Annotated in this window: 53 protein-coding genes and 2 tRNA genes (2 of these 55 running past the window's edge); 23 read left to right on the forward strand and 32 right to left on the reverse strand. The window is 63.7% G+C overall.

Going from position 1 to position 56,989, the window contains the following annotated elements:
* The 4 genes from rimO to ABDB81_RS09255 all read left to right on the forward strand — a co-directional run.
* Positions 1-1,134 carry the 3' portion of a 30S ribosomal protein S12 methylthiotransferase RimO gene (gene rimO / locus ABDB81_RS09240; protein WP_346810668.1) on the forward strand. The gene continues 240 nt to the left of window position 1, outside the view, so 1,134 of the gene's 1,374 nt are visible here — the last part of the coding sequence; its start codon lies off the left edge, out of view; it ends in the stop codon at positions 1,132-1,134.
* A gap of 112 nt (positions 1,135-1,246) precedes the next feature.
* Entirely contained in the window at positions 1,247-2,431 is a 1,185-nt protein-coding gene (bktB, locus tag ABDB81_RS09245; RefSeq protein WP_346810670.1) for a beta-ketothiolase BktB, read from the forward strand.
* Positions 2,432-2,519: 88 nt separating this feature from the next.
* On the forward strand, positions 2,520-3,089 hold the full coding sequence (locus ABDB81_RS09250; RefSeq protein ID WP_137924489.1) for a hypothetical protein: 570 nt from the start codon (positions 2,520-2,522) through the stop codon (positions 3,087-3,089).
* Between the two features lie 99 nt (positions 3,090-3,188).
* A complete protein-coding gene (locus tag ABDB81_RS09255) occupies positions 3,189-4,403 on the forward strand; it encodes a cystathionine beta-lyase (RefSeq protein WP_346810672.1) in 1,215 nt (404 codons plus the stop codon).
* A 77-nt stretch (positions 4,404-4,480) separates the two neighbouring features.
* Here ABDB81_RS09255 and ABDB81_RS09260 read toward each other — a convergent pair whose 3' ends face one another.
* From ABDB81_RS09260 to mfd, 6 genes are all read right to left on the reverse strand, one after another.
* Positions 4,481-6,112, reverse strand: coding sequence for a PepSY-associated TM helix domain-containing protein (locus tag ABDB81_RS09260; RefSeq protein ID WP_137924443.1), 1,632 nt, complete (start codon positions 6,110-6,112; stop codon positions 4,481-4,483).
* A gap of 10 nt (positions 6,113-6,122) precedes the next feature.
* Entirely contained in the window at positions 6,123-6,422 is a 300-nt protein-coding gene (locus tag ABDB81_RS09265) for a hypothetical protein (RefSeq protein WP_137924444.1), read from the reverse strand.
* Positions 6,419-6,742, reverse strand: a complete 324-nt coding sequence (locus ABDB81_RS09270) for a hypothetical protein (protein ID WP_160472124.1) — start codon at positions 6,740-6,742, stop codon at positions 6,419-6,421. The genes ABDB81_RS09265 and ABDB81_RS09270 overlap by 4 nt, the downstream gene beginning before the upstream one ends.
* A 238-nt stretch (positions 6,743-6,980) precedes the next feature.
* Entirely contained in the window at positions 6,981-7,835 is an 855-nt protein-coding gene (gene serB / locus ABDB81_RS09275) for a phosphoserine phosphatase SerB (RefSeq protein WP_160472126.1), read from the reverse strand.
* 88 nt (positions 7,836-7,923) lie between these two features.
* Entirely contained in the window at positions 7,924-9,132 is a 1,209-nt protein-coding gene (gene argE, locus ABDB81_RS09280; protein ID WP_160472128.1) for an acetylornithine deacetylase, read from the reverse strand.
* 64 nt (positions 9,133-9,196) lie between these two features.
* A complete protein-coding gene (gene mfd / locus ABDB81_RS09285; protein WP_160472129.1) occupies positions 9,197-12,649 on the reverse strand; it encodes a transcription-repair coupling factor in 3,453 nt (1,150 codons plus the stop codon).
* A 177-nt stretch (positions 12,650-12,826) separates the two neighbouring features.
* Here mfd and ispD point away from each other — a divergent pair, with 177 nt between their 5' ends.
* Positions 12,827-13,579 (forward strand): 2-C-methyl-D-erythritol 4-phosphate cytidylyltransferase, encoded by a 753-nt coding sequence (ispD, locus tag ABDB81_RS09290; RefSeq protein WP_137924449.1) that lies wholly within the window; start codon positions 12,827-12,829, stop codon positions 13,577-13,579.
* 28 nt (positions 13,580-13,607) lie between these two features.
* Positions 13,608-14,114 carry a 2-C-methyl-D-erythritol 2,4-cyclodiphosphate synthase gene (gene ispF, locus ABDB81_RS09295; protein ID WP_160472131.1) on the forward strand — a complete coding sequence of 169 codons (507 nt, stop codon included), beginning with the start codon at positions 13,608-13,610 and terminating at the stop codon, positions 14,112-14,114.
* Between the two features lie 15 nt (positions 14,115-14,129).
* Here the strand turns inward: ispF and ABDB81_RS09300 are convergent, their stop codons facing one another.
* From ABDB81_RS09300 to ompR, 6 genes are all read right to left on the reverse strand, one after another.
* Entirely contained in the window at positions 14,130-14,711 is a 582-nt protein-coding gene (locus tag ABDB81_RS09300; RefSeq protein ID WP_137924451.1) for a GNAT family N-acetyltransferase, read from the reverse strand.
* A 173-nt stretch (positions 14,712-14,884) separates the two neighbouring features.
* Entirely contained in the window at positions 14,885-15,406 is a 522-nt protein-coding gene (locus tag ABDB81_RS09305) for a carboxymuconolactone decarboxylase family protein (protein WP_137924452.1), read from the reverse strand.
* Between the two features lie 122 nt (positions 15,407-15,528).
* A complete protein-coding gene (locus tag ABDB81_RS09310; RefSeq protein WP_130390292.1) occupies positions 15,529-16,077 on the reverse strand; it encodes a peroxiredoxin in 549 nt (182 codons plus the stop codon).
* 245 nt (positions 16,078-16,322) lie between these two features.
* Positions 16,323-17,621 (reverse strand): MFS transporter, encoded by a 1,299-nt coding sequence (locus ABDB81_RS09315; RefSeq protein WP_346810677.1) that lies wholly within the window; start codon positions 17,619-17,621, stop codon positions 16,323-16,325.
* A 184-nt stretch (positions 17,622-17,805) separates the two neighbouring features.
* The gene (locus ABDB81_RS09320) at positions 17,806-19,155 is read right to left on the reverse strand and encodes an ATP-binding protein (RefSeq protein WP_137924454.1); all 1,350 of its coding nucleotides are present in this window, start codon (positions 19,153-19,155) and stop codon (positions 17,806-17,808) included.
* A gap of 22 nt (positions 19,156-19,177) precedes the next feature.
* Positions 19,178-19,900, reverse strand: a complete 723-nt coding sequence (ompR, locus tag ABDB81_RS09325) for a two-component system response regulator OmpR (protein ID WP_010810107.1) — start codon at positions 19,898-19,900, stop codon at positions 19,178-19,180.
* Positions 19,901-20,186: 286 nt separating this feature from the next.
* On the opposite strand from ompR, the gene ABDB81_RS09330 reads away from it, so the two are divergent.
* Complete coding sequence (locus tag ABDB81_RS09330) at positions 20,187-20,561, forward strand: hypothetical protein (protein ID WP_346810680.1); 375 nt, start codon at positions 20,187-20,189, stop codon at positions 20,559-20,561.
* Between the two features lie 25 nt (positions 20,562-20,586).
* Here the strand turns inward: ABDB81_RS09330 and ABDB81_RS09335 are convergent, their stop codons facing one another.
* Both ABDB81_RS09335 and hpnD read right to left on the reverse strand, forming a co-directional pair.
* The gene (locus ABDB81_RS09335) at positions 20,587-21,852 is read right to left on the reverse strand and encodes a Zn-dependent hydrolase (RefSeq protein WP_346810682.1); all 1,266 of its coding nucleotides are present in this window, start codon (positions 21,850-21,852) and stop codon (positions 20,587-20,589) included.
* A gap of 38 nt (positions 21,853-21,890) precedes the next feature.
* Positions 21,891-22,721, reverse strand: a complete 831-nt coding sequence (hpnD, locus tag ABDB81_RS09340; protein WP_160472137.1) for a presqualene diphosphate synthase HpnD — start codon at positions 22,719-22,721, stop codon at positions 21,891-21,893.
* A 422-nt stretch (positions 22,722-23,143) separates the two neighbouring features.
* Here hpnD and ABDB81_RS09345 point away from each other — a divergent pair, with 422 nt between their 5' ends.
* Together ABDB81_RS09345 and ABDB81_RS09350 are read left to right on the forward strand one after the other, a co-directional pair.
* Positions 23,144-24,292: an efflux RND transporter periplasmic adaptor subunit gene (locus ABDB81_RS09345; RefSeq protein WP_237380273.1), complete on the forward strand. Its 1,149-nt coding sequence runs from the start codon at positions 23,144-23,146 to the stop codon at positions 24,290-24,292.
* 9 nt (positions 24,293-24,301) lie between these two features.
* On the forward strand, positions 24,302-27,421 hold the full coding sequence (locus tag ABDB81_RS09350; protein ID WP_346810684.1) for an efflux RND transporter permease subunit: 3,120 nt from the start codon (positions 24,302-24,304) through the stop codon (positions 27,419-27,421).
* Positions 27,422-27,439: 18 nt separating this feature from the next.
* On the opposite strand, the gene ABDB81_RS09355 is transcribed toward ABDB81_RS09350, so the two are convergent.
* The 7 genes from ABDB81_RS09355 to ABDB81_RS09385 form a co-directional block, all read right to left on the reverse strand.
* Positions 27,440-27,853 (reverse strand): DUF3830 family protein, encoded by a 414-nt coding sequence (locus ABDB81_RS09355; protein WP_137924460.1) that lies wholly within the window; start codon positions 27,851-27,853, stop codon positions 27,440-27,442.
* Between the two features lie 179 nt (positions 27,854-28,032).
* The gene (locus ABDB81_RS09360) at positions 28,033-29,223 is read right to left on the reverse strand and encodes an amidase (RefSeq protein ID WP_346810686.1); all 1,191 of its coding nucleotides are present in this window, start codon (positions 29,221-29,223) and stop codon (positions 28,033-28,035) included.
* Between the two features lie 44 nt (positions 29,224-29,267).
* A complete protein-coding gene (locus ABDB81_RS09365) occupies positions 29,268-30,278 on the reverse strand; it encodes an ABC transporter ATP-binding protein (protein WP_160472144.1) in 1,011 nt (336 codons plus the stop codon).
* 17 nt (positions 30,279-30,295) lie between these two features.
* On the reverse strand, positions 30,296-31,378 hold the full coding sequence (locus tag ABDB81_RS09370; protein ID WP_160472146.1) for an oligopeptide/dipeptide ABC transporter ATP-binding protein: 1,083 nt from the start codon (positions 31,376-31,378) through the stop codon (positions 30,296-30,298).
* A 2-nt stretch (positions 31,379-31,380) separates the two neighbouring features.
* Entirely contained in the window at positions 31,381-32,268 is an 888-nt protein-coding gene (locus ABDB81_RS09375; RefSeq protein ID WP_137924464.1) for an ABC transporter permease, read from the reverse strand.
* A 12-nt stretch (positions 32,269-32,280) separates the two neighbouring features.
* The gene (locus ABDB81_RS09380; RefSeq protein WP_346810689.1) at positions 32,281-33,231 is read right to left on the reverse strand and encodes an ABC transporter permease; all 951 of its coding nucleotides are present in this window, start codon (positions 33,229-33,231) and stop codon (positions 32,281-32,283) included.
* 199 nt (positions 33,232-33,430) lie between these two features.
* The gene (locus ABDB81_RS09385) at positions 33,431-35,116 is read right to left on the reverse strand and encodes an ABC transporter substrate-binding protein (protein ID WP_346810691.1); all 1,686 of its coding nucleotides are present in this window, start codon (positions 35,114-35,116) and stop codon (positions 33,431-33,433) included.
* Between the two features lie 189 nt (positions 35,117-35,305).
* Between ABDB81_RS09385 and ABDB81_RS09390 the strand changes: the two genes are divergently transcribed.
* Positions 35,306-36,553 carry a Zn-dependent hydrolase gene (locus tag ABDB81_RS09390; RefSeq protein WP_160472152.1) on the forward strand — a complete coding sequence of 416 codons (1,248 nt, stop codon included), beginning with the start codon at positions 35,306-35,308 and terminating at the stop codon, positions 36,551-36,553.
* A gap of 175 nt (positions 36,554-36,728) precedes the next feature.
* Here the strand turns inward: ABDB81_RS09390 and ABDB81_RS09395 are convergent, their stop codons facing one another.
* Entirely contained in the window at positions 36,729-37,514 is a 786-nt protein-coding gene (locus tag ABDB81_RS09395; protein ID WP_346810693.1) for an IclR family transcriptional regulator, read from the reverse strand.
* A 235-nt stretch (positions 37,515-37,749) separates the two neighbouring features.
* On the opposite strand from ABDB81_RS09395, the gene ABDB81_RS09400 reads away from it, so the two are divergent.
* The 6 genes from ABDB81_RS09400 (at position 37,750) to ABDB81_RS09425 (ending at position 42,871) form a co-directional block, all read left to right on the forward strand.
* On the forward strand, positions 37,750-38,448 hold the full coding sequence (locus ABDB81_RS09400) for a GntR family transcriptional regulator (RefSeq protein WP_346810695.1): 699 nt from the start codon (positions 37,750-37,752) through the stop codon (positions 38,446-38,448).
* A 34-nt stretch (positions 38,449-38,482) separates the two neighbouring features.
* Positions 38,483-39,157, forward strand: a complete 675-nt coding sequence (locus tag ABDB81_RS09405) for a DUF2848 domain-containing protein (protein WP_137924470.1) — start codon at positions 38,483-38,485, stop codon at positions 39,155-39,157.
* Between the two features lie 30 nt (positions 39,158-39,187).
* A complete protein-coding gene (locus ABDB81_RS09410; RefSeq protein ID WP_346810972.1) occupies positions 39,188-40,510 on the forward strand; it encodes an amidase in 1,323 nt (440 codons plus the stop codon).
* A gap of 183 nt (positions 40,511-40,693) precedes the next feature.
* Positions 40,694-42,019, forward strand: a complete 1,326-nt coding sequence (locus ABDB81_RS09415; protein ID WP_346810697.1) for an MFS transporter — start codon at positions 40,694-40,696, stop codon at positions 42,017-42,019.
* 192 nt (positions 42,020-42,211) lie between these two features.
* Positions 42,212-42,298: transfer RNA gene (locus ABDB81_RS09420), tRNA-Leu, on the forward strand.
* A gap of 234 nt (positions 42,299-42,532) precedes the next feature.
* Positions 42,533-42,871 carry a VanZ family protein gene (locus ABDB81_RS09425; RefSeq protein ID WP_346810699.1) on the forward strand — a complete coding sequence of 113 codons (339 nt, stop codon included), beginning with the start codon at positions 42,533-42,535 and terminating at the stop codon, positions 42,869-42,871.
* On the opposite strand, the gene ABDB81_RS09430 is transcribed toward ABDB81_RS09425, so the two are convergent.
* Positions 42,846-43,703, reverse strand: coding sequence for a 23S rRNA (adenine(2030)-N(6))-methyltransferase RlmJ (locus tag ABDB81_RS09430; RefSeq protein ID WP_137924491.1), 858 nt, complete (start codon positions 43,701-43,703; stop codon positions 42,846-42,848). The two genes, ABDB81_RS09425 and ABDB81_RS09430, sit on opposite strands and share 26 nt — an antisense overlap.
* A gap of 125 nt (positions 43,704-43,828) precedes the next feature.
* Between ABDB81_RS09430 and mnmC the strand changes: the two genes are divergently transcribed.
* The 7 genes from mnmC to ABDB81_RS09465 all read left to right on the forward strand — a co-directional run bounded on the left by mnmC (position 43,829) and on the right by ABDB81_RS09465 (position 53,889).
* On the forward strand, positions 43,829-45,769 hold the full coding sequence (mnmC, locus tag ABDB81_RS09435) for a bifunctional tRNA (5-methylaminomethyl-2-thiouridine)(34)-methyltransferase MnmD/FAD-dependent 5-carboxymethylaminomethyl-2-thiouridine(34) oxidoreductase MnmC (protein ID WP_346810701.1): 1,941 nt from the start codon (positions 43,829-43,831) through the stop codon (positions 45,767-45,769).
* 168 nt (positions 45,770-45,937) lie between these two features.
* A complete protein-coding gene (gene tig / locus ABDB81_RS09440) occupies positions 45,938-47,284 on the forward strand; it encodes a trigger factor (protein WP_137924473.1) in 1,347 nt (448 codons plus the stop codon).
* A 113-nt stretch (positions 47,285-47,397) separates the two neighbouring features.
* Positions 47,398-48,048, forward strand: coding sequence for an ATP-dependent Clp endopeptidase proteolytic subunit ClpP (clpP, locus tag ABDB81_RS09445; protein ID WP_137924474.1), 651 nt, complete (start codon positions 47,398-47,400; stop codon positions 48,046-48,048).
* 267 nt (positions 48,049-48,315) lie between these two features.
* Positions 48,316-49,593, forward strand: a complete 1,278-nt coding sequence (gene clpX, locus ABDB81_RS09450; RefSeq protein ID WP_346810704.1) for an ATP-dependent Clp protease ATP-binding subunit ClpX — start codon at positions 48,316-48,318, stop codon at positions 49,591-49,593.
* 266 nt (positions 49,594-49,859) lie between these two features.
* Positions 49,860-52,271: an endopeptidase La gene (lon, locus tag ABDB81_RS09455; RefSeq protein ID WP_137924476.1), complete on the forward strand. Its 2,412-nt coding sequence runs from the start codon at positions 49,860-49,862 to the stop codon at positions 52,269-52,271.
* A gap of 242 nt (positions 52,272-52,513) precedes the next feature.
* Positions 52,514-52,589: transfer RNA gene (locus ABDB81_RS09460), tRNA-Val, on the forward strand.
* Between the two features lie 172 nt (positions 52,590-52,761).
* A complete protein-coding gene (locus ABDB81_RS09465) occupies positions 52,762-53,889 on the forward strand; it encodes a site-specific integrase (protein ID WP_346810706.1) in 1,128 nt (375 codons plus the stop codon).
* Here ABDB81_RS09465 and ABDB81_RS09470 read toward each other — a convergent pair.
* From ABDB81_RS09470 to ABDB81_RS09510, 9 genes are all read right to left on the reverse strand, one after another.
* Complete coding sequence (locus ABDB81_RS09470) at positions 53,855-54,106, reverse strand: helix-turn-helix domain-containing protein (RefSeq protein ID WP_346810708.1); 252 nt, start codon at positions 54,104-54,106, stop codon at positions 53,855-53,857. The two genes, ABDB81_RS09465 and ABDB81_RS09470, sit on opposite strands and share 35 nt — an antisense overlap.
* 78 nt (positions 54,107-54,184) lie before the next feature.
* Positions 54,185-54,727 carry a lysis system i-spanin subunit Rz gene (locus ABDB81_RS09475; protein ID WP_346810710.1) on the reverse strand — a complete coding sequence of 181 codons (543 nt, stop codon included), beginning with the start codon at positions 54,725-54,727 and terminating at the stop codon, positions 54,185-54,187.
* Positions 54,724-55,113: a phage holin family protein gene (locus ABDB81_RS09480; RefSeq protein WP_346810712.1), complete on the reverse strand. Its 390-nt coding sequence runs from the start codon at positions 55,111-55,113 to the stop codon at positions 54,724-54,726. The genes ABDB81_RS09475 and ABDB81_RS09480 overlap by 4 nt, the downstream gene beginning before the upstream one ends.
* The gene (locus tag ABDB81_RS09485; RefSeq protein ID WP_346810714.1) at positions 55,101-55,466 is read right to left on the reverse strand and encodes a hypothetical protein; all 366 of its coding nucleotides are present in this window, start codon (positions 55,464-55,466) and stop codon (positions 55,101-55,103) included. The genes ABDB81_RS09480 and ABDB81_RS09485 overlap by 13 nt, the downstream gene beginning before the upstream one ends.
* Positions 55,463-56,014 carry a glycoside hydrolase family 19 protein gene (locus ABDB81_RS09490; protein WP_346810716.1) on the reverse strand — a complete coding sequence of 184 codons (552 nt, stop codon included), beginning with the start codon at positions 56,012-56,014 and terminating at the stop codon, positions 55,463-55,465. The genes ABDB81_RS09485 and ABDB81_RS09490 overlap by 4 nt, the downstream gene beginning before the upstream one ends.
* 117 nt (positions 56,015-56,131) lie before the next feature.
* Complete coding sequence (locus ABDB81_RS09495; protein WP_346810718.1) at positions 56,132-56,380, reverse strand: hypothetical protein; 249 nt, start codon at positions 56,378-56,380, stop codon at positions 56,132-56,134.
* Positions 56,377-56,652: a hypothetical protein gene (locus ABDB81_RS09500; protein ID WP_346810720.1), complete on the reverse strand. Its 276-nt coding sequence runs from the start codon at positions 56,650-56,652 to the stop codon at positions 56,377-56,379. Before ABDB81_RS09500 ends, ABDB81_RS09495 begins: the two co-directional genes overlap by 4 nt.
* Positions 56,649-56,897, reverse strand: coding sequence for a hypothetical protein (locus tag ABDB81_RS09505; protein ID WP_346810722.1), 249 nt, complete (start codon positions 56,895-56,897; stop codon positions 56,649-56,651). The genes ABDB81_RS09500 and ABDB81_RS09505 overlap by 4 nt, the downstream gene beginning before the upstream one ends.
* Positions 56,894-56,989: the 3' end of a PhoH family protein gene (locus ABDB81_RS09510; RefSeq protein WP_346810724.1), read on the reverse strand. It continues 600 nt past the right edge of the window; 96 of the gene's 696 nt are visible here — the last part of the coding sequence; the start codon falls outside the window, past its right edge; its stop codon occupies positions 56,894-56,896. Before ABDB81_RS09510 ends, ABDB81_RS09505 begins: the two co-directional genes overlap by 4 nt.

A 56,989-nucleotide genomic window follows, 5' to 3' on the forward strand; every position in this document is an offset into this window, starting at 1 on the left:
GTCATCGTGACCGGCTGCCTGGGGGCGAAGAAGGATGCCGCCGGACAAGACATCGTGACCTCGGTGCATCCCAAGGTGCTCGCCGTGACGGGTCCCCACGCGCTGGGCGAGGTCATGCAGGCAGTTCACACGCACTTGCCGAAACCGCATGACCCTTTCACTGACCTGGTGCCGGCTGCCGGCATCAAGCTCACGCCCAAGCACTACGCATACCTGAAGATTTCGGAAGGCTGCAACCATCGCTGCTCGTTCTGCATCATCCCGTCCATGCGCGGGGATCTGGTATCGCGCCCGGTGGCCGAGGTCATGCTTGAGGCGGAAAACCTGTTCAAGGCCGGTGTCAAGGAACTGCTCGTGATTTCGCAGGACACCAGTGCCTATGGCGTGGACGTGAAGTACCGAACCGGTTTTTGGGCAGGTCGCCCGCTGAAGACGCGCATGACGGAACTGGTCGCGGCGCTCGGCGAACTCGCCAGCCAGTATGGCGCGTGGGTGCGCCTGCACTATGTGTACCCGTATCCGCACGTGGACGAGATCATTCCCCTGATGAACCAGGGTAATGTGCTGCCGTACCTCGATGTACCGCTCCAGCACGCACATCCGGACGTGCTCAAGCGTATGAAGCGTCCGGCGAATGCGGAGAAGACGTTGGACCGGATTCGTGCCTGGCGTGCGATCTGTCCGGACCTGACTATCCGCAGCACGTTCATCGCGGGTTTCCCGGGCGAAACGGAACAAGAGTTCCAGACGCTGCTGGACTTCATTGCGGAAGCCGAGCTGGATCGTGTGGGCTGCTTCGCCTATTCCCCGGTCGACGGTGCCACGGCCAATGATCTGCCGGGTGCGCTACCCGATGAGGTGCGGGAAGAGCGTCGTGCGCGTTTCATGGAAGTTGCGGAGGAAGTTTCGGCACGCCGCTTGCAACGCAAGGTCGGACAAACGCTTCGCGTACTGGTCGATGAAATCAATCAGGATGGCGGTATCGGCCGTTCTTCTGCTGATGCCCCCGAGATTGACGGCCTGGTCTATATCGATCCGGCCGCCAAGCCGTCGCAGCGCTACAAGGCGGGCGAGTTCGTCAACGTGAAAATTACCGGCGCCGACGGTCATGACCTGTGGGGCGAGATCGCCTGAGGACAGGCTTCCGGATACCGGGGCCTGCTGCCATTAGGTAAAAGTACGGTCGTTCACTTTTTCGCTCCGCGGTCTATACTGTGCGCCGCAACATTTCGCATGGAGACAAGACATGACGCGTGAAGTGGTGGTTGTCAGCGGTGTGCGCACCGCGATTGGTACCTTTGGCGGCAGCCTCAAGGATCTGGCCCCGACTGACCTCGGTGCGTTGGTCGTGCGCGAAGCGCTGGCCCGCGCCAAGGTGTCCGGCGACGACGTCGGGCATGTGGTGTTCGGCAACGTCATTCAGACCGAGCCGAAAGACATGTACCTGGGGCGCGTGGCCGCCGTGAACGGCGGGGTGTCGATCAATGCCCCGGCGCTGACGGTCAACCGCCTGTGCGGATCTGGCCTGCAGGCGATTGTCAGTGCTGCCCAGACCATTCTGCTTGGCGATGCCGATGTCGCCATCGGTGGCGGTGCGGAAAGCATGAGCCGCGCGCCGTACCTCGCACCGATGGCCCGCTGGGGTTCGCGCATGGGCGATGCCAAGCTGATCGACATGATGCTCGGCGCGCTGCACGACCCCTTCCACGCGATCCACATGGGTGTGACCGCAGAGAACGTTGCCAAGGAATACGACATCTCGCGCCAGCAGCAGGACGAGGCAGCGTTGGAATCGCATCGCCGCGCGTCGGCTGCCATCAAGGCCGGCCATTTCAAGGGCCAGATCGTTCCCGTCACGCTGAAGAGCCGCAAGGGCGATGTCGTCTTCGATACCGACGAGCACGTGCGCCACGATGCGACCATCGATGACATGACCAAGCTCAAGCCGGTCTTCGTCAAGGAGAACGGCACGGTCACGGCGGGCAATGCATCGGGTCTGAACGATGCCGCTGCTGCAGTGGTGCTGATGGAGCGTGCCGAGGCGGAGCGCCGCGGCCTGAAGCCGCTGGCGCGCCTGGTGTCGTACGGCCATGCAGGTGTCGATCCCAAGACGATGGGCATCGGCCCGGTTCCGGCAACAAAGATCGCACTGGAGCGCGCAGGGCTGTCGGTCAAGGATCTCGACGTGATCGAGGCCAACGAAGCGTTTGCCGCGCAAGCCTGTGCCGTGACGAAGGCGCTGGGACTCGATCCGGCCAAGGTCAACCCCAACGGTTCGGGCATTTCGCTGGGCCATCCTATCGGTGCCACGGGCGCGCTGATTACGGTGAAGGCGCTTCACGAACTGCAGCGCGTGCAAGGCCGCTATGCGCTGGTGACGATGTGCATCGGCGGCGGCCAGGGGATTGCCGCGATCTTCGAGCGCGTTTAAAGTCACGGCAGCCCCCATCCCAAGGAAGTCCGCCTTGCCCCGCTTTTCTTCAGCTTTACACGCGTTTTGCGCATGTTCGATGGCCGCGATGTTGGCGGCACCGATGGCCGCCTCGGCGGCTGGCGATAGTTTGTCGACGGCGGGGGGGCAGGGCGGCTCCTTTGGTATCAATGATGCGATTCGCGCCGGGGAGTCCCGGCGCGGAACAACGCTCTCCACCGGTGCAGCCACTGTGCTGGCGCCGCGTGCCGAGTATTCCCAATATCCCGTCTACGTGGGCACGCTTGGCGACAAGCCGGTGCGCATGCGCGTGGCGCCGAAGTCCGATACCCGGGACAGCCTGCAGGGCGAATACTCGGTGGGCGATGGCAAGGGCGTCCGGCTGTTGTCCGGCGAGTGGGATAACGGCAACTTCCTGATGGAAGAGTCCGACGACGGTACGCGTGTCTCCGGCAACTGGGACGGCCAGATTGACCGTAACGGTGCCGTGCGCGGAACGTGGACCGATCCCTACAACCCGGCCATCGTCCTGCCATTCTTCATCCGGCCGTTTGGCGGGTTCCTCGTTATTCCACCGTTCGACATGCAACCCAGCAGTGGTGTGACCTACGCGCCGCCACCGCCGAAATCGTCGATCTCGACGGGCAAGTCGCGCTAGTTTTTCCTATCCCCAAGCGGCGGTTGCGGCGCAGGGGTGGACGGATTTCTGATTGCTGGTAAGCTCGAACGCCTGTCCAGACTTCCGAGGAAACGCGCCGTGTCTGCTTCCGACTCGCCCCGCCATCCGTCCCGCTATACCCAGACCACCGCAGTCCAACCCGACCTCGACATCGCGCCGGGCTTCGAATCGTTCTCGACGCCGACGTATCGCGGCTCCACCATCGTTTTCCGCAATCTCGCCGAACTGCGCGCCTATGGCGACCGCAGCAAGACCTATTGGCGCTATGGATTGCACGCCACGCCCACCAGCGAGGCGCTGTGCCAGCAGTTGGCGCAGATCGAGGGTGGCAGCCAGACGCTGCTGCTGCCGTCGGGTATGGGGGCGATATCACTGGTTTACTTTGCGCTGGTAAAGGCGGGTGACGATGTGCTGGTGCCGGACAACGTCTATGGTCCCAACCGCGATCATGGCGAGTGGCTGGCACGGGAGTTTGGCGTGACAGTGCGTTACTACCATCCATCCATCGGAGCGCGCATTGCGGCGCTGATCCAGCCGAATACCAAGCTGATCTGGATGGAGGCGCCTGGGTCCGTGACGATGGAGGTGCCCGATTCCGAGGCGATTGTGGCCGCAGCACGGGCACGCGGCGTGGTGACGGCAATCGACAATACCTGGTCGGCGGGCGTGTATTTCAAGCCGTTCGACAAGGGCATCGATATCTCGGTGCAGGCGTTGACCAAGTACCAGTCCGGCGGCAGCGATGTGCTGATGGGCGCGGTGATCACGCGTGACGACATGCTTCACGACCGACTCAAGCGCACGCGCATGATCATGGGCTGGGGCGTGTCGGCGGATGACTGCTTCCTGGTGCTGCGTGGCCTGTCCAGCATGCCGGTCCGGCTGGCCGCCCACGACCGCGCGGCACGGGAAATCGCCGAATGGCTCAAGCAGCGACCCGAGGTCTCGCGCGTACTGCACCCTGCGCTGCCAGATTGCCCCGGCCATGCCGAGTGGCTGCGGGACTTTTCCGGCGCCAGCGGTCTGTTCTCGATCATTCTGCACAGCCGCTACGCGCGAGAACAGGTCGATGCCTTTGTCGAAGCGCTGAAGCTGTTCGCCATCGGCTGGTCGTGGGGTGGGGCGCACAGCCTTGCGGTGCCGTATCACGTCGACACCATGCGGCCGGTGGGAACATGGCCACCCGCCGATTGGGAGAACGCTGGCGAACTGGTGCGCTTCTACATTGGCCTCGAGGATACGCGCGATCTGATCGGGGACATCAAGCAAGCCATGGAAGCACAGTTGCGCTGAGTGCTGCCGCGAACCGCTCAACAAAAAGCCCCGCCAGTGATGGCGGGGCTTTTTGTTTGAGGCGTCGACACCTGCAATCAGGAGGCGTCGGCCTTGCGCATCGTGGCTTGCGGCGCGGCCTGAGCGGCGGCGCCGGGTGGCGCCCAGACCGATTCAACCGGACCATTCTGCGCACGGCGTTGTGTGGCACGTGCCAGCGCGACATACCCGACTGCCATGGCGATGGCGGCGATGTCGAAGCCAGCAATGACCCAACGACCCTGGAGCGCGGCCGAGAACAGATTGTCTCCGGCCAGGATCAGGTCCGCCAGGGGCACGGTCAGCGTGGCAAGGGCGGCCACGTACAGCAGCTCGACCGCTGCACGGATCGGCGGCCGGACCAGCGCCCAAGCCACCGCCACGCCGAAGACCGGCCAGAACACATAGCTCACGGCACGCTCTGGCCACAGCAACGCGGCCGGGAAGCACAGCGCCACGCCGATGCAGGTGCCAATGCAGACGCCCACTGTGGCCTGCGCCAGCAGCTTGTGTACGCGTGGCTGCTCGGCCTGGCGCGCCTTGCGTCGGGTTTCGATCCAGAGCAGGTTGCCGGAGTAGAACAGGAAGGCACCCGCCAGGCCCGCGATCAGGTAGACGATGCGCACGGCCATGTCGCCGTAGGTGCCGTAGTGCAACGCGAACATCGCGCTATAGACCATGTGGTTGGTGTCGCGTCCGCTAGCCGTTTGGTTGGCGATCAGTTTGCCGGCGTTGGGTTCGTTGGCTGCCGCGTGGATGCCCACGGACCCGCCATTGCCCAGTGCACGGGCGCTCTCGCCGCGCACGTCGGCCACGGCATTCGCATCGCCATAGCGCTGGAACCGGATCGCGGTCGGCGTGAAGTGTTCGCCGCCGTGCTCGCGTGCGATGGCGAGCAACTGCGCCGAGGGCATCGTGGGTGATGGACGACCCGATGCGGACACTTCGGACGTGCCACTCGTGACGCGCGGAATCGTCTCGAACAGCTTGCCGTCGAAGGTCAGCACATTGAACACCATGACCATGACCAGCGACAGGCAGAACATCGCGCCAGTGATGGCAAAGATCAGGTGGAACGGCAGGCTGAACAGGCCGATCACATTGTGCGAATCCATCCAGAACCGCTTCAGGTTGCGGCCCGGACGCACCGCGAACAGGTCTTTCTTGAGTCGCGGCAGATGCAGGATGACGCCCGACACCAGCGCCAGCCCGTACAGGATGGAGATGATCCCCATGAAATACGTGCCGTTCAGGCCCAGGCCCAGCGAGTAGTGCAGGGCGTTCAGGAAGGCAGAGAGTTCCCCCGTGACGTGATCGAGCGACGTGCTGTTCTGCGCTGCCTTGTCGCCGTTCAGGCGCTCGCCGTTCATCGTGTGCCATTCACCGGCCTTGTCCTGCCAGTAGGCGTTGAAGTCCGGTTCCTCATGGCTGGGCAGGCCCACGTAGACGCTGTTTGCGGCGTCAGGGTGAACAGCGATCAGCTTCTGCACGAAGGCATCGATGGCGGGGCCCTCGACATGGACCTCGGCGGCATGCTTGCCTTCCAGGCGGTCCGGATTCTGCCAGACGTGCAGTTCGTGGTGGAAGACGGTGATCGCGCCTGCGAAGAACGCGATGAACAGCGCCCAGCCGGCCATCAGGCCGACCCAGGTATGCAGCGTGTTGAACACGCGGAGGGTATTGGCTTTCATGTGTATCGCCTCATGAACCGGTGACGGCGGAGAGCGCCGAGGCAGGGGGCATCGCGTGCAGCAGCCGCAATGCCACGAGGATGCCGTAACAGACCAGATTCCCGCCCACCAGCCACAGCCAGGCGCGAAGGCTCGTCTCGAACAGCAGGCTCAGGCTGATGATGGCCACCCATAGGACGAAGCTGAGCATGATGGCAAGGACCACGCCACCTTCCCAGCCGCCGGGCAGCCACAAGATGCCGAGTGTGCACAGCGCGATGGCCAGGGGCAGGCCCAACAGCGTGCCGGCAAGCCATTTGGTGCCGATCATGATGCGCTCCCTTCTTTCGAGACCTCTGACGGTTCGTCGTCCGCCCGGTTGTGATGGAGCCAGGTGCCAATGAACGGCCAGAAGGACAGGAAGCACGTCATGACCACGAGGGTGGCGGCAATGGCGACGGCCCAGCCCTCGGGCACGCTCATGACCCAGGTGCCGGCCACGGCGAGTGCAACACCGATCCAGCAGAGCAGTCGGGAGGACAGCGGCGAGCGACCTTTACCCTCGGCATCGACAACCAGCAGTTGATTTGGCGCGGCGAGGTACAGGCACGCCGCGGCGGCCAGGGATAGGAATATAGCTAACGCTTGCATGCGTTGTGCAGTCGGGAAACGACGATGTAGGGAGGCGAACAATAATAATCATTCGCATTTGATTCCACAAGGAAATCAAGGCGTTATGTTGCGATCTCGTGGATTTGGTCGCGTCAGCGCCAATGACGAAAATGTAATGCGGGAAACGCCCGGAGGTGTGGCAAGAGGGGGGAGTGGGGAGGGAAAGCGAGGGAGCGGGTGCCTTGCAGGTGACGCAAGGCACGCCTTGAAACGGGAATCAGTGCGGGAAGAGGTTCAGCAGCCCGTCCAGCCCCACATGATTGAACGCCACACTGGCCTGTTCGCGCACAACGGGTTTGGCGCGGAAGGCCACGGACAGGCCCGCTACTGCCATCATCTTGAGGTCGTTCGAACCGTCGCCCATGACGATGGCCTGCGACGGTTCGGCGCCGATCTGCTCGCACACCTCGCGCACGGTACGTGCCTTTACGTCCGCATTGACGATCTCGCCCACCACGTTGCCGGTCAGCTTGCCATCCACGATCTCCAGCGTGTTGGCTCGGGTGAAGTCGAGTTTCAGGCGCGGCTTGAGCTGGTCGGTGAAGTGGACGAACCCCCCGGACACCAGTAGCGTGCGCAGGCCCAGTGCCTGGATCGTCTGGAGCATGTTCTCGGCACCCGGCGACAGGCGTAGTCGTTCTTCGTACACGCGGTCGAGCACGCTGGCGTCGAGGCCCTTCAGCAGGGCCACACGGCGGCGCAGGCTCTCGTTGAAGTCGGTGATCTCGCCCCGCATCGCCGCTTCGGTGATCGCTGACACTTCGGCCTTCAGTCCGCAGAAATCGGCGATTTCGTCGATGCACTCGATGGTGATCAGCGTCGAGTCCATGTCCATGGCCACGAGCCGGAAGTCCGACAGCTTGCGCCCCGCCGGCACCACGGCCCAGTCGATGCCACGGACGCCGCAAATTTCGTCGAGCGCCACGCGCAGTGCCGGGGTCAGCGGATCGCAGTCATCGGCAGCCGCCACGTTTTCGGCACGCATCACGAAGGCCGAGGCATGGGCAGCCGCGCGCACGGCATCGAGATCGGCTGCGGACAGCGGGGACAGGCTCTGGAGAATCAGGGGCATGACAACAGGAAGGAAAAGGGGCGATGCGAAAGGGCGATATTGTACCCGGGCGCCAACGCGTGGCGCCCGGTAGCACGGGATGGAAAACTCAGGCCACCCGCAGGCTGTCCACTACCTTGTGCAGGAAGGTCTCGCAGTCAGCCAGCTGGTCGAGCGCGACGAACTCGTCCGGCTTGTGCGCTTGCTGGATATCGCCGGGGCCGCACACCACGGCCGGGATGCCGGCGCGCTGGAACAGGCCGGCTTCGGTGCCGTACGCCACCTTGTTGGTTTCGCGGTCAGCGGTCAGCGCGCGCACGAGTTGCGTGATGGCGTCAGATTCGGCCGCATCGAGCGACGGCGCGGCGGCAATCTTGCTGATGGCCATGCTGGCGTCCACATGCTCGGCCTGCATCTTCGGCACCAGCACATCGGCAACATAGCCCTGGATGCGCGCGAGGATGGCTTCGGGATCGACACCCGGCAGGTTGCGGAACTCGAACACGAACTCACATTCGGCCGGAATCGTGTTCAGCGCGATGCCGCCCTGGATCGTGCCGGTCGATGCCGTGGTGAAAGGCACGTCGAAGGCGCGGTCGTAGGGGCCATTGGCCTTGAACTCGTCAGCGATGTCGCGGATATAGCAGATCAGCCGCGCGGCGTATTCGATGGCGTTGACCCCCTTGGGCGTGAGCGAGGAATGCGCGGCCTGGCCTTTCACGCAGCAGCGGTACGCGTTGATGCCCTTGTGCGCGACGATCGTGCGCATGCTCGTCGGCTCGCCCACGATGCAGCCCGAGGGTCGCACGCCGCGATCGCGCAGTTCGGCCAGCAGGTACGGCGCACCCATGCATCCGATTTCCTCGTCGAACGACAGCGCATAGTGAACCGGCTCGCGCAGCTTGGCTTCGAGAATGGTCGGCAGCAGCGACAGGCTTGTGCCGATGAAGCCTTTCATGTCGCAGGTGCCGCGGCCATACAGCTTGCCGTCGCGGATCACAGGCTTGAACGGGTCGGTGGACCAGTTCTGGCCGTCCACGGGCACCACGTCGGTATGGCCCGACAGCACGATCCCGCCATCGGTGGCGCCATTCGCAGCGGGGACGGTCACAAACAGGTTGGCCTTGTCGCCCTGCGGGTTATAGCTCAGATGCGGGCGCAGTCCCTTGGCCAGGAAATGGTCACGTACCGATTCGATCAGGCCAAGGTTGGAATGGCGAGAGGTGGTATCGAACGACACCAGCCGCTGGGTCCAGTCGAGCGCGCTGCCGCGCGGCGGGGTGTCTTGGGCGGCGATGGTGTCTTGAGTGGTTGGCATGGGGCGATGTGTCGTGAGAAAACGTTGATTCGTCAAGGATGAGATCCTACACCCGGCGCGTCAGTCAGGCCAACTGCCGCAGCGTGTGCTTGATCGTCTGCGCGCGGGCGGCCACGTCTTCCATCTTGGCCTCGATACGCAGCTTGTCCTGTCCGGCCAGCTTGATGTGCCGGTTCTTCTGCACAAGTTCGATGATCTTGATGGCGTCGATGGGCGGGTTCGGCACGAACTGCATGCTGACCGTGGCCTCGCCCGCGTCGATCTTGCGCACGCCCAGCGGCGCAGCGGCTATGCGCAGCCGGTGCGTTTCGATCAGTGCCTGCGCCTGCGCGGGCAGACGGCCGAAACGGTCGATCAGTTCTTCCTGAATATCGTCCACGCGCTCGCCGGTTTCGCAGTTGGCCAGACGCTTGTAGAGCGACAGGCGTTCATGCACATCGGCGCAGTAATCGTTCGGCAGCAGGGCCGGCGTGCCGAGGTTGATCTCGGTAGTGGCCGCCAGTGGCGCCATCAGATCCGGTTCCTTGCCGGCCTTGAGGGATTTCACGGCGGCGTTGAGCATGTCCGTGTAAAGCTGGAAGCCGATCTCGTGGATCTCGCCCGATTGCTTGTCGCCAAGTACTTCGCCCGCACCGCGAATCTCCAGGTCGTGCATGGCCAGATAGAAGCCCGCACCCAGTTCCTCCATCTGCTGGATGGCTTCGAGCCGGCGCTGCGCCTGCTTGGTCAGCCCCTCGGGGTCGTGCACGAGCAGATACGCGTAGGCCTGGTGATGGCTGCGGCCCACGCGTCCGCGCAACTGGTGCAACTGCGCCAGGCCGAACTTGTCGGCGCGGTGGATCAGGATCGTGTTGGCCGTCGGCACGTCGATACCGGTTTCGATAATCGTCGTGCAGAGCAGGATGTTGTCGCGGCGTGCCACGAAATCTCGCATCACGCGTTCGAGTTCGCGTTCGTGCATCTGGCCGTGCGCCACGGCGATGCGCGCCTCGGGCACCAGTTCGGCCAACCGGGCGCGCTTGTTCTCGATGGTCTCCACCTCGTTGTGCAGGAAGTAGACTTGTCCGCCGCGCTTGAGCTCCCGCAGGATAGCCTCGCGAATCACGCCGTCTTCCTCGCGTCGCACGAACGTCTTGATGGCCAGCCGCTTTTGCGGCGCCGTTGCGATGACCGAAAAATCGCGCAGCCCTTCCAGCGCCATGCCCAGCGTGCGCGGGATTGGCGTGGCGGTCAGCGTCAGCACATCTACCTCGGCACGCAGCGTCTTCAGCGCTTCTTTCTGGCGTACCCCGAAGCGGTGTTCCTCGTCGATGATGACCAGACCCAGGCGCTGGAACTTCACCTGATCGGACAGCAGCTTGTGCGTGCCGATCACGATATCGACGGTGCCGTCGTTGATCTGCTTGATGGCCGCGTCGATTTCCTTCTTCGTCTTGAAGCGCGACAGTTCCACGATGCGCACCGGCCATTCGGCGAAGCGGTCTGACAGCGTCTGGAAATGCTGCTCGGCCAGCAGCGTGGTGGGCGCCAGCATCGCCACCTGCTTGCCGCCGAGCACGGCCACGAATGCGGCGCGCAGAGCCACTTCGGTCTTGCCGAAGCCCACATCGCCGCAGACCAGACGGTCCATCGGCTTGCCCGAGGTCATGTCGGCGATGACTGCCGAGATCGCTGCAGCCTGATCCGGTGTTTCCTCGAAGCCGAAGCTCTCGGCGAAAGTCTCGTAGTCCTTCGGCTGCAACGGGAAGGCAAAGCCTTCGCGCAGCGCGCGGCGCGCGTAGAGGTTCAGCAGTTCGGCGGCGGTGTCCCGGATCTGCTGCGCGGCGCGGCGCTTGGCCTTGTCCCACTGGCCTGTACCGAGCGAATGCAGCGGCGCGGTTTCCGGATCGGCGCCCGAGTAGCGCGAAATCACGTGCAGTTGATGCACGGGCACGTAGAGCTTGCTGGCGCGGTCGTAATCGAGGTGCAGGAACTCCTCGTCGCCCTGGCCCATGTCAAGCGTGACCAGCCCCTGGTAGCGGCCGATGCCGTGCTCGCTATGTACCACGGGGTCGCCGATCTTGAGCTCGGCCAGATCACGAACCATGGCGTCGACGGTACTGGCCTGTTCCTGCTTGCGACGTCCGGCACGGCGCGTGGTGCCCGCGTAGAGCTCGTTCTCGGTTACGAAGGCGAGCGATGCAGAGGGCAGCGCGAAGCCGCTCTGCAGTGGTGCCACGGCAATCGAGAAATGCGATTCCCCTGCCAGGAACGCCGCGAAATCCTCGACGATCATCGGGCGCAGGCCGCTTTCGGCGAAGAACTGCAGCAGTGTTTCGCGCCGGCCAGCGGAGTCCGCGCACATCAGCACGCGCGTGGTCTTGTTCAGCAGCAGGGCTTCCAGATTGACGAGAGGGTCCTCGGCGCGGCGATTCACCGAGACGTCGGGCAGACCCGCTGCGAAGGGCGTGGCTTCGGCAGGTGCCGGTTCGCGCTGCAGCACCAGCCGCGCCAGCGGCTTTGCGCCGACGAAGAACTGTTCCTCGGACAGGAAGAGGTCCGCGGGCGGCAACAGCGGCCGTTCGCGGTCGTGGCGCATGAAAGTGTAGCGCTGCATGGTGTCGGCCCAGAAGCGCCGAATGGCTTCGTCGACATTGCCCGCGAACGCCAGTTGCGTGCCCTGCGGCAGGTACTCGAACAACGATGCGCTTTGTTCGAAGAACAGCGGAAGGTAGTACTCGATACCGGCGGACGGCACGCCGTTGCCAATGTCCTTGTAGATGGGCGACTTGGTGGGGTCGCCTTCGAAAACTTCTCGCCAGCGGCCTCGGAACGCCGTGCGCGCGGCCTCGTCGAGCGGAAACTCGCGACCGGGCAACAGCCTGACTTCCTTGACCGGGTAGAGACTGCGCTGCGTATCCGGATCGAACGCGCGGATGGTTTCGATTTCCTCGCCGAACAGGTCGATCCGGTATGGCAGCGCCGAACCCATCGGATAGAGATCGATGAGTCCGCCGCGCACGCTGTACTCGCCTGGGCGCATCACCGCACTGACATGCTCGTAGCCGGCCAGTGTGAACTGGGCCTTGAGCGCGGCTTCATCGAGCCGCTCGCCTTGCTTGAAGAAGAACGTGTACGCCGCAAGGAACGACGGCGGCGCCAGTCGATACAGCGCTGTGGAGGCCGGCACGATCATGACATCGCACTGGCCGGTCTGGATGTCGTGCAGCGTTGCCAGCCGCTCGGAAACGAGATCCTGGTGCGGCGAGAAGCTGTCGTACGGCAGCGTTTCCCAGTCAGGTAGCAGTCGGACGCGCAGTTCCGGCGCGAACCACGCAATCTCGTCGGCCAGCCGTTGCGCATCCATGGCATTGGCGCAGACCACGGCCACCATTGGCACGCTGCCACGATGCTGGCGCGCGTAAGCGGCCACCACGAGGGCGTCGGAGGCGCCGGGCAGTCCTGCTACGGCATGGCGCATGCCCGGCTTGACCAGCGGCAGGGCGGCGGAAGGAAAGTCGGGCAATGTGTCAGGCATGGGTAGCAAGGATGCAAAAACGACGCCACCCCGCCGGCGATGCTTGGGGCACGCGCGGGCAGGGGTGTTGGCGATGCCGCCACGGCCCGGAGGCCATGGCGGCGAACAAGGGCCGTATTATAGAATGCGGTCCGGCCGGCTTGCAGCCGGGCTTCCTATCATCCACCCGCAGAACCTGTGTCCGATCGTCGATTCGCCCTGATTCCCTGTGCCGGTACCGGCAGCCGCGCCGGAGGCACCGTGCAGAAGCAGTACCAGACCGTGGCCGGGCGGCCGATGCTCTGGTTCGCGCTGGCGGCGTTCTCGGCTTGTGAAGCGATCAGCGCCACGGCCCTGGTACTGGCACCCGACGACATGCCACTGGAGTCCCGCTTTGGCGCACAGGCGTTTGCGGGGCTGCGTTTCGATACGGCTTTCGTGGGTGGCGATTCACGCCATGCCTCGGTATTGGCGGGCCTCCATCACCTCCAGACACTGGGCGCGTCAGACACCGACTGGGTGCTGGTCCACGATGCGGCACGACCGGGCCTGACGCCGGCGATGATCGATACGCTGGTCCGCGCCGTGGAATCCGACGATGCGGCCAGCGAGCCGATCGGCGGCATCCTGGCGGTGCCCGTGCCCGATACGCTCAAGCGGGCAGAGCAGGGTGTGCCGACCGCCGCGCGGATTGGCGCGACCGTGCCACGCGATGGCCTGTGGCAGGCGCAGACGCCTCAGATGTTCCGCATCGGCGTACTGCGTCATGCCTTGGAGGATGCGATGGCTGCTGGCGCCGTGGTCACCGATGAGGCCAGCGCCATCGAGCGGCTGGGCCTGCGTCCGCGACTGGTGAATGGGTCGCTGCGCAATTTCAAGGTCACGTATCCCGAAGACTTCGCGTTGGCAGACGTACTGCTGCGCGCGGGCGCCGCGCCGTCGGCGTCCTGATATTTTCCTGAATCCAGAAGGAGCCGTTTTGAATCCGTTCGATTTCCGTGTAGGGCAGGGCTACGATGTGCACGCGCTGGTTCCGGGGCGCAAGCTGATCCTGGGCGGCGTGGATATCCCCCATGATCGCGGCCTGCTGGGCCACTCAGATGCCGATGCGTTGCTGCATGCCGTGACGGACGCGCTGTTCGGTGCCGCCGCGCTGGGCGATATCGGCCGGCATTTTCCGGATACCGATCCCAATTTTGCCGGGGCCGACAGTCGGGTGCTGCTTCGCGAAGCCGCGCGCCGCGTACGCGCAGCGGGATTCGAGATCGGCAATGTCGATGCCACCGTGATTGCGCAGAAGCCGAAGCTCGCGCCGCACATCCAGGGCATGGTGGCGAACCTGGCCGAGGATCTCGGCCTGCCGGTCACGCATTGCAACGTGAAGGCCAAGACGAACGAGAAGCTCGGGTTCGAGGGGAAGGAGGAAGGCATCGTCGCGCAGGCGGCGGTGCTGATCTATCGCCGCCCGGCAGACACCCAGGACTGAGTCCCGGGCAACACCTCAGAGGGGCGGTGGCGAAGGCATCGGTGCTTCTTCTGGCGTGATCGTGTAGACGTAGTCGATGAGGCGCGCCATGGCTCCATGGCGTGCACCGGCCTCCGTACGTTTCTGGAAGCCCATCTGTTCGCAGAGTCTGATGGCGGAGTCCATCTCGGGCATGGCGCGGCAGACCAGCGAATGCGCGCCGATGTCACGGGCGCGCTGGATGCAGATCTGCATCAATCGCTTGCCAAGTCCCATCCCGCGCGCCTGCGGGCTGACCGAAAGCAGCCGCGCCTCGGGCTGCGTCAGCGTGATCGTGCTGTCATCGAGCGCGGGCACCGTGGCCCCTGGATGACAAAACAGCACGGCGCCACTGATGCCGTGATCGGTTTCCGCCACCCACCATTCCATGTCCGGATTGTCCTTGGCCGCCAGTACGGAATGCATGCCGCGCTGGAATGATGCCCGGCAATCTTCCATGATGCCAAGTTCATATTGACCGTAGGCTTGTTGCGTGACGGCAGCGATATCGCCCCAGTCATACACCGCGGCCAGCCGGAAACGGAAGCGCGGCGAAGTGTGCGAAGGCAAGGAGCTCATGGCGACTGCGATGTTCGTGACCTTGGCTGGATTGTAGGCCGACCGCAGCACAAATGCACCGCCTCATTGGCGCGAGACCGTGTCAGAGAACATCCATCCGCCAATAAAAAACCGGCCAGGCATCGTTCGATGCCGGCCGGTTCAGGATCGCCGGGAGCCGCGCGATGGGCGGCTTACTCGGCTGCGATCACATTGGCTGCGGCGCCGATCACGGCGGCAATGCGGCCCACGTCACGCAACTGCTGGGCGCTCATGCCTTGCTCGTTCTTCAGCAGGTGGTAGTGCGACTTCACGCAAAAATGGCACTTGCCGATGATCGACGCGGCCAGCGCGTACATCTCGAAACGTCGCTTGTCCACGCCGCCGTGCGTGGCGTATGCGTTCATGCGCAGGCCAGCCGGCTGGCTGGCCAGATCGGGGTCTTCGGCCATCTCGACGTACGGATACCAGAGGTTGTTCATGCCCATCAGCGCCGATGCGGTCTGGGTGGCGGTGACTTCCTCGGGAGACAGCACGTTGGCGTTGCGAATCACGTCGACGATCACCTTGCTCTTGGCGGCGAACGCGGCAGCCAGTGCCACGGCCACGGCATCGTTGCCTTCCAGCGATGAGCGCGCGATCGTACCGTCCACGTTCAGACGGATGTCCTTGGCGTAGTCGGGAATAAGATTTTTGATCGTGCTGAGGAATTCCATTTATTTCTCCTATCGACGAGGGCTCAAAAAACCCGCACATAGCGGGTTTCGGCGTGGAAGGGCGCATCGCCCCTCCACGCGAGGTGCCGAATCGCCTTGCGGCGACGGGCAGGCAGGGCCAATTACAGCGTGGCGCCGCCCACAGCACGGTTGCACGGGCACAGTTCGTCCGTTTGCAGACCGTCCAGGATACGCAGGACTTCTTCCGGGTTACGGCCGACGTTCAGGTTGTTCACCGAAACGTGCTGGATGACGTTGTCCGGATCGACGATGAAGGTGGCGCGCAGGGCAACACCGGCAGCCACGTCACGCACGCCCAGCTGGTCAACCAGCGAGCCGGTCACGTCGGCGAATTGCCATTGGTCCAGCTTGTTCAGGTCCTTGTGTTCACGGCGCCATGCCAGCTTCACGAACTCGTTGTCGGTCGAGCCGCCCAGGACGATCGCGTCACGATCTGCGAAGTCGCCGTTCAGCTTGGCGAAGGCCACGATTTCGGTCGGGCACACGAACGTGAAATCCTTCGGGTAGAAGTAGATCACCTTCCACTTGCCTTCGAACGACTTCTCGGTGATGTCTTCGAAAGCCGACTGGCCGTTTTCCTCGTGGTTGTTGAAACCAGGCTTCACGCCAACGATCTGGAACGCTTCGAGCTTTTGACCAACGGTCTTCATGGACTTCTCCTGATACGGTTTGAAGAGAGTGAGGCGAGCGACACGCCACCGTGTTCACGGGCATCACCCGATACACGGAAGCAATCGCAACAATCTGTGATTATGCGCCGTCAGACACTGCCGGAGCCAATTGAAAATCTCAAAGGCCGCGATAGGCAATCTCGACTGCCGCAGTGCAGCAAACAGCGAAGCCGCAGTATGCCACGCATGGACGGACAGTGTCGTGACAGCGCACGTATCGGCTGTCAGGCCGTACGCAGCGCTGCCTGCTCGCGCTGCGCACGAAAGATGATCAGCGTGGCTACCAGGCCGCACACTGCCGCGAATGTGAGCCACAGGCCCGGCGCGGCCTTGTTGCCCGTTGCGTGGATCAGATAGGTGGAGATGGCCGGCGTGAAGCCGCCAAACAGCGCGGTGGCCAGGCTATACGCCAGCGAGAAGCCGGTGGTCCGTACGGCTGCCGGCATCACCTCGGCCAACGTCACGACCATCGCGCCGTTATAGCTCGCGTACAGGAACGACAGCCACAGTTCCACCATCAACAGGCGGCCGAATGATGGCTCCGCTACCAGCCACGATACGGCGGGGTACGCGGTCAGCAGCGTGGCGATGGTGAACACCACGAGCAGCGGCTTGCGGCCCACGCGGTCGGACACGGCGCCCATCAGCGGCAGCCAGATGAAGTTCGACAGCCCGACGCACATCGTGACGATCAGGTTGTCCACGTCATCGAGCTTGAGCACGGTCTTGCCGAAGGTGGGCGTGTAGGCGGTGATCATGTAGAACGAGACCGTGGTCATCACCACCATCATGCAGCCGGCGACGATGATGCCCCAGTTGTCGAGCATCGAGCGGTAGATCTCGCGGGTGGACGGCCGATGCTTGCGTGTGCGGAACGCCTCGGTTTCCTCCAGCGAGCGGCGGATCATGAACAGGAACGGCACGATCAGGCAGCCGATCAGGAACGGCACGCGCCAGCCCCAGTCGTCCATCTGCGCCGGTGCCAGCGTGGCATGCAGGATCACGCCGAGCAGCCCGGCGAAGATCACGGCTACCTGCTGGCTGGCTGACTGCCATGCCACGTAGAAACCTTTCTGGCCGGGTTTGGCGATCTCGGACAGGTAGACCGAGACGCCGCCCAGTTCCACGCCTGCCGAGAAGCCCTGCAACAGCCGGCCGAACAGCACCAGCAGCGGCGCCGCCACGCCGATCGACGCATAGCCGGGCACCAGCGCAATCAGCAGCGTGCCGAGCGCCATCAGCACCAGCGTGACGATCAGGCCCTTGCGGCGCCCGTGATGGTCGATGTATGCGCCCAGCACGATGGCGCCGAGCGGGCGCATCAGGAAGCCCGCGCCGAAGGTGGCGAGCGACAGCATCAGCGACGCGAATTCATTGCCGGAGGGGAAGAACGTACGGGCGATGGCAGCGGCGTAGAAGCCGTACACCATGAAGTCGTACATTTCGAGGAAGTTGCCGCTGACAACACTGAACACGGTGCGAAACCCGTGTTGGGAGGTCGGTGTGCTGGGAGTGCTGGACATGGCTGTCTCTCGGTCTGGCGTCCCGTGGGGCGGGTGCCTGTAGTCGATTGTTCAGCCAGTGTGCGCGTCGGCGCTGTCATTCGGCTGTCAGCAGCCTTTCAATCCGATATCAGTAGCTGAAGAAAACCTGTCAATGCGAAGGACGTGGCGCGAATCGGCAAAGCCGTGTCGTCCGGAAGCGACGTCAGGCGCGGCGGAACATGGCGCTGACTACGAGTCCGCTCTTCGGTGCCTGGCGGTTGGCCAGCACCAGGCGTCCGCCGTTGCGCTGCAGGATGCGGTTCACGATCGACATGCCAAGGCCAGCGCCCTTGGCTTCGCTACGGGCGCTGTCGAGCCGGTAGAACGGTCGGGTCAGCAGCGAAAGCTGCTCGTGGGGTACGCCGGGGCCGGTGTCGGCCACCGTCAGCACAGCGTCCTTGTCGTCCAGGCTGGTAGTGATTTCCACTTCGGCCATGCCCGTTTCCTCGTCCTTGGCATAGCGGCGGGCGTTCTCCACAAGGTTGTCCAGAATGCGCTGGATTTCCATGCGATTGGCCACGGCCATGACCGGACCGTTGGACCGCACGTGCACGCGCACATCGTCGTGCGCGGCATAGACGCCCACCGATTCCTGCACCAGCGCGGAGAGATCCACCGGCTCCACCACCTCCTGGCCCGGTCGGGCATAGTTCAGGAACTGACCGATGATGGCGTCCATCTGTTCGATGTCGGCAATCATCGCGTCGCGCGTGGTGGCATCCACAGGCGACATCTCGGTTTCCAGGCGCAGACGCGTGAGCGGCGTGCGCAGGTCGTGGGAAATACCAGCGAGCATGACCACGCGGTCGTCGTCGAGCTGGCGCAGGTCGCGCACCATCTGGTTGAAGCTGCGGTTGGCCTGGGCCACTTCGCTGGCGCCTTGCTCGCGCAGCGGCGGTGGATCGCCACCCGTGCCGATCAGCTTGGCGGCATTGGTCAGCCGCTTGAGCGGATAGTTGACGCGCGCCGTGATGAATGCGGCGCCGATAATCGATAGCAGCAGCGCGGCAATACTCCACCATAGCCACTGGATGCCCGGTACGCGCTCGAAACGCTCGGGGCTGATGGCCACCCAGTAATCGTCGCCCTCGATCTCGAAGCTGACCCAAACGCCGGGAATGTCGTTGACCGTGGTGGCGAGTACCGTGTCTTCGCCCAGGCGGCTGCGAATCTCCTGCTGTACCAACTGGGTGAGGAACGGGTTGGCCTTGGGCGCGGCGAAGTCGTCGTCCTTTTCTCGCGGATAGACCTTGATGCCTTCGTTCTGGACGAGGTCGAGCAGAAGGAACCGGCGCCGCGCGGGGTCGGAGTAGAGCAGGGCGGCGCGCGTGAGCTTGACCACGCTGACCACCTGCATGGCGATCTGCTGGGCGCGCGGTGCGCGTTCGAAGAGCCGGTAGCTCTGGAACCAGATACCCAGCGAGATCGCCAGCAACAGGGCGATCAGCATGAAGGTTCGCCAGAATAGCGAACCGAAGAACCGCGTTGCGGTACGGCCGAGAGCGGTCGACACGATGCTGCTGTGCGGACCGGCTTTACTTCACGCCATCGGGGATGAAGACGTAGCCGAGGCCCCAGACCGTCTGGATGAAGCGCGGGTTGCTCGGGTCCGGCTCGATCAGCTTGCGCAGGCGGGAGATCTGCACGTCCAGGCTGCGGTCGAATACCTCGTATTCTCGGCCGCGTGCCATTTCCATGAGCTTTTCGCGCGAGAGCGGCTGGCGGGGATGGCGGGCGAAGACCTTGAGCACCGAGAACTCGCCCGTGGTGAGCGTGATTTCCTCGTCGTTCTTGGTCAGCGTGCGCGTGGCCAGGTTCAGCACGAAATCGCCAAAGGCGAACGTTTCCGGCGTCTCCGACGGAGCGCCCGGCACTTCGGCCGGCCCCTTGCGGCGCAGCACCGCGTGGATGCGCGCAATCAGTTCACGGGGGTTGAAAGGCTTGGGCAGGTAGTCGTCAGCGCCCATTTCGAGGCCGACGATGCGATCCACATCCTCGCCCTTGGCGGTGAGCATGATGATCGGTGTCTGGTCGTTGGCGCCGCGCAGGCGACGGCAGATCGAGAGGCCATCCTCGCCCGGCATCATCAGGTCAAGCACCAGCAGGTCAAACCGTTCGCGCAGCCAGAGCTTGTTCATGGCCGTGGCGTTTTCCGCTACGAGAACCGTGAAGCCCTGCTCGCCAAGGTAGCGGCGGAGCAGGTCGCGCAGGCGCGGGTCGTCATCCACGACGAGAATCTTGTGGCTGGTATTTTCCATGGCGGTATCTTAGCGATTATCGCTTTCGCTCAAAATGGCTTAACAAAACGTTACATACTTTACCCCGTGGTATGGCGGCATGCACCTTCTGTGCAATTACACTCCGCAAACCGTTGTCAGAGGCCGTCCTGCATGGCCCGAGAAAACATGGTCACCACGGGTATTTCGCTTCCCGCGTTTCCGGCACTGGCACGCTGCCTGCTGCAAACAAGGGCAATGCGGATGCCGGCAAACGGAGGGTCCGGAGGACTAGTCCGGAGGCACTGTCGAAAACCGCCATTATCCAATGAAAGTGAAGCAAAACCGGCACGGGCAAACCCTGCGTCGCGCTACCCGCGCGCCATCGGGATGGCTTGTCGGCATGACCCTGCTACTGGCAATGGCATCCGCGCCGGCCCATGCGCAGTCGGCAGGGATGGCACATCTGCTCCATCCGCGCAGCCAGCCGCCTGGGGCACAGGGCAGTGCGCCACAGCCTGACCGCAACCGCCAGCCCTCGCCCCCGCGCCGTAACGACCGCGCCGAAACCGAGCGCGACATGGCCGAGCGTGCCGCCCGCCAAAGCCAGCGCGGCGGCCATCAGAACCTCTCGCCCGACGAGCGCAAGACGCTGCGCAAGAATCTCTACGACTACAGCAAGGAAATGTACCGCGGCGGTTGATGCCGCCGCCTTCCTTGCGAAGCCATTATCCGCCCTTCGGCCGGAAATGCCGCAGGAAGTCTACAAAGACTTCCGCCGCCTGCCTGGCATCGTCCTCGGTGATGGTTTCCAGCGGGTTGTGGCTGATGCCCCCGTTGCCGCAACGCACAAAGAGCATGGCCACGTCGGTGATCCGCTGCATCATCATCGCGTCGTGACCCGCACCCGAGGGCAGTTCGAACGTCTCCAGTCCCCGCTTTTTCAGTACAGCCGCAAATTGATCCATCAGCCAGCGCGCGCATGGCGCGTTGTTGACCGGCGTCACGCGTTCCACACTTACCTGCAGGGCGCGGCGCGCGGCAATCTTCTCGATCCCCGCCACAATGTCGGCGATGGCGGCTTCCCGGATGCCATCCTCGCCCGCGCGGATGTCCATGGAAAACGTGCAGGCGGCCGGAATCACGTTGCTGGAGCCATCGGGCACCTGCAACTGGCCCACCGTCCCGACTAGCGTAGGCACCCGCCCGCAGCGTTCTTCCACCAGCAGGATCATCTCCGCCGCGCCCGTGGCCGCATCGCGGCGCATGTCCATCGGCGTGGTGCCGGCATGGCTGGCCAGGCCCTCCACCCGCACCTGGAAGCGGCTGCTGCCGGCGATCTGCGTCACGATACCCAGCGGCAGGCCGCGGTGCAGCAGTACCGGCCCCTGTTCGATATGCACTTCGACAAAGCCTGCCAGTGTGGCGGGATCTACCGCTGCGGCGCGCAGCGCATCGATCGAGCCACTGCCCGGGAATCCGGCTGCCGCCAATGCGGCGCCCATCGTGATGCCATCGGCGTCCACGCGGTCCAGCAGTGCCGGGTCGAAGCGTCCGGCCAGCACGCTGCTGGCCAGGAAGCTGGTCTTGAAGCGCAGCCCTTCTTCCTCGGCGAACGCTATAACTTCGAAGTGGTAGGGCAGGCGGATGCCCGCGTCTCGCAGCGCCCCCACAACTGCGATCGGTAGCAGGATGCCCAGCCGGCCGTCGTAGCGACCACCGTTGCGCACCGTATCGAAATGCGAGCCGGTCATCAGCACCTTGGGATCCGCCTCGGCGGGATCGGCGGCATACCGGCCGATCACATTGCCGATGGCGTCAATGCGCACACTCATTCCTGCCTCTTCCATCCAGCGAACCAGTTGCGCTTGCGCCTGAGCGTGCGCGGGCGTCAGGAAGGCGCAGGTCAGCCCACCTTCCATGTCGGAATGCTGGGCGAGGAGGTCGGCGCGGTCCAGGATCGACTGGCCGAGGGAGGGCTGGGCGGAGGTCATGATTGCTTTCTGGTGACTACTGAATGGGGGGTGTTGCTTCAGCCGTTCCGGAGCCAGGTCTTCCACGCCAGCCAGAGCTTGCGCATCGGCGTGAGCGCGGTGCGTTGCGTGAGTACCTGGAACTCGCCTGCCTCGATTTCATCGAGCAGCGCGTGGTGGATGGCTGCCAGCGCCAGCGGTGCGCGCAACGCGCGGCGATCGGCACGCGGCAGGGTGTCGAGCGCTTCGCGATACAGCGTCCGGGCCTGCGCCGCCTGGTCGCGCATCATCACCGCGAATTGGGGCGAGTACCGCGATTGCATGATGTCGGCGGCTGGCACCTCGAAGCGCTGCAATGTGTCCACCGGCACGTAGATCCGGCCCTGGCGCGCGTCGCGGCCCATTTCGCGAATGATGCGGATGCGGAGTTGCGACAGGCCGATCTTCTCGGCAGCGGCCAGCGTCTGCGGATCAGTGCAGCCCAGCAGCCGTGCCGCCAGCTTGCCGAACGTGCCGCCCACGGCGCGGCTGTACTTAGCCAGCGCGGATTCGTCTATATAGCGCGATTGCGCCAGATCCATCTCGGTGCCGTCGAGTGCCTGGGTCATCTCGGCCACGGGCAACTGGGCCAGGAACGGCTGCAGGGCGAGGCTCACCGGATGGGCGCCCTTGCCGTCATACAGGCGGCGTAGTTCGGCGCGCCACCAGTCCAGTCGCTGCAGGGCCACGCCGGCATCATGATTCTCGTGAACGATGGCATCGAGCTCCAGGCGCCACGCCTGCAAGGCGGTCAGGGCACGCCGGCGCTCGGGGGAAAGCAGCAGGCAACTGTAATAAAAGCTCGAACCGCTTTTCGCGGCTTTGTCCTGGCAATACTGATCGGGCGTCACGCCAATCTCTTTCTGGTAAGGCGGGTGGGGAGGCGGGCGACGTAGGGGCGCCGAGGCCGCGAATTGTAACATCGGCGTCCGCTCCCCGATGTTGCAGGTGACGCCCGCTCCGCGACTTTTCGTCGCGTCAGCGCGCCATTTGTCATCCGCCGTTTGACGCACTCGAGCCGGATGGCTATATTACTGACCGGCCAGTTAGTAAGTGTCCGCCCAGATGGCGCGGCATTGGCAAGACGCCCGGAAGAGGCGTTGACGAGACCCCCACGGCCGGTCGGCCGCGCCAGAAATTCCCGACGTTCGCTCCACCTCTCTATCAAAGACGCTTGTCCATGCCAGTGCCATTTGCCAGGCCGGAAGTCGCGGCCGATGAAACCCAGGATTGCAAGGTGCCGCGTGGCACTGCCTCGGCGTGGGGGCGCCGCATGCGCACCGTCGGCGCCGGCCTGACAGGTCTGGTGCTGGTGCTGGGCTTGTCCGGTTGCGGGAAGAAGGCGGAAGGGGAAGCACCGGTCCGTCCGGTTCGACTGATGCAACTGAGCCCTACGGCCGGCAAGACTGCTTTCGAGTTTTCTGGCGATGTCCGTCCCCGCATCGAATCCCGGCTCGGCTTCCGCGTGGGCGGCAAGATCGCCGCGCGTCTGGTGGATGTGGGCGCCACGGTGCGTAAGGGACAGCCGTTGGCGCGGCTCGACCCTACCGATCTGGCACTGGCCGAATCGGGCGCCCGTGCGCAATATGACGCCGCCAAGACCGACCGAGACCTGTCGGCTTCCGATCTCAAGCGCTACAAGGAGCTGGCTGCGCGCAACTTCATCAGTTCGGCAGAACTGACCCGCCGCCAAGCTACCTATGACTCGGCCGCGTCGCGGCTGGAACAGGCGCAGGCCAACCTGCGCAATCAGTCGAACCAGACCGGCTACGCCGTGCTGACGGCCGATGCCGATGGCGTGGTGACGGCCATCGACGCGGAAGTGGGCCAGGTAGTGTCGCCGGGGCAGTCCGTGGTCCGGGTGGCCCAGACGGCCGAGAAGGAAGTGGCCATCGGCCTGCCCGAGGATCAGGTCGATATGCTGCGCGGCGTCTCGGATGTCACGGTCCACACCTGGTCGGAACCCGGCCGGGCGTTGCCTGGGCGCGTACGCGAGATTTCCGCGGCGGCCGATCCGGTCACGCGTACCTATCCCACGCGCGTGACGATTCCGAATCCCCCGCCCGACCTGCGCATCGGCATGACGGCTGTCGTGCAATTCACTCGCACAGGCGAGAACGCGGCGATCCGGATTCCCTTGACGGCACTGCTCCAGCAGAAGGGCAGCAATCAGGTCTGGATCTATACCCCGGGCGAGGGTGGTAGCGGCACGGTGAAACCCGTGCCCGTCACGCTGGGCGAGGCGCAGGGCAACCTGATCGAGATCCGGCAGGGCCTGGCACCGGGCCAGACCATCGTCACCGCCGGCGTGCATTTGCTCAAGACCGGGCAGCGCGTCAAGCCGATGCAGGCTGTCACGCCGGCCCAGCCGGCGTCGAACCCGGGCGTGCGCATCAGCGCCCTCGATCGTCATCTGGGCTGAGGCCGGCCCATGGAACATTCCCGCTTCAATCTGTCGCGCTGGGCGCTGGAGCACCAGCCGCTGACGCGCTATCTGCTGGTCGTGCTGCTGATCGGCGGCCTGATCGCGTTCTTCCAACTGGGTCAGGACGAAGACCCACCGTTCACGTTCCGCGTGATGGTGGTGCAGGCGTACTGGCCCGGCGCCACGGCCGAGCAGATCGCCGTGCAGGTCACGGACAAGATCGAGCGGCAACTGCAGGAAGTGCCGTACGCGGACAAGATCCGTAGCTTCTCCAAGCCGGGCGAAACCACGGTGATCTTTCAACTGGCCGACAACGCACCGGCCAAGGACACTGCGCAGATCTGGTACACGGTTCGCAAGAAGATCGGCGATATCCAGCAGACGCTGCCGCAGGGTGTGCGCGGGCCATTCTTCAACGATGAATTCGGCGATGTCTATGGCTCCATCTATGCGTTGAGCGCAGATGGCTTCAACTACAAGGAGCTGCGCGAGTACGCCGACCTGGTGCGCCAGGATCTGCTACGCATTCCCGCCGTGGCCAAGGTCGCGCTGATCGGACTGCAGGACGAGAAGCTCTATATCGAGTTCAACCAGACGCGCTTTGCGCAGCTTGGCCTCGATATCAATGCCATTGCCAACCAGATTGCCGAGCAGAACAACCCCACCGGCAGCGGGGTGCTGGTCACGCCCACCGATAACCTGCAGGTCCGTGTCACGGGCCAACTGGGAGATGTGGAGGACCTGAAGAATCTGGTGCTGCGCGGTCCGAACGGTATTGCCAACATCCGGCTAGGCGATATCGCCAACGTCTATCGCGGCTATGTCGATCCGCCCGTCAGCCGCATGCGGTACAACGGTAAGGACGTGATCGGGCTGGGCATCTCGATGGAGAAGGGCGGCGACATCATCGCGCTGGGCAAGGAACTGCGCCGCGTGACCGATCGGCTGCGGGGCCAGTTGCCGATGGGCATCGAGATGGAGCAGGTGCAGGACCAGCCCAAGGCGGTTCAGCGTAGCGTGGGCGAGTTCGTGCACGTGCTGATCGAGGCCGTGGTCATCGTGCTGGGTGTCAGCTTTGTTTCGCTGGGGCTGCATACCCGGCCGTTGCGGATCGACGTGCGCCCCGGACTGGTGGTGGCGCTGACCATCCCGCTGGTGCTCGCCGTGACGTTCCTGTTCATGAACATCTTCGGCATCGGCTTGCACAAGATATCGCTGGGGGCGCTGATCATTGCGCTCGGCCTGCTGGTGGATGATGCGATCATCGCCGTGGAAATGATGGTCCGCAAGCTGGAAGAAGGCTTCTCCAAGATGGAGGCGGCCACGTTTGCCTACACCTCCACGGCCATGCCGATGCTGACCGGCACGCTGATCACGGCGGCGGGCTTCCTGCCGGTGGGGCTGGCCAAGTCCACAGTGGGCGAATACACCTTTGCGATCTTCGCGGTCACGGCGATGGCGCTGATGCTGTCTTGGCTGGCGGCGGTGTATTTCACGCCGTATCTCGGCTATCTGCTGCTGAAGACGCGGACCGCGGACGGTGGCCATCACGAGGTCTTCGACACGCCGTTCTACAAGGGCTTCCGCAAGCTCGTGCATTGGTGTGTCACGTGGCGCAAGTCTGTGATCGTGATTACGCTGGCGATGTTCGCGCTGGGGCTGTTCGCGTTCAAATTTATCGAAACGCAGTTCTTCCCCGATTCGAGCCGTCCCGAACTCATGGTGGAACTGTGGATGCCGGAAGGCACCAGCTACAGGGAGATGGAGACCGTTGCCAAGCGATTCGAGGAGGCGATGCGCCGCGACGAGGATGTGGACAGCATCACCACGTTCGTGGCCAACGGCTCGCCGCGCTTCTACCTGCCGCTGGACCAGATCTTCCCGCAGTCGAACGTGGCACAGGTGATCGTGATGCCGGTGACGGTGGAGAAGCGCGATCCCTTGCGCCGTCGCGTCGAACGCGTGATCGCTACCGAGTTCCCGCAGTTGCGCGGCCGGGTGAAGCTGTTGCCGAACGGGCCGCCCGTGCAGTATCCGGTGCAGTTCCGCGTGATCGGCCCGGACGCCGCCGTTGTGCGAAAGGTGGCAGATCAGGTCGCGGCCGTGATGGCCGACAATCCGAAAACGGTTGGCGTGAACGACAACTGGAACGAGAACGTCAAGATGCTGCGGCTCGAACTCGACCAGGACAAGGCGCGCGGGCTCGGGGTGACGACCAATGCCGTGGCGCGTGCCACGCAGGCCGTGCTCACTGGCGTGCCGGTGGGGCAGTACCGCGATGCGGACAAGCTGATCGACATCATCATGCGCACGCCGCGCGAAGAACGCGATGCAATGTCGGATCTCAACAACGTGCTGGTGCCCACCAGCAGCGGCCGGGCCGTGCCGTTGACGCAGGTGGCCCGCGTCACGCTGCGCTCGGAGCCCGGCGTGATCTGGCGTGAGAACCGCGACTTCGGCATTACGGTGCAGTCCGATATCGTCGAAGGCATCCAGGGCCCGACCGTGACCGCGCAGATCAATCCGAAGCTCGATCCGATCCGCGCGTCTCTGCCCGCCGGCTATCGCATCACGATTGCCGGAGCCGATGAGGAAAGCGGCAAGGCTGGAGCGTCGATTGCCGCGCAGCTACCGCTTTGCATTTTCCTGATCTTCACGCTGCTGATGCTGCAGATGCACAGCTTCTCGCGTTCGGTGATGGTGTTCCTGACCGGCCCGCTGGGCCTCATCGGGGCTGCCGCCGCGCTGTTGCTGCTGCGTGCGCCGATGGGGTTTGTCGCGCAGCTCGGCATTACCGCGCTGCTGGGCATGATCATCCGGAACTCCGTGATCCTGGTGGATCAGATCGAGCAGGATATCGCTGCCGGCCTGCCGGCCTGGGAGGCCATCGTGGAATCGGCCGTGCGTCGTTGCCGGCCGATCCTGTTGACGGCAGCGACGGCGGTACTGGCCATGATTCCGCTGGCGCGGTCCGTGTTCTGGGGGCCGATGGCGGCCGCCATCATGGGCGGCCTGATCGTGGCCACGCTGTTGACACTGTTGTTCCTGCCGGCGCTCTATGCCGCGTGGTTCCGGGTTGCACCGCCAGATGGCAATCGGAGCGACCAGGGTGTGCTGGCGGGCTGACGCCGCGCCTGACTCCCCTTATTCCGCCAGCTCGAAGACCACATCCTGCGCGCCTTCCCACAGCACCTTGGTGCCGAGGGCGCGCAGGTTCTCCTTGCCTTCCACGATGGTCAGGAAGTGGTTGCCGGCCAGTTGCCCCATCTTGCTGGCGAAGCAGCAACTGCCATAGGCCAGGATGATCTCGGTCTCGCTGTAGCCGCCCGGGTAGAACAGGATGTCGCCCACGGACGGGTGGCTGGTGTGGTTTTCGAAGCCCACGCCAAGTTTGAACTCGCCAAGCGGAATCCAGCAGCCTTCACCACTCCAGCGCACGTGAATCAGTTTCTGCCGATAGGGCAGCAGCTTCATGAAAGCGGCCACGGTTTCGGGCGCGTCCGGGTGGGTCTCGGCGATGAAGGTGTGCGTGGGGGTGGTGATGCGAAGTTTGGTCATATTGTTGGTTATCCCGTTCGGTTTGCTCCCCTCTCCCACTTGTGGGAGAGGGGCGGGGGAGAGGGCAAGCGGTTCAAATTGCGACAGGTCGGCAAGCAGAGCCTCGATGGCCTCTCCCCCGGCCCCTCTCCCGCGATGCGGGAGAGGGGAGGAAACAGATGGCATTGCGGAACCCTAACTCACACCAACGCCGTCATCAACACCTCCGCCACCGCAATCAAGCTCCTGTCACTCCCCTTCGGACCGATCAGCGAAATCCCCAGCGGTGCGCCATCGCGGCCGGACAGTGGCAGGCTCAGTTGCGGGAACCCCGACAGCGGCGTCAGGCACAGCGTATGCGCAGCAGCGGTGCGGTAGTCTTCGAGGGATTCCATCGGCGCGGAGCGCAGCGGTGCAATGTCGGGCATCGTGGGCAGCACGAGGATGCTGTCGTGACCGAGCAATCGGCCCAGATGAACGATGAACTCGTTGCGGACCGTGGTCGAGTGCGTGAACTGGGCCTGTGTCACGCCCTTGCTGAAGGCGAAACGGCCCGCCACATCCGGGCCGAGTTGCAAGCCGTAGTTCTCGATCAGCGCGCCATCGGCCTGCCACGCTTCCCATCCCTGCACATAGCGGAACGCCCAGTACAGGTCCGACAGCGGACGGTCGGCCACATCGACGGGCACAGCCTTGCCAAACACCGCTTCGATCCGCGCCACGGTTGGCGCCAATGCCGCGCGCGCTTCAGGGGTGGGCAGTTCGAACAGGTCGGAGGCGAGCAGCAGCTTGGGTTTGGCGGGCAGCGGATCGCCATCGGCACCGAGCAACACATCTGCCACGCGGGCAAACGTGGCGATGTCTCGCGCGAAGAATCCGCAGGTATCGAGCGATTCGCACAGCGGCATGACCTGTTCCAGCGAGATGCGGCCATGCGTGGGACGGATGCCGAACAGTCCGCAGTGGCTGGCCGGTGCCCGCACCGAGCCGCCTGTGTCGGTGCCGAGCGCGAAATCAGCCAGCCGGTTCGATACCGCCGAGGCCGATCCAGACGACGAGCCCCCCGTGATGCGATCCGGCGCCGCACCGTTGTAGGGGCCGCCGTAGTGATAGTTCTGGCCGTTCATCGAGAACGCGAGTTCATCGGTATGCACCTTGCCGACGAACGTGGCGCCCGCATCGAGCAGCTTCTGGACCGTTGGTGCGGTAGAGGTCTTGATACCCGAGCGGGCCAGTACATGCGGATTGCCGCCGCCAGTGGGATAGCCGGCAACATCGAACAGATCCTTCACCGCGAAGGTCAGACCTTGCAGGGGGCCGGTCGCACTGTTTGGCACATCGACATCGGGGTAGGGCAGGAAGGCGCGGGCGGGATGGGTGGCCAGGCTCATGGTGTCGGGTGGTCCTTGTGGCGATAAGACGGAAAAAAGTGGAGTCAGGCAGCGCATTCGCTGACGGCGGGCGCCTCGACCAGCGTGCAGCTCACGCGGTGGCCGTTGCCGAGCGAGACCGCGCGCGGCACATCGGCCATACATTCCGCGCGAGCATGCGCGCAGCGCGGCGCAAACGTGCAGCCCGGCGGCAGCGCGGCGAGATCGGGCGGCGCGCCGCCGATGGTCTGCAGGCGCTGGCCACGGTCCATGCCGTGCTGGCGGCTTTGCAATAGTGCGATGGTGTACGGGTGGCGTGCGTCGCGCAGCAGCGTGCGGATCGGGCCTTCCTCGACAATGCGCCCGCCATACATCACGGCCACGCGATCGGCGATCTCCACGGCGGCGCCGATATCGTGCGTGACAAATACGATCGACAGCCCCAACTCGCGCTGGAGTTCCCGCAGCAGGATTAACACCTGGATCTGCACGGTGGCATCGAGCGCCGTGGTCGGCTCATCGGCCAGCAGGATCTTCGGCTGTGCGGACAGTGCGAGGGCGATCATGGCGCGTTGCCGCATACCGCCTGACATTTCATGCGGATAGGCCGCGAGCCGTCGCTCCGGACTTGGGATGCGCACGGCTTCGAGCGCCTTGAGCGCCAGCGCCTGGGCTTCGGTCTTCGACACCTTGCGATGCGTGCGGATGCATTCGATGATCTGCTGGCCTACCGTATAAACCGGATCGAGCGCGAGCAGCGGCTCCTGGAACACCATCGCCACGGTGCCGCCGCGCAGGCGGGCCAGCGCGCGTTTGTCGAGCGCGAGCACGTCTTGATTGTCGACACGAATCTGACCGGTCATCCTGGTACGACGCGGCGGATGCAGGCGCATCATCGCGCGCAGCGTCACGCTCTTGCCGGAACCGGATTCGCCAATCAGTGCGACGGCTTCGCCGGGGGCGACATCGAGCGATACGCCGTTGACGGCGCGGATGGTCTTGCCGCCGCCCGAGAACGTGACATGCAGATCGCGGACGGAGACGGCGGATGCGGAAGCAGTGGGGTCTTGAGACATGATGGTTCTCCGCGTGGTCAAGGCGTGGCCGCGTGCAGGCCGGGCGTCATGCGGCGCAGCGGCAGCGAGTGGCCGCCATCGGGCATCGCCATCAGGCAGGACACCGGATGGCCGGCCAGCGCGTCGGACAGCGTCGGCGTGCGGCGCTCGCAAACCGGCTCGGCGCGGGCGCAACGCGGATGAAAACTGCATCCGGGTGGCGGATCGATCGGATTGGGGGGATCGCCAGCCAGTGGCGCGGCCAGCGTGCGGTGGTCGGGGTCCATCGACGGCATCGACGCCAGCAACGCGCGTGTGTACGGATGCGCGGGATTGGCGTAGACGGATTCCGTATCGCCAATCTCCACGACCTTGCCGAGATACATCACCATCACGCGATCGCACAGATAGCGGATCACGTTGAGATCGTGGCTGATGAAGACGTAGGTCAGGTCGAACTCGGCCTTCAGATCGAGCAGCAGGTTCAGCACCTGGGCCTCGACCGATTTGTCGAGCGCCGAGACCGCTTCGTCAAGAATCACCAGCCGGGGCCGCAGCGACAGCGCCCGCGCAATGTTCACGCGCTGACGCTGGCCGCCCGAGAGTTCGTGCGGATACCTACCGGCAAAGCGCTTCGGCTCCAGCCCCACGCGCTCCAGCAGATAGCGCGCCCGCTCGGTGGCTTCCTTTGCTGGCACACCATGGACGCGCGGCGTGAAGGCAATCGATTCCTCGATGGTCAGGCGCGGGTTCAGCGATGAGTAGCTGTCCTGGAACACCATCTGCACCTGGCTGCGGTAAGCCTTCAGCGGCAACTGTGCAGAGCCCACACCCTGTGCGTCGAAGATCAGCTCGCCGCGATCATGTGGAGTCAGTTGCATCAGCAGGCGTGCGGTGGTGGACTTGCCGCAGCCGGATTCACCCACCACGCCAAGCGTCTCGCCTTTCAGTACATCGAAGCTGACACCATCGACGGCGCGTACTACGCCGCCCTTGCGCAGCGGCACGGGTGATTTCAGCGGGAAATGCTTGACGAGGTCGCGCGCGATGACCAGTGGTTGTGCCGGGCCGCCGATGTCGATGGCGGGTGCGGCGGGCAGGGGAGCAAGCGTATCGGTCATGTTCACTCCTTGATTTCCATGGCCGAGCGGATGCCGTCGGCCAGCAGGTTGAACGAGATCGACGTCAGGAAAATCATCGCGCCGGGCAGGGCCGCGACCCACGGCTGCGTGTAGATGGCCGTGCGCAGCGTGTTCAGCATCAGGCCCCATTCGGGTTCGGGCGGCTTCACGCCGAGGCCGAGGAAGGACAGCCCCGATGCGAGGATCATCGACACGGAAATCAAGCTCGTCGCGTAGACGAAGATCGGGCCGAGCACATTGTTGAGTACATGCGCGCGCACGATGGTCAGCGACGACGCGCCGGATGCGCGTGCGGCATCGACGAATTCGCGATTGCGCACCTGCGTGGTCACGCTCTCCGCCACGCGCACGATCTGCGGAATGAAGACGATGGTCAGCGACAGCAGTGCGTTACCCACGCCCGCGCCCAGCGTGCCCGACAGCGCAATCGCCAGCAGCACGGAGGGGAAGGCGTACAGCACATCGGTCAGTCGCATGATCACGGTGTTGGTCCAGCCACCCGCGTAGCCCGCCACGATGCCGATGGCGCTGCCAATCACAAAGGCCAGCAGCACCGGCGTGATGCCCATGAACAGCGACAGCCGTCCGCCAAGCATCAGGCGCGACAGCATGTCGCGGCCCAGTTCGTCGGTGCCGAGCGGATAGCCTTCGAAGCCGATGGGCTTGAGCCGCTTCAGGATCGACGAGGCGTACGGATCCGCCGGCATCAATGCAGGGGCGAAGATTGCCATCACGATCAGTGCCAGCAGAATCAGTGCGGCAAACATCGCGAGCTTGTTGCGCAGCAGTCGGCGACCGACCGTGCTCCAGTAACCCGGCGAGCGCTCCACCGGCAGCGCGGCCACGCCCTTGTTCAGCGTCATTTCCATGGCGGTGCCTCCTTAGTTGCGTTGGATGCGCGGATCGAACAGCGTCTGCAGCGCGTCGACCACGAGGTTGAGCATCACGAAGAACACGGCCAGGATCAGGATCGTGCCTTGCAGTAGCGGAAAATCGCGCTGAAAGATCGCTGCGTTCAGCAGGAAGCCCGTACCGGGCCACGAGAACACCGTCTCGATAAGGATCGAGCCGCCCAGCAGGTAGCCGAGTTGCAGACCCATCACGGACAGCGCCGTGGGTGCCACGTTCTTGACCACATGGCGGAACACGGCGATGTCGGATAGCCCGCGCGCGCGTAGCCCGACGATGAATTCGTTAGAGAGAATTTCAGCGACCAGGGCGCGGATGGTGCGGGCAACGATGCCCATGGGGATCACGGACATCGTGACGGCCGGCAGGATCAGGTACTGGATATGCTCCCAGTCCCACGTCCAGTCGCCCGAGCCGCCGGGGCCTGCGCCGGTTGCGGGCAGCCAGCCCAGCACCACCGAGAAGGCGATCACCAGCACCATGCCCAGCCAGTAGTGGGGGATGCTGACGCCGAGCACCGAGATGAATGAGGCGACGCGGTCGGACACCGAATCGCGCATATAGCCCGCGACAAAACCGAACAGGCAGCCAAACGTGAAGCCGATCAACGTAGCTACCGTGGCGAGACGAATCGAGTTGATCACTGCCTTCGACACTTCGGCCATCACGGGCCGGTTCGTGGCGATCGATGTACCCAGGTCGCCGTGCAGCGCGCGCACCAGCCAGTGGATGAATTGTTCGAGGAAGGGCTTGTCGAAGCCGTACAGCGCAGTCAGTTGCAGGCGCAGTTCTTCAGAGGCATCCGGCGGCAGCACCGAGACCAGTGGATCGCCGGGCGCAATGTGGACCAGCGAGAAGCAGAGCAGGGCGACCCCAAGCAGGATCGGCAACGCATACATGATGCGGCGGAGCAGGTAAGTCATGGGCGGTGGCCGGCTGTGGGGTGAACCAATATTGTTTGAACTCGGTTCCCCTCTCCCGCTTGCGGGAGAGGGGTAGGGGAGAGGGCCAGCGGTTCAAACATGCGATATGTCGGCAAGCAGAACGACATGCCCTCTCCCCCAGCCCCTCTCCCGTTGCACGGGAGAGGGGGGCAAACCAGCGGGAGATGACAACCCCGCCTCAATCCATCGACATCGTCGCGATATCGATAAACCAGCTTTGCGGCTGCACCACGCCCTTCACCTTCTTCGAGATTGCGCGCGGGCCCACGTCATGGGCGATCAGCACGAACGGCGATTCCTCGACGATGCGCGCATGCAGCTTGGCCAGTGCAGCGTCGCGGTCTTTTTCACCAAAGGAGGTGCGTGCGGTCTCGATCAGCTTGTCGAACTCGGCGTTGCCAAAGAAGCCCCAGTTGTTCGAGACCGGTGGCTGCGTCTTGGTGCTGACGAAACGGACCATGGCGAAGAACGGGTCCATCGCGGCAAAGCTCACGTTGATGGCATTGGCGCCGTGAGCACTGGCGTCCTTGGCGCCGATGCGCCAGTTCGTGAACAGCGTGTTCCATTCGACGACATCGAAGTCCACGTCGAAGAAGCACTCCTTCAGGTTCTGTTGCACGTACTCGTTCATCGGCAACGGCTGCATCTGGCCCGATCCCGATGCCGAGACCTGCACCTTGACCTTCACCGGCTTGGCGGCCGAGAAACCTGCCTCGGTCATCAGCTTGCGGGCGGCGGCGGGGTCGTACTTGATGTCGAACTTCGGATTGCCCCACCACGGGTTTCCAGCTTCGACAATGCCCTTGGCCTCCGCCATGTAGCCACCCAGCAGCGTCTTCAGACCAGAGCGATTCACGCAGAGGTTGGCGGCCTGGCGCACGCGCTTGTCGAGCCACGGCGAGTTCGGTGCGAAGGAGAGCTGCCACGGCCACATATGCGGCTGCGCGTTGGCGTAGACCTCGAAGCCGCGGCTCTTGATCTGCGCGACGGCGTCGGGTGCCGGTGCTTCGATCCAGTCGACCTGGCCGGACAGCAGCGCGGCGGTGCGCGCGTTGGCTTCAGGCATCGGCAGCATCACCACTTTGTCGATCTTCGGCACGCGCTTCGCATCCCAGTACGACGCATTCTTCGCCAGTTCCAGACGCTCGCGCGGCACGAAGCGCGTCATCTTGAACGGACCCGTGCCGGAGGCATCGGCAGCAAAGGCCACCCATGCCTGCTTGCTGCGCTCGGCAGCATCGGTGACGGAGGCCGGCACGGACGCGAACTTCTTCTCCCATTGCGTGGGCGAGGCCATGAACAGGTTCGACACGTTGTATGGCATGAACGAATCCGGCTCGGACGTAACCAGTTCCACGGTCAGGTCGTCGATCTTCTTCGCACTGCGCAGCGTGGGCATGCGCGAGGCGGTCACGCCCACCTGGCTGGCATCGAATTGCTTGGCGGTCTTGTCGAGCACCTTGTTGACGTTCCAGACCACGGCGTCTGCATTGAAGGCGGAGCCATCGTGGAACTTCACGCCGGGACGCAGCTTGAACACCCACTTCGTCTTGTCCTTGTCGTCGACCTTCCATTCGGTGGCGAGATCAGGAATCAGCAGGCTCGGTCCGTTGCTCTTCGAGAGATCCCACTGCGTGAGCGCGTCGTACATCGGAATGCCGGTAAAGCGGTTGCCTTCGAAGCCCTGGTCGGGCTGGCCGAGGGTGCGGGGGATATCGGCGGCGGTCATGCCGATGCGCAGTGTTTTCTCGGCCATCGCGATGCCGGGCAGGGCGAGTAGCGAGAGTGCGACGGCGGTAGAGACGCAACGGATCGTGGTGGAGAAACCTTTCGCGCGGGAAGACGTGGGGTGGGTCACAGGCATGGCTCCTGATGGATGGGATGAACGTCCGATGGTGCGGATGGGGTGGTGACGGGTGCTGCGTTCGATCTAGCAAGTGATGTGCCAGTAGCCATGCACCATCGCAAACGGCTTCGCTCATCCATGCGGCGTGGTCTGGATCTTGCTGAAGCGGTGCACCTCCTACGCTCACCCACTGCAGACAACCAAGACATGGATTCGCAATTCACTCCCCGCATCAATGGCGCCCGACTGTGGCAATCGCTCATGGACCTTGGCGCGATCGGCGCCACGCCGAAGGGTGGCGTGTGCCGCATCGCGCTGACCGATGAAGACCGCAAGGGGCGGGATCTCGTGGTGCAGTGGTGCCGCGATGCCGGGCTCGACGTCCGCGTGGACGAGATCGGCAATGTCTTCGCGCGTCGTGCCGGTACCGACCCCGATGCACCGGCCGTGGCCACGGGCAGCCATATCGACACCCAGCCCTCTGGCGGCAAGTTCGACGGCAACTTTGGCGTGCTGGCGGGGTTGGAGGTCATGCGCACGCTCGATGACCTCGGCATTGCCACACGCGCACCGCTGGAGGTGGCGTTCTGGACGAACGAGGAGGGCACGCGCTTCACGCCGGTGATGATGGGTTCGGGCGTCTTCGCGGGCGTGTTCGATGCCGAGGATGCGCGCGCCCAGCAGGACCGCGACGGCATCAGCGTGGGCGATGCGCTGAGATCAATCGACTACCTCGGCACGCAGCGCGCGGGCGAGGTGCCTGGCGGCATGTACGCGGCGTATTTCGAGGCCCATATCGAACAGGGTCCGGTACTGGAGGCGGCGGGGCTGCCGATTGGCGTGGTGTCCGGCGCGCTGGGCCAGCAGTGGTACGACGTGACCGTGATCGGCCAGGATGCGCACGCCGGTCCCACGCCACTCGCATTGCGTCACGACGCGCTGCTGGCCTCGGCCCGCATGATCGAGGCCGTCAACCGCATCGCGCGTGACGAGGCGCCGCATGGTCGCGGTACGGTGGGCTTTGTCGAGGTCACGCCGAATTCGCGCAACGTCATTCCGGGGCGCGTCGATTTCTCGGTCGATTTCCGTAATCTCGCGCAGGAAGGGCTGGACCGCATGGATGCGGCGATGCACGCGGCGTTCGGTGGCATCGCGGACGTGGCCGGTGTGACTGTCGAGATTCGGCAGGTGGTGAAGTTCGAACCCTGCATCTTCGCGCCGGCCTGCGTGGATAGCGTGCGCCGCGCTGCTGCGCAACTGGGCCTGCCGCACATGGACGTGGTCAGCGGCGCCGGCCATGACGCCGTGTACGTAGCCCAGCGCGCGCCCACCGGCATGATCTTCGTGCCGTGCAAGGACGGCATCAGCCACAACGAACTGGAAGACGCGCTACCGGAGCATATCGAGGCCGGAGCGAATGTGTTGCTGGTGGCGATGTTGGAGCATGCGGGATAGCGATATCGATGGCTATGCCCTGTGGTTTTCTCCCCTCTCCCTCAGGGAGAGGGGCGGGGGAGAGGGCCAGCGGTGCAAATTGCGACAGCGTTGGCAAGCAGAGCCTCCAGCCCTCTCCCCCAGCCCCTCTCCCGCATGCGGGAGAGGGGAGAAAACCAGTGGTAGAGGCACGCGATCAATGCCCGATCGACCGCGAAATCGCCCACGCACACTCGATCACCAGCGGCCCCAGTTTCCTCTGCGCCTCAGCCATCGTCCACCGGCTCGCTGGCGGCGATACATGCACGGCGCCCACCGCCTCGCCCCGACTGTTCACGATCGGCGCGCCCACGCCCATATCCCCGAGAAACAACTCTTCCTCATTGCACGCATATCCCAGGCTGCGGCACGCCACCACCTGCGCGAAGATCGCATCCACATCGATCAGCGTGGCTGGCGTGCGGGGCGCGCGCGTGGACGCTTCCAGCATCGCGCGCACCTGTTCGTCCGGCAACTTGCTGAGATACGCGCGCCCGGAACTCGTGCAGTACATCGGAATCCGCATGCCCACGGGCGTCAGCACGGGCATGTGCTTGGCGGTCATGAGTTGCGCCACATAAACCATGTCCAGCCCCACCGGCTCGGTCAGGTTGGCTGTTTCGCCGCTGGTATTCGCAAGCTGGGAAAGATAAGGGCTGGCAATCGGAATCAGGGAATCGGCCGCCAGATAGTTGAAGCCGATCTCCATTACCTTTGGTGTCAGCCGAAAGCGGCGGGTCTGGGGATGCTTGTCGATGTAGCCGAGCCGTTCAAGCGTATGGACCGTGCGCTGCGCGGAACTCTTGGTCATGCCCGTGAGCCCGGCCAGTTCGGCCAGCGTCAGCGTGCGATGCACGGCGCTGAAAGCACGCAGCGCTTCGAGACCTTTTTCGAGCGATTGGTTGAACAGCGGGTCAGGGCGTTCGCTGTCGGTGTCATTCATGGATTGGGACCTTGGCACCATCGTCGTGACCCGCTGCACCACGATGGCTGCATATTGCACCAAGATATTCACAAATCGGTTATCGATTCGTAGCGAGTGGTTGATGATACGCCACCCCACGAATTTCATGTCCTTGCATCGTGTTTACCCTAACCCAATTCGGGTTGTGCTCTGTGAAATATCACACTAGTATCACTGCAACTTCAAATGCATCAGCTTCAAGATTCCACAACCTATGGTGAATCCCATCCGACTGGTCGGTGCCTCCGAACCTGCTCCCGCTGCGCTGACCCCCGCCCAAAGCGGCGCGGCCATGCGTGAGCAGGCTTACACCGAGATCAAGCGTCGCATCATCGCGTGCGAATTCCGTCCCGGCGAGCCGCTGATCGAAGCGCAGGTTGCGGCGTTGATCGGCCTGGGTCGTACGCCCGTGCATCAGGCGCTGCATCGGCTGGAAGTGGAAGGGCTGGTATCGATCCTGCCGCGCAAGGGTGTGCTGGTCACGCCGCTGTCGCTGAACGAGGTGCTCGACATGATCGAGGTCCGCGCCACCAACGAGGTGCTGTGCGCCACGCTGGCCTGCGAGCGCGGCCACGACAGCGATTTCAAGGCGATGCGCGATATCGTGGATCGCTCGCCGGACCTGATTGCCCGGCGCGACATCCCGGCACTGGCCTCGCTCGATTTGAAATTCCACACCGCCATGTCGGCCGCATCGCGCAACCGCGTACTGGCCGAACTGCTGCGCGGCCTGCATGAGAAGCAGGCGCGCTTCTGGTTCCTGTCGCTCTCCGATCCGCAGCATCTGGAGAACGTGTACCAGGAGCATCTGGAGATCGTGGACGCCCTTGAGCGCCGCGACATTCCGGCCGTGCGCGAATCCATCCGCGAACACATCGACGAATTCCGGAAGAACATCATCCGGACACTCTGACCGAACTTTTCCCCTCCGTAACAAGGTAGTAGACATGCCGACACTGCAACTTCAGGTAGCCGGCGGGGGCGCACTCGCCCTCGACATCGAACGACTGATCATCGCTGGCTGGACCGGCCGCGACCGCGACGCCGTGCAGCATCACATCGACGAACTGGCCGCCATTGGCGTGAAGCCGCCCGCCACCGTGCCCACGTTCTATCCGCTGGCCGCGCAGCTTCTGACCACCGACGATGTGCTTGAAGTACCGCGCGATGATTCCTCGGGCGAGACCGAATTCGTGCTGCTGCAGGGCAAGGACGCGCTGTATATCGGCATCGGCTCCGACCACACCGATCGCAAGGTGGAAGCCTATGACGTGACCGTCTCCAAGCAGATGTGCGCCAAGCCGATGGGCCGCGACGTGTGGCGTTTCGATGAGGTGGCGGATCACTGGGACGTGCTGGAAATGCGCTGCTGGCGTGTACGCGACGGCCAGCGCAATCTGTATCAGGAAGGCAAGGTCACGCGCCTGCTGGACCCGCGCGATCTGATCCAGCGCCTGACTGGCGAGGCGCAATTGCCGCCCGGCACGGCCATGTTCTGCGGCACGCAGGCTGTGATCGGCGAGATGGGTCACGGCGAATCGTTTGAAGTGGCGTTGCACGATCCGGTGCGGAACCGTACGCTGCGTCATACCTATCGCGTGGAAACGCTTGCTGTAGCCTGACCAGACAAGATTGAGGAACAGAGGATGACGATGACAGCCCCGACCATTGCCGAACTCGCCGCCGCATTGGCAGCAGGCCGTACCACCAGTGTCGCGCTGACCGAGGCCGCGCTGGCGAATATCGACCGCCATCAGAAAGCTGGCGGTGCAGCGTTCCTGAGCGTGGACGCCAATGGCGCGCTGGCCCAGGCCCGTGCCGCAGATCAGGCCCGCGCGGCCGGCAATGTGTCTTCGCCACTTGCCGGCCTGCCCGTATCGATCAAGGATTTGTTCGATGTGCGCGGACAGGTGACGCGCGCGGGTTCGAAGGCGCTGGAAGGCAATGCGCCCGCGCAGGCCGACGCACCTGCCGTGGCGCGTCTGCGTGCCGCAGGCGCCGTGCTGATTGGCCGCACGAACATGAGCGAGTTTGCGTTCTCGGGGCTGGGTTTCAATCCGCACTACGGTACGCCGCGGTCGCCGTTCGACCCGGAGCGCCTCAGCGGCGGTTCCACATCGGGCGGCGCCGTGAGCGTGGCGGAGCAGATGGCCGTGGCCGCACTCGGCACCGATACCGGCGGCTCGATTCGCATCCCCTCGGCATTCTGCGGCCTCACCGGCTTCAAGCCGACGGCCAGCCGTGTGCCGCTCGACGGCGCCGTGCCGCTCTCGACCTCACTCGACTCCGCCGGCCCGCTGGCGCGCTCGGTAGCGTGCTGCGCGGCCGTGGACGCCGTGCTTAGCGGCGAAACACTCGACACCCGTCCCGCAGCGCTGCGCGGCTTGCGCCTGTATGTGACCCGCGATTTCGTGCTCGATGGCATGGACGCGGAGGTGGGGCAGGCATTTGAGGCCACGCTGGCCCGGCTCTCGGCGCAAGGCGCGCAGATCGTCGAGTTCAGCTTTGCCGAATTGCGTCGCTTGCCGGAGATCAACGCGGCAGGTGGCCTGACTGCGGCGGAAGCGTGGGCCTGGCACCGTGAGTTGCTGCAGACCAAGGGCGACCAGTACGACCAGCGCGTGGCGCAGCGTATTCGCCGTGGCGAGAAGCTGACCGCTGCCGACTACATCGTCCTGCTGGCCGAACGCCGCGCCATGCAGCAACGCGCCGCCGAACTGCTGCGCGATGCCGATGCGTGGCTGATGCCCAGCGTGGCCGTGCGTGCGCCGCGCCTCGACGCCATTGCGCGCGACGAGGACTTCTTCGCGATCAACGGCCTGGTGCTGCGCAACGCCAGCGTCATCAACTTCCTCGACGGTTGCGCCAGCTCGCTGCCGATGGGCGAAGGGATGGGGCTTGGTGTGTGCGGCCTGCGCGACAGCGATGCCCGCGTGCTGCAGGTATCCGCTGCGATCGAGTCTGCATTGGGCTGATGCCGGCCTGATTTCTCGCTGAAGTTTTCGCCGAAGTTTTTTTGATTCCCGATACCCGGTTGCTGATGCAACCGGACCGGGCAGGGATTCTGCTGCCCGTCGCCAGCGCCAGCACAGCGCATTGCGAGAGGGCCTCGCCAACGTAGCGAGGCCCCGCCCACCACATCCAAGGAGTAGTCACCGATGTCTTCCGTGATGACCGGCGCCCCTGGCGCCCTGGACAGCCTGCCGCCTGCGGAACTGGCCCAGCAACGCAGCGAGGCGTACCGCAAGATCACCGTGCGCCTGATCCCGTTCCTCGTCTTCCTGTTCATCCTGGCGTGGATCGACCGCGTCAACGTGGGCTTCGCCAAGCTGCAGATGCTGCAGGATCTGCAGTTCAGCGAGGCGGTGTACGGTCTGGGCGCAGGGATTTTCTTCATTGGCTACTTTCTGTTCGAAGTGCCGAGCAACCTGCTGCTGGAGAAGATCGGCGCGCGCAAGACACTGGCGCGGATCACCATCCTCTGGGGTCTGGCGTCGATGGCGATGATCTTCGTGAAGACGCCGATGCAGTTCTACACGCTGCGCTTCATGCTCGGCATCTTCGAAGCGGGCTTCTTCCCGGGCGTGGTCCTGTACCTGACCTACTGGTTCCCGGCCGCCCGCCGTGCGCGCATCAACGGCCTGTTCATGACCTCGTTCGCCATCGCCGGCGTGGTCGGCGGCCCGCTCGCCGGTTTCATCATGAGCGTGATGGATGGCGTGGATGGCCTGGCCAACTGGCAATGGCTGTTCGTGATCGAGGGCATCCCGTCGGTGCTGGCTGGCTTTGCCGTGCTCGCCTTCCTGCCCGAGAAGCCCGTCAATGCGAAGTGGCTCAGCGCCCGCGAACAGGCCATCGTTACCAGCGACGTGGACGCCGAAGCCCGCGACCCGTCCAAGCATGCACACCTGAAGGACGCGTTTGCCAACTCGCGCGTATGGATCTGCGCCGCGATTTATTTCTGCGTGGTCAGCGGCAACGCCACCATCGCGTTCTGGTCGCCGTCGATCATCAAGGAGCTGGGCGTACACGGCAACCTGCAGATCGGCCTGATCTCAGCCATCCCGTTCGTGGCCGGCACCATCGCCATGGTGCTCAACGGCATCCACTCGGACCGCACCGGCGAGCGCCGCATGCACTGCGCCATCGCAACCCTGATCGCCGCAGTGGGCCTGACCCTGACCGGCTTCTGGCTGCACAGCGCCGTGCTGGCCCTGGTGGCACTAACCATCGCCTCCATCGGCATCCTGGCTGCGTTCCCGGTCTTCTGGTCGTTGCCCTCGGCCTTCCTGACCGGCACCGCAGCAGCGGGCGGCATCGCCCTGATTAACTCGATCGGCAACCTGGCCGGCTTCGTGGCGCCTTACACCATCGGCTGGTTCAAGAGCACCACCGGCCAGCTCTCATCGGGGCTGTATTTCGTGGCCGCACTGGAAGCGTGTGCAACGGTGCTGGTGATGGCGTTTATCCGGGCGCGGAAGTAAGCGAAGATCAATGGGCGGGCAGGGGGCTGGATTCCCTGTTCGCCTTACGATACAATCCGCATCCTCATTACGCCGCAGGCTGCAGTCACGCCAGCGGCACGGACCGGCTTCCGGCGCGCCATGCGCCACAAGCAAGAAAAGGCGGGCAGCTCCAGCCGCCTTTTTTGTTTTCCGAAGCCGTTTCCAAGGACCGCGAGGGTGGCGAAATTGGTAGACGCACCAGGTTTAGGTCCTGACGCCAGCAATGGTGTAGGGGTTCGAGTCCCCTCCCTCGCACCAACCATCTTTTTTGTGACGAAATATCTACACGTCACCATCCATTCCATAGTCCGCCAATCATCGGCCAAATTCCGCTAGTTCTCAGGCAGTTCGCACACTGCTTGGCTAAAGCGTTTCTTTGCGTCAATCTCAGAATCTTGTCCTGAGAATCGCCTGTATCGTCTGGCTTTGTCCCACGCAACGTGGTGACAGTGGCGTGTACGATGGCGCTTGTCTCTCGCCATGGACTTCTGGATGCGCCGTCTCACGCTTTTTCAGTGCCGCGTACTGTTCACCGTTTGCTCGGTGGCCGTGCTGGCGCTTTCCTTGTTGCCGCCCGGCATGCCCGAACCTACCACCGGGTGGGACAAGTCGAATCATGTCCTGGCTTTCAGCGTACTCACGTGGCTGGCCGCGCGGGCATGGCCCGGTCGCCTTTGGCGAGTGGCAGGAGGGCTGATCGTCTATGGGGTATTGATCGAGTGGCTCCAGTCCATGACCGGATATCGCGAAGCGTCTTGGCTCGATCTGTGCGCCGATGCGGTGGGCATCGGCGTGGGCATGATGCTCAGTTTTCGAGCGATTCGAGCGTGAATGCCGCGCCGCCGTCCTGGCCCAGCAATTCCACGAGCTTGGGCATCGCTTCCTCAAGTGCGGCGTGGAGTGTCCACGGCGGATTGACGACGAACATGCCGCTGCCGTGCAGGCCCAGCCCCCCCTCCACGGGATGTTTCACGGTGAGCGTCACGTGCAGCCAGCTTTTCAGCGGCAGGCGTTCGAGTTGCGCGGGCAACTGCATCGATTCGCGGCGCTGCACCTGGGGATACCAGATCGCATACATGCCCGTGGCAAAGCGCTCCAGGCCGGCTTTTAGCGTGTCGAGCGTGCGCGCATAGTCCTGCTTGTCCTCATACGATGGGTCGATGAGTACCAGCGCGCGGCGCGGCGGCGGAGGCAGGATGGCCTTGATGCCGTTGAAGCCGTCGCCGTCATAGAGCATGACCTTGCGGCCTGCGCCCCGAAAGTTGTCGCGCAGTACCTGGATCTCGGTGCTGTGCAACTCGAACAGGCGCAGACGATCCGGTTCGCGCAGCATCTGCCAGGCCAGCCACGGGGACCCCGGATAGTGCTTCAGGGTTCCATCACGATTCAATTCGCGCACCTGCTCCAGGTAGGCTTCCAGCATCTCCGGCAGTTCGTTACCACCTTGCGCTGCGCGCCACAGCGGGCCAATGCCGGTCTCGAACTCGGACTTCTTCTGGGCGTAGGCATGATCGAGCGCATACAGGCCGGCGCCTGCATGGGTGTCGACGTACCAGAACGGCTTGTCCTTTTGCGTGAGGTAGTCCAGCAACTGAACCACAACGGCGTGCTTGAGGACATCGGCATGGTTGCCGGCATGGAAGGCGTGACGATAGCTGAGCATGGCAGGGGGAAATGACGGCACGCAAACGATCGCCAGACAGCGGCCACACGAGGCCTGCCGGGCGGTTTGCGAGGAGGGCGCTATGCTACCATCCGCCGCCATTTCCGGTCGTATCCATCCTCACCATGCCGCGCGATATCGCACCTCCCGCCCCTCATTCCGTCGATGACGAGACGCCGCTTGCGCGAGCACAACGCGTATTCCTGGGCGGCAACGGATTGCCCGGAAATTGGTCGGGACGTGACCAGTTCGTTGTGGTCGAGACCGGCTTCGGACAAGGCCTGAACTTCCTCGCCACATGGGAAGCGTGGCGGCGCGATCCGCAACGGTGTGGCCGCCTTCACTTTGTGGCCATCGACGCCTCGCCGCGTGATCTCTCTGCGTGGCATGTCGACGAGGATGCCCTCGCGCCCTTGACCGAGGCACTGGAGCGGGCACGGCCCGATGCATTGCCGGGCCTGCATCGCCTTACGTTTGAAGGCGGGGCCGTTGTGCTGACGCTGGCGTTCGGCAATGTGGAGGCGATGCTGTCCAAGCTGGCGCTCGGCGCCGATGCGTTCTATCTGGACGACACCTTCAGCGATGAAACGAACGTCGATGCGATCCTGCGCGGCCTGGCGCGACTCGCCCGCAAGGGCGCCACGCTGGCGACGCCAGCCACCCTCGACGTGGTGGGAGGGCTGCGGTCCATGGGCTTCGAGGTCGATAGCGGAACTGAGATGATCACGGCGCGCTTTGCGCCTGCCTGGAAGGTGCGCCGTCATGCGCCGCCCGATGCCGCGCAGTGGCCGGACCGCCATGCCATCGTGATCGGTGCCGGTCTGGCCGGCTGCGCGGTGACCGAACGGCTTGCCGCACGCGGTTGGCGAATCTCGCTCTTCGATGCTCACGAGGGTCCGTCGCGACAGACCTCGGGCCACCGTGCTGCGGCCATGCATGCGCACATGTCTCCTGATGACAGCCAGTTGTCGCGCTTGTCGCGGGCTGGAAACCTGCATGCGTTGCGCGCTTGGGAGGCCCTTGAAACAGCAGGCCACCCCGTAGGCTGGCATGGCTGCGGCGTGCTGCAGATTGGCGAGGACGAGGCCGACTGCGCCGTGCAGAACGCGGCGCTGGCCACGCTGGGTTTTCCCGAGTCGTTCGTGCGTTGGATGACTGCCGAAGAGGCGGCCGCGCGCCATGGCGCCGCCGTGCCGCGCGGTGGTCTGTGGTTTCCACGCGGGGGCTGGGTCGCGCCCCCCGATATCTGCCGGGCGCAACTGGCGCAGGCCGGCGAGGCGGTTGACGCGCACTTCGGCCACCGCGTCGCGGCGATCGCACATGTGGAAGGCCAATGGGTGGCACGGGATGCCTCGGGCAACGTGCTGGCCAGCGCTCCCGTGCTGGTGCTCGCCAATGCGCACGAGGCCGAGCGGCTGGTATCCAACGAGTTCCTGGCGCTGCGCCGCGTCCGCGGGCAATTGACAGATTTCGATGCCGCCCAGGCCGTCGCGGCGGGTAGCTGGCCCGACTGCGTGGTGACGGGAAACGGGTATCTGCTGCCGCGTGATGAGAGCGGCGGTACGCGCTTCGGCTCCAGCTATGAGGATGACGAAGGCCCGCTCGTGCAGAGTGCTTCGGTCCATGCTGAAAACCTTGCGCGGCTGGCGTCGCTGCTGCCGGCGCAGGCTGCCGCCATCGAGGCCATCGATCCCAAGACCCTGCACGGCTATGTGGGCGTGCGCACGGTCACTCACAATCGCCTGCCGCTCATTGGGGCCATGCCCGATGCGGCACAAGTGTTGGCGATGGCGCAGGTGGGTGGCCTGCGTGGGGCACACCTCCGCGATCTGCCCCGGATGCCGGGTCTTTATACGGCACTTGCATATGCGTCGCGCGGCCTCACATGGGCAACGCTGGGCGCGGAACTGATTGCCAGCCAGGTGGACGGCGAGCCGTTGCCGCTGGAGTCCGACCTGGCCGATGCCATCGACCCCGCCCGCCTGCTGCTGCGGGCGCTGCGCCACGGTCAACTGACCGATGCGGCAGTCCCGCGTCCGGAGCCGGATCAGGACCGCATAGGGTAAAAACTGCCGGAACCCAAAGAAAATCGTGCGATAATCCGCGTTTTCCGTCTGCGCGGGGCTTTTCCGCAAGTGCTGGTCGCGGCCAGGCGAGCGGCGCGCAGACAGGCGCAAACAGTAGGGCGCAAATGCTTGCGCTGACCACAACATTTCTGGATTGGATTGACGACCATGTCGAACATTGAAAACCTCGGCAAGCTGGACCGCAAGGTAACCCTGGCTATCCCCAAGGCCGAAGTGCAGAAGGAAACCCAGGAACGCCTGGTCCGTCTGTCGAAGACCGTGAAGATGTCCGGCTTCCGCCCCGGCAAGGTGCCGATGAAGATGGTCGAGAAGCAATATGGCCAGCAGGTCGAGTTCGAAGTCCGCTTCGACAAGGCTGCCCGCAAGTTCTTCGATATCACGCAGGCCCAGGAAGTGAAGGTTGCCGGCCAGCCGAAGTTCGATCTCAAGACCGAGGGCGTGTCGGAAGATGAAGTGGCATTCGAAGCCACCTTCGAGGTGTACCCGGAAGTCAAGATCGGTGACCTGACCGCCGCCGAAGTGACGCGTACCAAGACCGAAATCGGCGACGCCGAAATCGACAAGACCGTCGACATCCTGCGCAAGCAGCGTGTTCACTACCACCCGCGCGGCGAAGCCGGCGCGCATGGTGACGGTGGCGGCGACGTGGCAGCCAAGAACGGCGACCGCGTGACCATCGACTTCGTTGGCAAGATCGACGACGTGGAATTCGCCGGCGGCAAGGCCGAAGACTTTGTGTACGTGCTGGGCGAAGGCCGCATGCTGCCCGAGTTCGAAGCCGCCACGCTGGGTCTGAAGGAAGGCGAAAGCAAGACGTTCCCGCTGACGTTCCCCGAGGATTACCACGGCAAGGAAGTGGCCGGCAAGACCGCCTCGTTCACGGTCACGCTGAAGAAGGTGGAGTGGGCGCACCTGCCGGAAGTGGATGACACGTTTGCCAAGTCGCTCGGTATCGCCGACGGCAGCGTCGAGAAGATGCGCGCCGACATCCGCGAAAACCTGGAGCGCGAAGTCAAGCGCCGTACGCATTCCATGCTGAAGGACCAGGTCATGGAAGCCCTGCTGAAGGTCAGCGAACTGGACGTGCCGAAGGCACTGGTCGAGCAAGACCAGGAACGTCTGGTGGAAATGGCTCGTCGCGATCTGGAACAGCGCGGTATGCCGAACGCCAAGGACATGCCGATTCCGGCCGAGATGTTCGCGCAACAGGCCGAGCGCCGCGTGAAGCTGGGTCTGATCCTGGCCGAGATCGTCAAGGCCAACGGCCTGGAAGCCAAGCCGGACCAGGTCAAGGCCGAGATCGAAGACTTCGCCAAGAGCTACGAAGACCCGAAGGAAGTCATGCGCTGGTACTACGGTGACCAGCAGCGCCTGGCCGAGATGGAAGCCTACGTGCTCGAAAACAACGTGGTAAATTTCGTGTGCGACAAGGCCAAGGTCTCGGACAAGTCGGTTTCGTTCGAGGAATTGACTGCCGCGCCCGAGCAAGCCTGAGGTCGGGCATGGCCGGAAGCTGCCGGGCTGGATAGCCAGGCGGCACCGGCCAACGTCGATCGGCCTCGCGCGCTGGCTGATCGACGCCATTCCTGAATATCTGGAGAACCTGCATGACCCGCAATGATTTGCTTGATCGTCTGGCCACCACGCAGGCTTCGGCCCTGGAAACCCAGGGCCTCGGGCTGGTGCCGATGGTTGTCGAGCAGTCCGGCCGGGGCGAGCGCGCGTATGACATCTACTCGCGCCTGCTCAAGGAACGCGTCATTTTCATGGTCGGTGAAGTTAACGACCAGACCGCAAACCTCGTAGTGGCCCAACTGCTGTTCCTGGAAAGTGAAAACCCGGACAAGGACGTGTCGCTGTACATCAACTCGCCCGGTGGTTCTGTTTCCGCGGGTCTGGCGATCTACGACACGATGCAGTTCGTCAAACCGGACGTGCAGACGCTGTGCATGGGCATGGCCGCGAGCATGGGCGCCTTCCTGCTGGCAGCAGGCGCCAAGGGCAAGCGCAGCGCGCTGCCGAACTCGCGCATCATGATCCATCAGCCGTTGGGTGGTGCACGCGGTCAGGCATCGGACATCGAGATTCAGGCACGCGAGATCCTGTATCTGCGCGAACGCCTGAATAGCATCTTGTCCGAGGTGACTGGTCAGCCGGTCGAGAAGATTGCACGCGACACCGATCGCGACAACTTCATGAGTGGCGATCAGGCAGTGGACTACGGTCTGATCGACAAGGTGATTTCCCGCCGCGGTTAAGGTTCGGGCCGGTGTGCCGGCATGCCTGTCCGGTTGCGATATGCTCGGAACCGTCCGGGTAGTGTCGACAGGCCGGACGCCTGCCGCATGGCTGCGTTGAATGACGCAGGCTACACCGGAACGAGGCCACGCGCCTCGTTTTTGCGTTTTGCCCCACACGTGGGGGCCGCCGCCGACTGTGCCAATTGTTTTGGCGTATGATGCGTTTAATGCGTTTCCCGTTGGGCTCTTTCCGACGGGAACCACACTGCTAATGTGACGATTCCTATGGCGGATAAAAAAGGTTCATCCAGTGAGAAGCTTCTGTACTGCTCGTTCTGCGGCAAGAGCCAGCACGAGGTCAAGAAGCTGATCGCCGGCCCGTCGGTGTTCATTTGCGACGAATGCATCGACCTGTGCAACGAGATCATCCGTGACGAGGCCGCCGCGACCGACAAGGACGCCGCCGCCACGACGCGCTCGGATCTGCCGACGCCCCACGAAATCCGTGAAAGCCTGGATCAGTATGTGATCGGGCAGGAGCAGGCCAAGAAGATTTTGGCCGTCGCGGTCTACAACCATTACAAGCGTCTGAAACACCTCGGCAAGAAGGATGAAGTCGAGTTGTCGAAGAGCAATATCCTGCTGATCGGTCCGACCGGTTCCGGCAAGACGCTGCTGGCGCAGACGCTGGCCCGTCTGCTGAACGTGCCGTTCGTGATCGCCGACGCGACCACGCTGACCGAAGCCGGATATGTGGGTGAGGACGTCGAGAACATCATCCAGAAGCTTCTGCAGAACTGCAATTACGAAGTCGAGAAGGCGCAGCGCGGCATCGTATATATCGACGAAATCGACAAGATTTCGCGCAAGTCGGACAACCCGTCGATCACGCGCGATGTTTCCGGCGAAGGCGTACAGCAGGCACTGCTGAAACTGGTCGAGGGCACCATGGCCTCGGTACCGCCGCAAGGTGGTCGGAAACATCCGAATCAGGATTTCCTGCAGGTCGACACGACCAACATTCTGTTTATCTGCGGCGGTGCGTTTGATGGCCTGGAAAAGGTCATCATGCAACGTTCCGACAAGACTGGCATCGGTTTCGACGCGCAGGTGCAGAGCAAGGAAGAACGGGAAGTCAGCGAGGTATTGCCGCAGACAGAGCCGGAAGACCTGATCAAGTTCGGCCTGATTCCGGAACTCATCGGGCGCCTGCCCGTCGTGGCGACGCTGGCCAAGCTGGACGAGGCGGCGCTGATGCAGATCCTGGTCGAGCCCAAGAACGCGCTGGTCAAGCAGTATCAGAAGCTGCTGGCCATGGAAGGCGTGGAGCTCGAGATTCGTCAGGCCGCACTGACCGCCATCGCCCGCAAGGCGATCCGTCGCAAGACCGGCGCGCGCGGCCTGCGCTCGATCCTCGAGCAGTCGCTGATGGACGTGATGTACGAACTGCCGAACTACAAGGGTGTGCAGAAAGTGGTGATCGACGAAAACACGATCACCGGCGATGCGCCGCCGCTCCTGGTGTACGAAGAGCAGCAGCCCAAGGTGGCCGGGTCCAACTGACACGCGAGGTTATCTGACGCCCAACGGATGGACCCACGTGGTCCCTGCAACACAGGCGAAAATTCAAGCGGCCGTTCGCTGGGAAGCGAGCGGCTTTTTTTCTTCAATTCCACAAACGAACCGGAGAAAACGCGGGTATGCTGTTTCACTGGGGGTCGCAAGTGCAGTTTGCAGCATGTTGGTCTGCGCCGGGAATTGATGATGGGTATCTTGCAATCGAAACCCGCGACCCTATTTACGCCTTATATGACTGACTGGGGAAAATGATGTCCGGAACACAACTCCTCCCGGCTGAGCCGATTCGCCTCCCACTGTTGCCGCTGCGCGACGTGGTGGTGTTTCCGCACATGGTGATCCCGCTGTTCGTGGGTCGCCCGAAGTCCATCAAGGCGCTTGAGACTGCGATGGAGTCGGGCAAGAGCATCATGCTCGTGGCCCAGAAAACGGCTGCCAAGGACGAACCTACTGCCGAAGACCTGTACGAGGTCGGCTGCATCGCCAACATCCTGCAAATGCTGAAATTGCCTGACGGCACCGTGAAGGTGCTCGTGGAAGGCACGCAGCGTGCAAACATCACCGAGGTGAGCGAAGACGACTCGCATTTCATGTGCGAAGCCGTGCCCGTGCCGCCCGCTGCCGTCGAATCGGCCGAGACCGAGGCCCTGCGCCGCGCGATCGTGTCGCAGTTCGACCAGTATGTGAAGCTGAACAAGAAGATTCCTCCCGAGATCCTTACGTCGCTGTCGGGTATCGACGAGGCTGGCCGCCTGGCCGACACCATTGCCGCGCATCTGCCGATCAAGCTCGAGCAGAAGCAGAAGATCCTGGAAATGGTGAAGGTGACCGAGCGCTTGGAGAGCCTGCTGTCGCAGCTCGAAGGCGAGATCGACATCCTGCAGGTGGAAAAGCGCATCCGTGGCCGCGTCAAGCGCCAGATGGAGAAGAGCCAGCGCGAGTACTACCTGAACGAACAGGTCAAGGCGATCCAGAAGGAGCTGGGCGAGGGCGAGGAAGGTGCTGACCTTGAAGAGCTGGACAAGCGCATCAAGGCTGCCCGCATGCCCAAGGAGGCCAAGAAGAAGGCCGATGCCGAGTTCAAGAAGCTCAAGCTGATGTCGCCGATGTCGGCGGAAGCCACCGTCGTGCGGAACTACATCGACACGCTGGTGAACCTGCCGTGGCGCAAGAAGAGCAAGGTCAACAACGACCTGACCAACGCCGAGCGTGTACTCGACGAAGATCATTATGGTCTGGAGAAGGTCAAGGAACGCATCCTTGAGTATCTTGCCGTGCAACAGCGCGTGGACAAGGTCAAGGCGCCGATCCTGTGCCTGGTTGGGCCTCCCGGCGTGGGCAAGACCTCGCTGGGCCAGTCGGTGGCACGTGCGACGAACCGCAAGTTCGTGCGCATGGCGCTGGGTGGCGTACGTGACGAAGCCGAGATCCGCGGCCACCGTCGTACGTACATCGGTTCGATGCCGGGCAAGATCCTGCAGAGCTTGTCGAAGGTCGGCGTGCGCAACCCGCTTTTCCTGCTCGACGAAATCGACAAGATGGGCATGGATTTCCGTGGCGATCCGTCGTCGGCACTGCTCGAAGTCCTGGACCCGGAACAGAACCACACGTTCCAGGACCACTACATCGAAGTGGACTTCGACTTGTCCGATGTGATGTTCGTGGCGACGTCGAACTCGCTGAACATTCCGCCGCCGCTGCTGGACCGGATGGAAGTGATTCGCCTGTCGGGCTACACCGAGGACGAGAAAGTCAACATCGCCACGCGCTACCTGCTGCCCAAGCAGATTCGCAACAATGGCCTGAAGGTTGGCGAGATCGAAGTCACGGAAGCTGCGATTCGCGACATCATCCGTTACTACACGCGTGAAGCGGGTGTGCGGTCGCTGGAACGCGAAGTGTCGAAGATCGCCCGCAAGGTGGTCAAGCTGCTGCTGCTGAAGAAGGAATCGGGCGCGGTCAAGGTGGATTCCGAGAACCTCGACAAATTCCTTGGCGTGCGCAAGTACGACTTCGGCCTGGCCAACAAGGAAAACCAGGTGGGGCAAGTGACTGGCCTCGCATGGACCGAAGTGGGCGGCGACCTGCTGACGATCGAAGCCGCGATCATGCCGGGCAAGGGCAACATCTCTCGCACGGGTTCGCTGGGCGACGTGATGAAGGAGTCGGTCGAGGCTGCGCGGTCGGTGGTGCGTTCGCGGGCGCGTCGCCTGGGTATCGCGGATGAGATGTTCGAAAAGCGCGACATCCACATCCACGTTCCTGAAGGTGCCACGCCGAAGGATGGTCCGTCGGCCGGTATCGCGATGACGACCGTGCTGGTGTCGGTGCTGACCGGGATTCCGGTGCGTGCCGACGTGGCGATGACTGGCGAGATCACGCTGCGCGGCGAAGTGTTGCCGATCGGCGGCCTCAAGGAGAAGCTGCTGGCAGCCCATCGTGGCGGCATCAAGCTGGCGCTGATCCCCGAGGAGAACGTCAAGGATCTCGCGGACATTCCCGATAACGTCAAGAACGCCATCGAGATCGTGCCGGTGCGCTGGATCGACAAGGTGCTGGAGCTGGCGCTGGAGCGCAAGCCCGAGGCGCTGCCCGATGAAGAAGCCAAGCCTGCCGATGTGGCAGACAAGGCAGCTTCGCAGGTGGAACGCATTCATCACTGAGTCGTAACGCTGCAGGAATCGCTGTGAAAATCGGAAACGCCGCAGGGTAGAACCTGCGGCGTTTCTGTTTTGAGGTGCCAATGAGGCGATGTGGCGCATATCTCGCAAACAACGCTTGGCAAATCGAAAACTCTCGTATTACAATCGCGGCCTCGCAACGCAAACAGCGGCAACGAAGCAGTAACTGCCGAGTCGTGCGCAGCGGGATTACCCAGCAGGCAAATGGCTTGCGATGGTCGAATGGGTGCTTAGCTCAGTTGGTAGAGCGGCGCCCTTACAAGGCGTAGGTCGGGGGTTCGAGCCCCTCAGCACCCACCACTCGATCATCAATATAATCAAGGACTTAGAGCGATCTAAGTCCTTTTTTATTGCCTGTCTCACCTCCCCGTAGGCCACTCTAGCCCACGCTCTACCACCCAGAATCACGCTTCTACCACCCGGAATAACGCCTGAAAAGGCGTAGAATGGCGAGTCCAACCGGAGAAGGACCATGGCGGGGAAGAAACTAGCGGCCAACGGGAAGTGGCAGTACACGTTCAAGCGCGCGGGCGTCCTGGACAAGCCCATCTACCTGACGTTCGAGAGCGAGGAGGAGGGAGACGCTTACGCCATCAAGCTCGAGGCGCTGCTCGACCACGGCATCGTGCCCACGGAGTTCCGTGGCCAGGACAGCGTCACGACCTTGAAGGAACTGGTGCGCCAGTACGAGCTGGACGCCCACCCCAGCACGAAAGACCAAGGGGCGCTGCGCGCGTGCCTGCGGCTGTGGGGCGAGACCCAGCTCAAGAAGATCAACGCAGCCTGGGTCGATGAACGGATCTCCGAGATGAAGCGGCTCGAGACGCTGGCCCCTGCCACCATCCGGGCCCGGATCGGGGCCATGGCACGGGCAACCGACTGGGGTATGCGCAAGGAGCTCCTGGTCATGCCCGATCATCCCTTCAGGACCCTGCCGGACGGCTACGCCCAGTACAGCAAGGCAGACACTGCCGCAGCCGGTGTTAAACGGGAGGACGTCGAGCGGGATCGCAGGCTGGAGGCCGGGGAGTATGAGCGCATCCTGGCGATGATCGAAGGGGGCGTGTTGCCGCGTAAGCAGCGACCCCTGACCCTAGACTACCCCACAGCCTACCGGGCGTTCTTTATCCTCGCCGTGGAGTCCGCCATGCGGATGTCCGAGATGTACACGCTCTCGGTGGACCAGGTGGACCTGCCGAGGCGCACGGTGTTCCTCGATAAGACCAAAAACGGGGACAAGCGGCAGGTGCCGTTATCGACCGTGGCCGGGGCGCTGCTGCGCGACTACCTGGCGGAACGCGAGATACCCGAGAGGCATCCGCAAGATCTGGTGTTCCCGTGGTGGAATGGGGACCCTTCGAAGAAGGCGAGGGAGAAGCTGTCGGACGAACTGTCGAAGCGTTTCAAGGACATTTTCAAACAAGCGAACTGTCCAGGTCTGCTATTTCACGACCTGCGTCACGAGGCCGTGAGCCGATTGTTTGAGAAGACGACCCTGTCGGAGAGCCAGATCATGAAGATCAGCGGCCACAAGAGCCACCGTATGATGATGCGGTACGCGAACCTTAGAGGCTCGGACCTCGCCGCGGCACTCTGGTGACGGAACGGGTTCCCTTGGAGGCCAGCCGTTCGGCGGTCTGCGCAATGATCAGCTTCTCGGCGTAGGCCAGGACGTCCTTGGTCATCATAACCCAGGAGCGCCCCACCTTGCCTGCGGGGAAGGCTCCGGCGCTGATCAACTCCAGCACCCGGTTGGGGTGCACATGGAGGATATCGGCGGCGCCGGGAACGCCGACGGTTGGGGTGCTGTGAGTCATGGTGGAGCAGAGGAATCAGTGGGGCCATTCTAGGGCCTCAAGTCACGCTTTTTCGCTCCACGGGCGGGTCAGTATGCGCTACTGCTGGTTCAACTGCTCCAGCTCACCGCTCAAGCGTTCGTACAGGTCTCGCAGCTCGGTGAGATCACCCTGGCAGCGGGTAAGCTTGCGCACGACCCCATTTGCGCGGGCGGCTTCAGCGAGAAGAAATTCACCAGCCGGCACTGAAAGTTCGGCTCCTCCGGCTCCATCATCACCGGATTTGCCGGCGCTAGCTTGGGCACCGGTGCCACCAACTTGTACTGGCTTGGGGCCGGGGTCCCGCATCCGCAGAGTGCCAGCGCGCAGCTGAGCGATAAGAGCATCGCGTTGATCGACTTCATCTTGCTTCTCCTTCGTGAGGCGCGCGACCGACTGTGCCAGCTGGTACGCGCTGAGTTGCTCGACGGCCCGCACCTTGGCGGTCGCCTGGTCCCCCACCTTGTCGAGCTTCTTCTGCAGCTCGAGCTTGGCGGTCGTCATCTGCTCGATCTCGAGCAGGTAGTAGTTCCTGGTCAGGAAGAGGGTGGCCAGGGCGGCAAGCGCGGCCACGATCAGGTAACGGGCGACGGATGAGGTCATGCATCCTCCTTTTTGCCGAAGCGGCGCTCCATGATCCAGTCGATCGCGCGCGAGCCACCGTAGCCGGACAGCGTGATCAGGCCGGCCTGGTACAGGGCGCTGATGCCTTGCGATTGGCCAAAGAAGAACGAGAGCAGGCCGGCCACCAGGCTGGCCATGAGGTCCTTGGCCACCTCGAGGGGCACGGACTTCACGACCACCGTCGGGTCCGAGAGCTTGCGCAGCGTCGAGGCCAGGCCGCCGACCAGGGCCAGGATGGTTGTGAGCCAGAGCGCTGCCGGCGGCAGCTTCAGGATCTCGGTGTGGAAGGTGATCTCTGCCGCGTAGGCCGCCGTCACCCAGGCCAGACCGAGGACAGTCCAGCACAGTTGAATCAGTTGAGACACCGCATACCCCTTGCATGGAGGGCTTCCTTGAAGCCCAGGACGAGTCCGAACACAGCCATGCTGATGAACAGGACATAGGACTGCCAACCCAGGTCGACGCGGAGCAGGGTGGCGACGTACAGCTGGCTCACGTAGATGAAGGCCAGGACCACATACATCTGCGCGCGGCGGGCAATGGCCCACGGCCAGTGGAAGCCCTCGGGCAGGACGTCGTTGATGAGGTAGTCGAGCGAGAGGACGAGGACGCAACCGGCGAGGACTAGGAGCATCACGGTGTGCGCCAGCGCGCTCGACATCAATACGGCACCGGCGAAGAAGGCGTACATCAGACGTGCAAGAGCTTCGGCTTTCACTTGGTGACTCCCAGGGCCCGTTTCGCACGGTCCCAGAACTGTTGACGATCGGCGAGGCCGTTGGTCCCGCCGTTGATGCGCCTTGTCAGGCCAACGAAGTCGTCTTTGTCGGCGTAGCTGTTGAGCTTGTTCGACCACCAGAAGAGCGCGGAGGCGGCGCAGCCGGCCGGCGGTTCAGCAAGGAGCTCGGGGTGGTTGACCAGATCGAGGTCGAGGTACATCAGCGCGGCCACATAGTTGTGCAGGCCAGTGAGCTGGATCGGGCCGCGGCCCTTATAGAGCTGCCCGTCGCCGTCAGCCTCGGGAGTGTTGCCGAGCGCGACTGCCTTCTTACCGGTGTCGTAGGCCTGGCCGCTGGCCAGCTCAACCATGTAGCGCAACTCGCCGGACTCGTGCGAGACCTGGGCGAGGAATGCGGCCAACCGTCCGGGTGTGTCGATCTCGAATCTCGCGCATGCATCGGCGAGCGCCGGCGCGAACACCTCAGCTTTCGCCTGGGTCAGGTGCGGCATGATTTGCCGCAGCAGCTGGGGTGTGATCAGGGACATGGGGCATTTAAAAGAAATGCCCTACTGGTTAGCTGGAACCTTCAAAGAATTCTCTGAGAGGGGAAGGTCGCTAATTTTCGGGCGTGCCCACATTTTGATTTTCGGTTACCCGAAAATCTAAGGTTCTCTTTGCACCGCCACCGATACAACAGGGTGGGCCTTGCCGTAGATCATGAGGAGGATTGGCATGCCCGCCTGCAGGGCCTTGAGATCCTCCGGCGACGGTAGCCATGCAGAGACCATCACCGGCCCTTGGTCAGTAGCGACATCGAGCACCGGCAGGCCTTCACAGGCGCCTTTGCTGTGGTCCCAATCCTTCGGTGCGCCGAGCACACGCGTGAAGCCCTCGATCGTTCCGATGTTCATACCTTTCCCCATTGGTGGACGCGGGCACGAGCCGCTGAGCGAGCCTTCTCCAGCTCCCGCACGTCACGACGATCGCTGGCGCGCACCAGCAGCGCGAACAGTGGGGCGAACGGCACGAGCAGCGGCAGGATGAGCAGGCCGATCACGTAGATCAGGGCCTTCACTCCTTCGACGAGTTCACGCCAGTACCAGGGTGCACGTGCCCACGACGTAGTCATTCCGACGGCAACCTCACGCAGGTATCGCCAGTAACTCCATTCGTTGCGGCTCATGCTCGCTCCTTGAACCACTCGGGCAGCGGGAAGCGCTCCGTGAACTTGTAGCCGACGGCGTCGCGCTCGTGGATATCGATCTTGGTTGCCTCGGGCCACTGGCGCAGGATCTGCGCCTCATCGTCGGCGTAGGCCACGACGATCGCGTAGTCATCGCCGTAGCCGGTGACCCAGTAGGGGTGGGGGATAGGCCAGACGACCGGGCGCGGGTCGTTGGCATTAACGTAGAAGCGCGCGCGGATCATGCTGCGTAGGCCTCCACCATTTCCTGGCACAGGGCCGACCGGACCACATCCTGCTGGCCATAGTGGACGAAGGCCACGCTTGGGCTGTTGCG

Origin of the sequence: Cupriavidus sp. DL-D2 (genome assembly GCF_039710735.1) — a bacterium.
Classification (GTDB): Bacteria; Pseudomonadota; Gammaproteobacteria; order Burkholderiales; family Burkholderiaceae; genus Cupriavidus.

Coding starts and splice junctions, on each gene's coding strand:
- serB (WP_160472126.1), bottom strand. CDS start 7,835: ATGCCCCTGATTCTCCAGAGCCTGTCCCCGCTGTCCGCAGCCGATCTC.
- ABDB81_RS09410 (WP_346810972.1), top strand. CDS start 39,188: ATGACAGCCCCGACCATTGCCGAACTCGCCGCCGCATTGGCAGCAGGC.
- ABDB81_RS09385 (WP_346810691.1), bottom strand. CDS start 35,116: ATGCCTGTGACCCACCCCACGTCTTCCCGCGCGAAAGGTTTCTCCACC.
- ompR (WP_010810107.1), bottom strand. CDS start 19,900: ATGGAAAATACCAGCCACAAGATTCTCGTCGTGGATGACGACCCGCGC.
- mnmC (WP_346810701.1), top strand. CDS start 43,829: ATGCCGCGCGATATCGCACCTCCCGCCCCTCATTCCGTCGATGACGAG.
- ABDB81_RS09465 (WP_346810706.1), top strand. CDS start 52,762: ATGGCGGGGAAGAAACTAGCGGCCAACGGGAAGTGGCAGTACACGTTC.
- ABDB81_RS09375 (WP_137924464.1), bottom strand. CDS start 32,268: ATGGAAATGACGCTGAACAAGGGCGTGGCCGCGCTGCCGGTGGAGCGC.
- ABDB81_RS09470 (WP_346810708.1), bottom strand. CDS start 54,106: ATGACTCACAGCACCCCAACCGTCGGCGTTCCCGGCGCCGCCGATATC.
- argE (WP_160472128.1), bottom strand. CDS start 9,132: ATGCCAACCACTCAAGACACCATCGCCGCCCAAGACACCCCGCCGCGC.
- ABDB81_RS09365 (WP_160472144.1), bottom strand. CDS start 30,278: ATGTCTCAAGACCCCACTGCTTCCGCATCCGCCGTCTCCGTCCGCGAT.
- ABDB81_RS09335 (WP_346810682.1), bottom strand. CDS start 21,852: ATGACCTCCGCCCAGCCCTCCCTCGGCCAGTCGATCCTGGACCGCGCC.
- bktB (WP_346810670.1), top strand. CDS start 1,247: ATGACGCGTGAAGTGGTGGTTGTCAGCGGTGTGCGCACCGCGATTGGT.
- ABDB81_RS09415 (WP_346810697.1), top strand. CDS start 40,694: ATGTCTTCCGTGATGACCGGCGCCCCTGGCGCCCTGGACAGCCTGCCG.
- ABDB81_RS09330 (WP_346810680.1), top strand. CDS start 20,187: ATGAAAGTGAAGCAAAACCGGCACGGGCAAACCCTGCGTCGCGCTACC.
- ABDB81_RS09405 (WP_137924470.1), top strand. CDS start 38,483: ATGCCGACACTGCAACTTCAGGTAGCCGGCGGGGGCGCACTCGCCCTC.
- ABDB81_RS09500 (WP_346810720.1), bottom strand. CDS start 56,652: ATGAGCCGCAACGAATGGAGTTACTGGCGATACCTGCGTGAGGTTGCC.
- ABDB81_RS09395 (WP_346810693.1), bottom strand. CDS start 37,514: ATGAATGACACCGACAGCGAACGCCCTGACCCGCTGTTCAACCAATCG.
- ABDB81_RS09345 (WP_237380273.1), top strand. CDS start 23,144: ATGCGCACCGTCGGCGCCGGCCTGACAGGTCTGGTGCTGGTGCTGGGC.
- clpP (WP_137924474.1), top strand. CDS start 47,398: ATGACCCGCAATGATTTGCTTGATCGTCTGGCCACCACGCAGGCTTCG.
- ABDB81_RS09505 (WP_346810722.1), bottom strand. CDS start 56,897: ATGATCCGCGCGCGCTTCTACGTTAATGCCAACGACCCGCGCCCGGTC.
- mfd (WP_160472129.1), bottom strand. CDS start 12,649: ATGCCTGACACATTGCCCGACTTTCCTTCCGCCGCCCTGCCGCTGGTC.
- ABDB81_RS09475 (WP_346810710.1), bottom strand. CDS start 54,727: ATGACCTCATCCGTCGCCCGTTACCTGATCGTGGCCGCGCTTGCCGCC.
- ABDB81_RS09260 (WP_137924443.1), bottom strand. CDS start 6,112: ATGAAAGCCAATACCCTCCGCGTGTTCAACACGCTGCATACCTGGGTC.
- ABDB81_RS09265 (WP_137924444.1), bottom strand. CDS start 6,422: ATGATCGGCACCAAATGGCTTGCCGGCACGCTGTTGGGCCTGCCCCTG.
- ABDB81_RS09370 (WP_160472146.1), bottom strand. CDS start 31,378: ATGACCGATACGCTTGCTCCCCTGCCCGCCGCACCCGCCATCGACATC.
- ABDB81_RS09430 (WP_137924491.1), bottom strand. CDS start 43,703: ATGCTCAGCTATCGTCACGCCTTCCATGCCGGCAACCATGCCGATGTC.
- ABDB81_RS09250 (WP_137924489.1), top strand. CDS start 2,520: ATGTTGGCGGCACCGATGGCCGCCTCGGCGGCTGGCGATAGTTTGTCG.
- tig (WP_137924473.1), top strand. CDS start 45,938: ATGTCGAACATTGAAAACCTCGGCAAGCTGGACCGCAAGGTAACCCTG.
- ABDB81_RS09350 (WP_346810684.1), top strand. CDS start 24,302: ATGGAACATTCCCGCTTCAATCTGTCGCGCTGGGCGCTGGAGCACCAG.
- ABDB81_RS09270 (WP_160472124.1), bottom strand. CDS start 6,742: ATGCAAGCGTTAGCTATATTCCTATCCCTGGCCGCCGCGGCGTGCCTG.
- clpX (WP_346810704.1), top strand. CDS start 48,316: ATGGCGGATAAAAAAGGTTCATCCAGTGAGAAGCTTCTGTACTGCTCG.
- ABDB81_RS09425 (WP_346810699.1), top strand. CDS start 42,533: ATGCGCCGTCTCACGCTTTTTCAGTGCCGCGTACTGTTCACCGTTTGC.
- ABDB81_RS09380 (WP_346810689.1), bottom strand. CDS start 33,231: ATGACTTACCTGCTCCGCCGCATCATGTATGCGTTGCCGATCCTGCTT.
- lon (WP_137924476.1), top strand. CDS start 49,860: ATGTCCGGAACACAACTCCTCCCGGCTGAGCCGATTCGCCTCCCACTG.
- ABDB81_RS09390 (WP_160472152.1), top strand. CDS start 35,306: ATGGATTCGCAATTCACTCCCCGCATCAATGGCGCCCGACTGTGGCAA.
- ABDB81_RS09490 (WP_346810716.1), bottom strand. CDS start 56,014: ATGTCCCTGATCACACCCCAGCTGCTGCGGCAAATCATGCCGCACCTG.
- ABDB81_RS09305 (WP_137924452.1), bottom strand. CDS start 15,406: ATGGAATTCCTCAGCACGATCAAAAATCTTATTCCCGACTACGCCAAG.
- ABDB81_RS09360 (WP_346810686.1), bottom strand. CDS start 29,223: ATGAGCCTGGCCACCCATCCCGCCCGCGCCTTCCTGCCCTACCCCGAT.
- ABDB81_RS09495 (WP_346810718.1), bottom strand. CDS start 56,380: ATGAACATCGGAACGATCGAGGGCTTCACGCGTGTGCTCGGCGCACCG.
- ABDB81_RS09400 (WP_346810695.1), top strand. CDS start 37,750: ATGGTGAATCCCATCCGACTGGTCGGTGCCTCCGAACCTGCTCCCGCT.
- ABDB81_RS09300 (WP_137924451.1), bottom strand. CDS start 14,711: ATGAGCTCCTTGCCTTCGCACACTTCGCCGCGCTTCCGTTTCCGGCTG.
- ABDB81_RS09315 (WP_346810677.1), bottom strand. CDS start 17,621: ATGTCCAGCACTCCCAGCACACCGACCTCCCAACACGGGTTTCGCACC.
- ABDB81_RS09355 (WP_137924460.1), bottom strand. CDS start 27,853: ATGACCAAACTTCGCATCACCACCCCCACGCACACCTTCATCGCCGAG.
- ABDB81_RS09310 (WP_130390292.1), bottom strand. CDS start 16,077: ATGAAGACCGTTGGTCAAAAGCTCGAAGCGTTCCAGATCGTTGGCGTG.